The sequence below is a fragment of the Desulfovibrio desulfuricans genome, from assembly GCF_024460775.1.
In the GTDB taxonomy this organism is placed as follows: domain Bacteria; phylum Desulfobacterota; class Desulfovibrionia; order Desulfovibrionales; family Desulfovibrionaceae; genus Desulfovibrio; species Desulfovibrio desulfuricans_E.
Genome location: NZ_JANFYZ010000002.1, coordinates 1 through 57671, shown reverse-complemented (window position 1 = coordinate 57671; position 57671 = coordinate 1). Strand labels below are relative to the sequence as shown.

The following is a 57671-nucleotide window of genomic DNA, read 5'->3' as shown; positions in this document are numbered from 1 at the left end:
AACGACAACTTTCACGGCATATCCTTTCGAGGAACATTGCCCAGCATGCTACGCCGCAAGGTTATGCATGAAAAGAAGAAATCTACCGTAGTTATGCGCTGTACCTCATTTTATTCCACCGGAAAATTGAAATAGGTATCGGTGTAAGGCTCATTTTTAAGCGTGTAGTGCCACCACTCTTCCTCATAGCGCTTGAACCCGGCATTCTCCATAAGGCCCAGAAGCACAGCCCGGTTGGCCTCCTGCTGCGGGCTCAGCCCCTTGGCCCCGTGGTGCGAGGCCGCGCCAAAAAAGTCAAAGGGGGTGCCCATGTCCACCTCTTTGCCGCTCTGCCTGTCAACAAGGGTGAGGTCTACCGTGCTGCCGCGCGAATGCCCGGAGCGCGTGGCAACATAACCCAGATCAAAAACCCGCGCCTTGTCCACCTGCGGGTAAAAAATCGTCTTCATGCGGGTGTCGGCGGCGTTCATGCCCCAGCGCACAAAATGATCCACTGCTGACTGGGGGCGGTAGGCGTCATAAATTTTCAGGGTATAGCCTTTCTCTTCCGCCGTAGTTGCGGCCTTACACAGAGCATTCGCCGCAGGCTCGGTCAAGATTGCCTGGGGCGCAAGATATCCGTTGATGCGCTCTCCAACAAAGTTATAGGAAGAAAAATAGCGTATTTCCTGAATAATATTCTGGCAGTTGTCGCTGACATGCACAAAACCATCGTGCATGGCCGCCTGCGCGTGCCAAGGAAACAGCATTCCCAAGGCCAGCACCAACATCTGCAAAAAAAGAAGCGGATCGCATTTACGGCGCGCAATCATGGTCGTCTCCTTAATTTTTTCAGCACCCTGCGCTGACGGCAAAACCCGTTACACCAGTTCGGCATTGCACATTATAATGGTTCAGTCGTCAATATGCCACATTTTGACCTTTTACCTTCAAGAAGGCATACTTGGCGGATGAACACAAAAATACCAGGGAGCGCAGCATGAAACTGCTGGAAAAAGCCCGCGCGGCCGGTTGAGCCGCCAAGCTGGCTCCAGGGGCCCTGGAGCGACTTTTACACGGCCTGCCGTCTGATACGCGCCCTGACCTTGAGGCCAGGGTTCTGGCTGGTCGCGCCCGGAACGAAGACGCCGTGGTGCTGACCGTTCCCCCTGGCTGCGCCCTGGTGCAGACCGTGGATATTCTTGCGCCCATTGTCAACGATGCCTTTGCCTTTGGGCGCATTGCCGCCGCCAACGCGCTTTCGGATGTCTACGCCATGGGCGGCCAGCCGTGGAGCGCCATGAACGTGGCCTTTTTTCCGCAGGCTCTGGCAGAGGACGACCCGCAGCACATACTGGAAAACATTTTGCGCGGCGGCCTTGACGCCATGAATGAGGCCGGGGCCGTGCTGGCTGGCGGCCACACGGTGCAGGACGAGGAACTCAAGTACGGTCTGGCGGTCACGGGCATCATAGACCCCTCCCACATGGCCCGCAACGATGGCCTGAAACCGGGCCAGACCCTGTTGCTGACCAAACCGCTGGGCACGGGAGTGCTCGCCACTGCGGTCAAGGCCCGCTGGGATGGAGCCGAAGAAAGCGAGGCCGAGGTAACACGCTGGTGCTCCCGCCTCAACAGTGTTGCCGGAGGCGTCGTGCGCGACCTCAAAATCGCCGCAGCCACAGACATAACAGGCTTTGGCCTTGGCGGGCACGCGCTTGAAATGGCCCTTGCCTCGGGCGTTACCGTGGTCTTGAATGCCGAGGCACTGCCCCTCATGCCTCGGGCCCTTGAGTACGCGCGCGATGGGCTTATACCCGCAGGCAGCCACCTGAACCGAAAATATTGGGCTTGTTCCACTCGTGTGGAAGACGGCGTGGACGAAGCGCTCACGAGCCTCGCCTTTGACGCGCAGACCTCCGGCGGGCTGCTGCTGGCCGTGCCGCCAGAGCTGGTGCCGCAGGCCCGCGAAATGCTGCTGGCCGGGGGTGATCTGGCCTGCGAGGTGGGCGAGATTATTGCACCAAGGCCTGACGGCGCAGCCCTGGTGCTGCGCTGAAGCCGCACGGGTGCGGCCGAGTCTGAGCTGGATATGCGGCGCATGCCGTCCACGCGCCGCGCGCTCCGCACCGGGATAGTAATTTCGGCCAGTTTTTTAAAAAAAATTGCTTGCCGTACCGCCATTGCGACTTATTTATGACGGAGATTTTCGGTTAACGCCCTCCCGCCCGGCACAGACCCGGCATCAGGCGCGCCGCTCACGGCTTGCAGCCCACCGGCAAGTGTGCTATGGAAACACGCTTTGCGAGAGTGGCGGAATTGGTAGACGCACTGGACTTAGAATCCAGCACCACTGGTATGGGGGTTCAAGTCCCCCCTCTCGCACCATCTACCTCACCAAGAAAAGGAGTCCCTCGTGGAATATAGCGCAGAAGACATTTCGCCGGTCAGAAAAAAGGTCGTCATCACCACCGAAGCCCAGGAAGTGGAAGCAGCCATCATGGGCGCCGTGGCGCTGTACAAAACATCGGTGCAGCTGGACGGTTTCCGCAAGGGCAAGGTTCCGGCGTCGGTCATCGAGCAGCGCTTCCGCGACAAGATTTATGAAGAAGCCCGCCAGGATCTGATCAACGTCCACATCAACGACGTGATGCAGAAGCTCGACGTTTCGCCCCTCGCCGGCGTTGACGTGGACGCCAAGGGCACCTTTGAACGCGGTCAGGGCTACGAATACAGCGTCGAATTTGAAGTGCTGCCCTCCTTCACCCTTCCTCCTTATGAAGGCATGGAAGTGGAGCAGGAAAAAGTGGTCGTGGACGAAAAGGAAGTGCAGGAAGTTATCGACCGCATCCGCCGCGACCGTGGCGAGCTTGTGCCCGTTGAAGGCGCTGGCCCCGCTGTGGACGGTCAGGTTGCCACCATCGACTTTGCCGCCTTTGAAAACGGCGAACCCCTGGAAGGCGTGAAGGCCGAAAGCTTTGACCTCGCCCTTGGCGAACGTCAGGCTCTTGAAGATTTTGAAGCCCTGGTGAAGACCATCCGCTACGGCGAAGAAGGCGAAGGCCAGATCACCTTCCCCGAAGATTTTCTTGCCAAGGATCTGGCAGGCAAAACCGTCACCATGAAGGTACGCGTGCACGCCATCAAGGAGCGCAAGCTTCCTGAACTGAACGACGACCTCGCCAAGACCGTTGGCCTTGAAAGCGTGGAAAAACTGCGCGAAGCCATCACCGGCAGCTACACCCAGAGCCGCGTCAACCTCAACAAGAGCGCCGCGCAGAAGACCCTGCTTGACCGTCTGCTGAAGATGGTTGAATTTGAACTGCCCCCCAGCCTTGTGGACACCCAGGTGCGCACCCTGCTGGGCGACATGGCCGCCCGCTTTGAACGTCAGGGCCGCAGCCTTGATTCTCTTGGCAAAAGCATGGACGAACTGCGCGCCGAAGTGCAGCCCCAGGCTGACGAACTGGCCCGCTCGCAGGTTCTGCTGCTTTCCATCGCCAAGAAAGAAGCACTTGACGTTACCGACAATGAGGTCAACACTCAGATTTACCAGATGAGCATGCGCACTGGCGAAGATTTCAAGACCCTGCGTGAAAGCTATGAACGCTCGGGAATGATCTTTGTGCTGCGTGACCGCATGCTGGCCGACAAGGCCATGGATCTGATCTACGCCAAGTCCAAGGTGACCGAAGTGGAGCCCAAGGCGCCAGCCGAGGGCGACGCCGCGCCGGGCGCACCCGCCAGCGCTCAGGACTAACTGAAGTATAAGGGAGGCGGCCTTAAGGCCGCCTTTTGGTTTTATTTTGCGGCAACACCGCACCCAACCGGCCCACACGCCGTGCCAAGAGGCTCATATGTCGCTTGTCCCCATGGTTATTGAAACCACAGGCCGCTCCGAGCGGGCCTATGACATCTATTCGCGTCTGCTCAAGGACCGCATCGTTTTGCTTGGCTCCGAGGTCAACGATACCGTTGCTTCCCTCATCTGCGCCCAGTTGCTCTTCCTTGAATCGCAAGACCCCGAAAAAGAAATCTATCTCTACATAAATTCCCCCGGCGGCTCTGTTACCGCCGGGCTTGCCATTTATGACACCATGCGCTTTATCTCCTCGCCTGTGGCGACTGTGTGCATGGGCCGCGCCGCCAGCATGGGCGCATTCTTGCTGGCCGCTGGCAAGCCTGGCATGCGTTTTGCTTTGCCCAACAGTCAGATCATGATTCACCAGCCTTCGGGCGGTTTTCAGGGCCAGGCCACGGATATTGAAATCCACGCGCGCGAGGTGCTGCGCCTCAAGGAACGCCTCAACCGCATGCTGGCCGACAACACGGGCCGTCCCTACAAGGATATTGTCAAAGCTACCGAACGCGATAACTTTTTGACTCCTGAGGAAGCCAAGGAACTCGGCATCATTGACCGCGTGCTTGTATCGCGCAATGAAATGGCTCAGGAAAAGAGCGAGTAATATGGCCAAGAACGATAAACCTACGGTGAGCGAACCCCTGCGCTGCTCCTTTTGCGGGCGCAGCGAGCTTGAGGTTCGCAATCTCATCGTGCAGGACGGCGCCAGCATTTGCGACAAATGCATCAAGGCCTGCAACGAAATTATCGCCCGCGACCAGATGGAAAGCCCCCAGAGCGAAGAACGCCTTCTTTCGCCCCAGGAAATCAAGGATCGCCTTGACCAGTATGTCATCGGACAGAACGAGGCCAAGAAAATCCTTTCTGTAGCGGTGCACAACCACTACAAGCGGGTGTTTTACGCCAGCGCCCTGGGCGACGAGGTTGAGCTTGAAAAAAGCAACATCCTCCTTGTCGGCCCCTCGGGCAGCGGTAAAACCCTGCTTGCCAAAACTTTGGCCCGCGTTCTGCGCGTGCCCTTTGCCATTGCCGACGCCACGACCCTCACGGAAGCTGGCTATGTGGGCGAAGACGTGGAAAACATCCTGGTGCAACTGCTCCAGAATGCGGACTATGATCTGGAAGCCGCCAGCAAGGGCATCATTTATATTGACGAAATCGACAAGATTTCCCGCAAGGGCGATGGCCCCTCCATCACGCGCGACGTCTCCGGCGAAGGCGTGCAGCAGGCCCTGCTCAAGATCATCGAAGGCACCGAGGCCAATATTCCTCCCAAGGGCGGGCGCAAGCACCCCCAGCAGGAATTTATCCGCATGAACACGAGCAACATCCTGTTCATCGTGGGCGGCGCTTTTGTGGGTCTGGACAAGATCGTGGGCGGCCGCATGAGCGGCGGCGCAATGGGGTTTGGCGCCAAGGTGCGCGCCAGCAAGGAAATGCCCCTTGGCGAACTGCTCGACAAGGTGCATCCGCAAGATCTGGTGAAGTTCGGCCTCATCCCCGAATTTGTGGGCCGTATCCCCATCATCACCCATGTGGACGAATTGGACGAACCCGATCTGGTGCGCATTCTCACCGAACCCAAGAACGCTCTGGTGCGCCAGTACCAGAAGCTTTTTGAGCTTGAGAATGTTGACCTGCGCTTTACGCCCAATGCCCTCAAGGCCATTGCCGCCAAAGCCATTGAGCGCAAAACGGGCGCTCGCGGCCTGCGCAACGTGATGGAACGCACCATGCTCGACATCATGTTCAAGCTGCCTTCCCTGCCCAATGTGCGCGAATGCCTGATCAATCAGGCTGTTATCGACAAGGGCAAGGAACCGGTGCTGCTGTTTGGCGACAAGGCAGAAAACGCCGATACGTCCAAGGCCCAGGCCGGGGGCGACAAGGCCTCTTAGCCAGCCGCCTGAATTGCGCGCGTTCTGCCATGCAGCAGGCACGTAAAGGGGTACCGCCAATGGCTTGACCCCGCAGGTTAAAGCTGGCGCGTTGGCAACATTAGAGTTGCGGCGCACCGTGCGGGTTTTCCTCAAATCCGCGCTGTGGAATAGACTGCAAGGCGACCCTTGCGCTCTTCGGCCAGCCAGCCGCAGGGCAACAGCAAACACCCCGCCTGACGCAGGCATTTCACGGCAAAAAAGCTCTAAGTTCCGCCGGGCGGCGCAGGCCGCCGTCCGGCTTTTTTTCAGGGGAGAATTATGACAGACGAAATGCGCGGCTCTGACGCTTATATTGAACTGCCCATCATGCCTTTGCGCGAGGTGGTCATGTTCCCCCGCTCCATCATGCCGCTCTTTGTGGGGCGCGAGGCCTCCATCAAGGCCATCGAAGCCGCACAGGCCACCTACAGCAAGCAGATATTTCTTGTGGCCCAGCGCGAGCCGGAGCTGGAAAAGCCCGATGCTCAGGATCTTTCGCCTGTAGGCGTGGTCAGCAAGGTGCTTCAGATGCTGCGCCTGCCCGACGGCACCATCAAGGTGCTGTTTGAAGGCGTATATCGCGCCACTTGGGAAAACCTGCACGAAGACGAGCAGTGCGCCATGGTGGGCGTGCGCCGCCGCGCCGAAAAGCAGAGCCGCCCCGAAGAGCGCGAGGCTCTGGTGCGCGCCGTGCACGAGGCGCTTGAAGAATACGGCAAGAACAACAAAAAGATTTCGCAGGAGGCCGTGCTCTCCATTCTTGCCTTGCAGGAAATCGGCCCTCTGGCCGATGCCATCATCCCGCACCTCAAGGTTGATTACCGCAAAAAGCAGGAAGCCCTTGAGATCGACGACGCCACCCAGCGCCTTGAGCTTGCCTATGAGCTTTTGCAGGGCGAGGTGGCCCTTGCCACGGTTGAAAAGCGCATCAAGAACCGCGTCAAGGTGCAGATGGAGCGCAACCAGCGCGAATATTACCTCAATGAGCAGATCAAGGCCATCAACAAGGAAATGGGGCGCGATGACGACCCCCAGGCCGAAGTTGACGAAATAGAGCAGAAGCTCAAGGCCCGCGATATGCCGGAAGAAGCGCGCGAAAAGGCGCTCTCCGAAGCCAGAAAGCTGCGCAGCATGCCGCCCTCTGCGGCGGAATACACGGTTGTGCGCAACTATGTGGACTGGATTCTGGATCTGCCCTGGAACGACCTCAAGCAGATAGACATCAACCTTGAAAAGGCGCGCGCAATTCTGGACGGCGACCACTTTGGCCTTGAAAAGCCCAAGGAACGCATTCTGGAATACCTTGCCGTGCAGAAGCTTTCCCAGGGGCTCAAAGGCCCCATCCTCTGCTTTGTCGGCCCCCCCGGCGTGGGTAAAACCTCGCTTGCCAAGTCCGTGGCCCGCGCCACAGGGCGCGATTTTGTGCGCCTCTCCCTTGGCGGCGTGCGCGACGAGGCCGAAATCCGGGGGCACCGCCGCACCTATGTGGGCGCGCTGCCGGGCAAGATCATCCAGTCCCTCAAGCGGGTGAAGTTCAACAATCCCCTCTTCTGCCTGGACGAAGTGGACAAGATGACCTCCGACTACCGTGGCGACCCCGCCTCGGCCCTGCTGGAAGTGCTCGACCCGGAACAGAACAATACCTTCATGGATCACTACCTTGATCTGGAGTATGATCTTTCCAAAGTTTTCTTTATCACCACGGCCAACTCGCTGCACTCCATCCCTGTGCCGCTGCTTGACCGCATGGAGATCATCGAGCTCAACAGCTACCTTGAAACGGAAAAACGCCACATCGCCCGCCGCTTCCTGCTGCCCCGCCAGCTGGAGGAGCACGGCCTCAAGGAAGGCAACATCCGCGTGTCGGACAACGCCATTCTCGAGATCATCCGCTCCTACACGCGCGAGGCCGGGGTGCGTAACCTTGAACGCGAAATTGCCGCCCTGTGCCGCAAAACCGCCATCAAGCTTGTGGAAGACGACGACACCGAAAAGTGCGTCAACATCTCCCGCCAGAGCCTGCCTTCCATGCTGGGCGTAAAAAAATACCGCCATGACGAACGCGAAAGCGAACCTCAGGTGGGTGTGTGCGCTGGCCTTGCCTATAACCAGCGCGGCGGCGAAATTCTGCTGGTCGAAACCAGCCTCATGGCAGGTTCCGGCCATGTGGTGACTACGGGTCAGCTTGGCGAAGTCATGACGGAATCTGCCAAGGCGGCCCTTTCGTATGTGCGTTCACGGGCTGAAGTGCTGGGCCTTGATCCCCGCTTCCACCGCAAGATAGATATCCACGTGCACGTGCCTGCTGGCGCAACGCCCAAGGACGGCCCCTCGGCGGGCATCACCCTGGCGACGTCCATCACCTCCGCCCTGCTGGGCATTCCCGTGCGCAACGATGTAGCCATGACCGGCGAAATCTCCTTGCGCGGCAGGGTGCTGCCCATCGGCGGGCTGCGAGAGAAATTGCTGGCAGCGCGCCGCAGCGGTATCAAAAAAGTGATCATGCCCCGCGATAATGAAAAAGACCTCAAGGAAGTGCCGGACGAAGTGCTGCGCGACCTGGAGATCGTTTTTGTTGACCATGTGGATGAAGTGCTGCCTCAGGCCCTTGCCGCCACGGCAGAAGAAATCTTCTCCGGCCGGGCCACGGCGCTGCCCATCAGCCGCATTCTGCGGCCCGAAAAGCACGATGACGACAAGAATCAGCCTGCGCAGTAGCGCACGGCGAAAGTGATAAAAAATCAGCGATAAAAAAAGGGAGCCATCTGGCTCCCTTTTTTAATTCCTTGCTGGTGCCTGGTGCACCAAGTCAGCAGAATCTGCTACGGCTCCACAGCGCGGCTTTCTGCCGCCACCTTGCGCAGCAGGGATTCCATATTGGCTACAGAGGTCAGGCGCATCTCGCCGTTAGCGGATGTCACCCGGCCCGTCACGTCATAGGATTCGCCGTTGCCGCCGTCATGCACCACAAAGGGCACAAGCCAGCCATCACCATCGCGCCTGGCCTGCCCCACGTTTTTGATTTCCTTGCGCCCGGTGGAGGCATCGGCAAACAGCGGAGCAAGCAGCCCCTGCGCGGTATTGCCCGAAGGCTTGCGGCCAGCAAATGCGCCGGAAGAAATGCCATTGAGCACAAAGGCCCGGGTTTCGTTCAGCAACAGGGAGCGCACGTTGCCCTCCTTGGACGCCGCCTGCGTAAAGAGCAAGGCAACCATGGGCGGCAGATCCTTTGCCGCCTCCGGATCCTGCGCGCGGCGCACAAAAAGATTCAGCGCCTGCTCAAGAATGGCGTCCACATCCACCTGCCGCTCAAAAGCTGCCACGTCAGACTTGTCCACAGCGCCGCCAGCTTCCAGAATGCACTGGCGCGGATCATTTGCGGCAAAGGCAAAGCCGGACTGCACCACAACCGCCGCCCACAGCAGGGCCGCTGCGAAATGGTAAGGCACACGAGCAAAGCCTCTGCAGCCCGCATCTTTTACACCCACTTCCACACTGGCAGTCCGCCCAACAAAATTCAGCATATTTCCTCCGGCAACTGGCCCTTGAGCACAAGGGGCAGACCGCAGCTTACAAAAAGTACCGTGCCGCACACGCGGGCCAGCGCCTGATTGGCAAGGCCCAGCGTATCCTGAAAACGACGTCCGAGGCTCGACATGGCAACCATGCCAAGGCCAGCCTCCACGCTCACCAGCGCCAGCGGCAGGGGATAGGCCTCAATGCTGGCGGCCAGAGCCTCCACGCGGTCAAGAATATCCCTTTCCGTCATGTCCGCAGCCATAAGATTGGCTACCCACAGGCTCACGCAGTCAAACAGCACAACCCCCGGCCCCTTGCCGTCGGGCTGGGCCGCAGACATCTGCGATGCCAGAGCGCCAGCCGGGTCAAGCGGCTCTTCAAGGCAATGCCAGCCCTGACCGCGCTCCTGCTTGTGCCGGGCAATACGCGCCGCCATTTCTTCATCGTCCGCGCGGCCCGTGGCCAGATATAGCCGCTGCGGGGCTTGCGCCTCGGCCCAGCGCTGTGCCAGACCGCTTTTGCCGCTGCGTGTGCCGCCAACAAAAAGAACTGCTGCGCCCATTACTGCTGACCGCCCACGCGGGGGGCTGGCGCACGTTCTGTGCCGCCAAGCGAGTTTTCTGCAGGCAGCGCGGGGGCCGCATGCCCCTGCGGCGGGGTCAGCTGCGGGGAGGTCTGCACATGCCCGGCGTTTTGTGCGGCATTAGGGGCCACATTTGGCACGGCATTGCCTGCGCCATTAGGAATCGCCCCCGGTGCGGGGCTTTGCGGCTGGAACGGCGTACCTGTTCCGGCCTGTGCGCTGCGCCGCGCCAGATCGCGCAACACTCCCGCCGAGGCCTGCACCGAGGCAAGGGCCTGAGCGTCTGCGCGCAGGCGGCGGTCAACCCACTGGGCCACAAACAGCAGGGAATCATCATCCAGCGTCTGCCCGCCGTTCTGGCGTATGGCCGCAACCAGGGTGCGCTGCAAGGCGGCGCGTTCCTCAAGCGCACGGCGGTACCGGGCGCTCAGGCCGTCCACCCGCAGTTGCGCTGTGGATATCTGCGCTTCGGGAGCATTGCTCTCCCGCAACTGGTCTACCGCAAACACGGCTTCGGCCATCTGGGCGTTAATTTCCACTACCCCTTGCGCGGATTTGTCCTGCTCGCGCAGGCGGGCATCAAGATTGGGAACAGTGGCCACGCCTTCAAGCGCGCCAGCCAGAATCACAAGACGCCCGGCCAGCGCCATGTGCAACTGGCGGATCTGCTCTGGCGTAAAGCCCTTGGAGGCAGCATCGCGGTTGACGGCGTCCAGAAAGCGGTCCGCATAGAGGGTGTACAGCCCGCGCAGCATGGTGGGGTGAAAGGCATAGCGCAGCAGGGCTTCGCGCCCGCCCTTGCCGTCAGTGACATTGGCAAACTTTGCACCGTAGCGCTGATTGAGCGCCTGCACACTAACGTTCAGCGTGCCGCTCTGCGGGCCGGGCTTGAACCGGGCCACAACAAAGGCCGCCAGATCTTCCACAAATTCCATGCGGATGTGGCTGTCTTCCGTCACCTTCTGGGGCATCTGCGCCCCGTTCTGCTGCGGATACATCCCGGCAGGCGTTGAGCCATCTACAGGCGCACCCACGCTGCCCTGCACTGTTTGCCCGGCCAGAGTGCCGGGGGAGGTGGGCGGGCTGACAACAGAAATGGGCGGGGGCGGCGGCGCATCGCGCAGCACATCACCCACACCGGCCAGCGGAGTGCCGCTGGTGGCATTGTTTATGATGTCGGCGGCTTTGTCCTTCCACTGGTCGCGGGTTGATTTATCGCGTGTAAGCCAGTAGGTCGCGCCGCCCAGCGCCAAAACAGCCAGCAGCGCCAGTACCACGGCCTTGCGCGCGCCCGCGCGTGCGGGACGGGGCTTGGGCATATTCACAATGTCCGGCACGTCCAGAGGCTTTTTTTCCAATTTCATAAAATTCTCCTAATGCGGCAGGCATGGGGCCGTGGCACAACGGGTACAGCCCTGAGCGCCGCAAAAACGGCATACCGAGCCATTATTTCCGTTTATTGCGCGTAAATGCTAGCATTGCTTCCCTGCGCTGTGAAGACATTTTCCAGAGAGTTTCTGGATACGGGGCAGACATTGCCCGCATTGCACCCCAACGGGCGGCGGGGTATAGTAGGCAAATTCGTACGCAGTTTTTTATGAGAGGCTTTTTATGCATACCCCTGCCAACATCCTCACCATTGCCGGTTCTGATTCCGGCGGCGGCGCCGGCATTCAGGCTGACCTGAAAACAATCATGGCGCTCGGCGGTTACGGCATGAGCGTCATCACCGCCCTTACCGCGCAGAACGGATTGGGCGTTACAGGAATTCATGCGCCGGATGCCGATTTTGTGCGCTTGCAACTGCGCACGGTGCTTGAAGGTTTTTCCGTCAAGGCCGCAAAAACAGGCATGCTTTTTTCTGCCCCCATCATCCGCGCCGTTGCGGACGAACTGCGCAACCGCGACTTCCCCCTTGTGGTTGACCCTGTTTCCGTGAGCCAGAGCGGCAGCCGCCTGTTGCAGGAAGACGCCGTGACAGCACTGGTGGAAGAAATGCTGCCCGGCTGCGACCTGCTGACCCCCAACCGCCCCGAGGCGGAAATGCTCACCGGCATGAGCATCAGCAGCCTTGAAGACGCAGAGGCCGCAGGCCAGAAGCTGCTTGCCATGGGTGCGCGCGCAGTGCTCATCAAGGGCGGGCACATGGAAAGCTCCATCGTTGTTACAGACTGCCTGTGCGTGCCCGGCGAACAGCCCAAACACCTCCCTCAGGCCAAGGTGGAGACGGAAAACAACCACGGCACGGGCTGCACGCTTTCTGCCGCCATCGCCACAGGGCTTGGGCGTGGTTTGCCCCTACAGGTTGCTGTAACCCGGGCGCAGGAATTTCTTAATCTTGCCCTGCGTAAAAGCTATGCCCCCGGCAAGGGCTGCGGCCCGGTAAACCACGCTGCGGATTTAAACATCAAATAGGCATTTGCCCGCCTGTCAGCCGCAGGGCCCTTTTCCGCCGCCGCATGGCAGGCGGATTGGCCCACTGTTTGCAGATTCCCCCTGTGGATATTCAGGGCGTCAAAATCAAGGCGGTGCGGCGTGCCTTTTCGTTTCAAGTTACAGAAAATACTCGACTACCGGGAACAGCTTGAAGAAGAAGCCAAGGTTGATCTGGCCAACAAGCAGAAACTCCTGGAAGAAGCGCGCGCACTTTTTGAACGCCTGAAGGCTGAACTGCGACAGACCGAAGACCGTTTGTTTGAATCAGCCCTTGTGCCGCAGGCGGAACGCTGGCTGCTGGAGCAGTATGTAAAAGGATTGCGGGGCGATGTAGCCAATGCCGCCTTGCAGACCCGCATGCACGAACAGCTTGTTGACGAAGCCCGCAAACTGCTGGCTGCGCGCGCCATTGAAAAAAAACTGCTGGAAAAGCTCAAGGAACGCCAAAACCAGCAGTATATTCGTGAGGAACAACTGAAGGAGCAACGCGTCAATGACGAAACAGCCACACTCCGCTACAAAGCTCCGGCTCTCTAAGCTATTCCGCTGGCTGGCGGTGCTCTGCTTTATGAAGCTTACCATCCTCGGCCTGTTGCTGCTGGATGTGCCCGTGCCCTCCTGGCTTGGCGGATCGCCCAAGGATGCCACGGTAGCCGTGAACGAGCCGCGCAATGGGCAGGAGCAGGCTGAAACCGTGGCTCCTGTTGCTGATGCGGCCCCCTCTGGTCTGGCGCAAAGCGTCAGTTCTACACTTTCGTCCATGGGTTCGGCCCTTGATTCTGTTGTAGACAACATCAAGGACAAAACTGAAAAGAGCCAGAGCGACCCGCAAGGTTCTGCCGCCGCCCGCATGGCCGCAGCGGTCAAACCCCATGCTGATCAAACCACCAGCGTGACCGATGCCGCCCTGCCCGCACCGCTTATCCGTGCAACGGCCTCAGGCGGCGCACCTGAAACTGCGGCGGCTTCCAAGGCTCCCAGCCAGACATTTTCTCCAAATTTTCCCGAACCGCAGGCCCTGCCTGCCCCACAGGCGGAACCGGGCACATCCGCCCCTTCCGGTAGCCTGATTGTTTCTGCCAGACCCAACCGCGCCAGCGAATCCGAATGGCTGGACGCCCTGGGCCTGAGCAATCTGCCCATCCCCGGCCTTGGCAGCGTACAGGCCGCACACGCGGCAGCGCTGGACATGCCTGTTCCCCAGACGCCCACTGGCGGGCAATCGCCCTTTGCTCCCGCAGAGCAAACCGCCCCGCTGACCATACCCGGCGCCCCCCCCATACCGGCAAACATTCCGCGCGGTCAGGGCACGGACGGCGCACCTTTGCCGCCGCGCGGCGCGGCAGGCAACAGCGACGGCTTTTTGCCCCCCTTGCCGCAGGGGCAAAGCTCGGGCACACTGCCCGTCCCCACGGTGCAGCAGCCTCAGGGCGCGTATTCCAACGACCCCAACACCAAGGCCCAGGAACTGGCGCGCCAGCAGCAGGATATTCTTGTGCTGCGCCAGCAGATGGATCAGCGCCTCAAGGACATTCAGGAAACTGAAAAGAAAATGCAGGACATGATCCGCGAGGCCAGGGGCATTGAAAACGAAAAAGTTCACCGGCTGGTTCTCACCTATTCCATGATGAAACCCAAAGCAGCCGCCAAGGCTCTGGAAAGCATGGACGAACGTGTGGCCATCCGCATTCTTTCCGGCATGTCGCCCAAGCAGTCAGGCGAAATCCTCACCTACGTTTCCCCGGCCAAGACAGCCAAGCTTACGGAGCTTATCACCCGCATGAGGATACCTGATTAATGCGCCTCAAGCTTTTGATCGCCTATGTGGGCACCTGCTACAGCGGCTGGCAGATACAGGAAAAGCCGAGCCCGCCGCCCACAGTTCAGGGCGAGATGGAAAAGGCCCTGCGCACCATCACAGGGCAGAACATACGCGCCCACGGCTCGGGCCGCACCGATTCCGGCGTGCATGCCCACGGGCAGGTTGTGCACTGCGATGTGCCCGATGCGCGGGCCAACATGGACTGGCGGCGCAGCCTCAACGCTGTTTTGCCCCGCGACATCCGCGTGCTGGAAGCCATGCAGGCCGCGCCGGACTTCCACGCACGCAAGGATGCCCTGCGCAAAACTTACGCCTATCAGTTCTGGCTGGAACAGACCTTTATGCCGCCGCAACTGACACCCTTTGTGTGGAAATGCGGCCCCATGAATATTGAGGCCATGCGCGCCGCCCTGCCCCACCTGACGGGCCTGCACGACTTTGCCGCGCTACGCAATGTGGGTACGGATGTGGAAAGCACAGAGCGCACGGTGCTGCAAACCGAGCTGCACGCAATGCCCCCCTGCGAATTTTATCCGCCGCACGCGCCCATGCTGCGCTTTATTGTGACTGCCGATGGCTTTCTCAAGCAGATGGTGCGCAATATGGCGGGCTTGCTGGCTGCCTGCGGCCAAGGCAAGGTGCAGCCAAAGGATATCCCCGCCCTGCTTGCCACACGCGACCGCCGGGATGTGCCCTCCGTCACCGCGCCGCCGCAAGGGCTGGCACTGGTGAACGTGGTGTACCCCGAGGCCTGATAGCCGCACACATTGTTGTGCCCCCTCTGCCGCAAACAAAAAGCCCATAAATACAAAAGGCCGTCCATCTCTGAACGGCCTTTTCCTTTTACCAATGACTTTTGACTAAGCCTGATTTTTCATTTTTTCTATAACCCGCTGGAGTGACTGAGCCTGTTGCGTCAGGTCTGCAACAGCACCGGAAGCCTGCTCCATAGCTTGAGCGGTTTGGACAGAAATTGTCGCCACCTGCTCAACAGACTGATTGATCTCTTCGCTGGCGGCGGATTGCTGCTCGCTGGCGGTAGCAATGGACTGAACCTGATCGTTGACCAGATGGACGAGCTCAAGGATTTTCTTGAGCGATTCGCCGGAACGTACCGACATGGTGGTTGCACTTTCAATAGTCACGGCAACCTGCTCGACATTCTGGATATTCTTGCGGGTGCCAGCCTGAATGCCCGTAATGGCCTGACCCACTTCTTGCGTGGCAGACATGGTTTTTTCCGCCAGTTTGCGCACTTCATCCGCAACGACGGCAAAACCTCTGCCAGCATCACCCGCGCGAGCGGCCTCAATGGCGGCGTTCAGCGCCAGCAGGTTGGTCTGGTCGGCGATGTCGGCAATGACCCCCATAATCTGGCCGATGCTCTCCGCCTGCTTGCCCAGAGCATCCATATCTTCCTTGATGGCAATGGACTGCGTGTGGACGGATTCAATGCCCTTAACAGCATCGTCGAGTATCTGCGAGCCTTCCACGGCCTGTTCCCTGGTCTGATGCGAAACATCCGCTGCCTGCTGGGCATTCTTGGCCACTTCCAGCACAGTGGCGTTCATTTCCTCCATGGCCGTTGCGGTTTCACGCACACGGCCAGACTGCTCGTCAGCCCCCCGGCTGGACTGCACAATCTGTTCAGAAAGCGCTTCTGACGCGGACGACACGATCTGCACAATCCCTTCAAGCTGCTGGGCAGCCTGGAGCATGCCTTCCGCCTTGGCCCGCTCTGCCCGGCGAGTTGCCTCCTCGGCAAGAGCGGTTGCTTCCTGCGCGGCTTTAGCCTGTTGCGCGGCCTGCTGCGATTTGCTGTCTGCTTCGGCAATTTTGGCTTTGAGGTTGCCAACCATTTTTATGAGCACACCGTAAACGCCGCCATCGCCGGAATACGGCTTGAATGCCAGATCAAGCTGACCGGCGGCTATTTCCGATGCCACGTGATGCAAATAACCGGGATCCTCGCCAAGCTGCTTCGTCACACCCCTGATAATCAAAATGGAAATAGCTGTGGCAGCGAGCATTACCGCAATTATCAACGAGATCGTAAGCAGCTTCCCTCGTTTGTATGAAGTTTCCGCGTCAGCAGCTGAAGCCTTGCTCCCCTTGTTATTGATATCAATAATAACTTTTAGCTGATCAAGGGCTTCAACATACTGCGCTCTGGCCGGGCCAAGCACCAACTTGACGGCTTCTTCGGTATTGTTGCTTTTGGATAGGGCCTCAACCTTCGCGTGATTTTCCGTGTAGGTCTTCCATGCCGCAAGAAACTTGGGGAATGCAACTTTTTCTTCAGGCTCAGAGATTAGTTTTTCATATTCTTTAACTTTTTCATTAATACTGCCGGTCAAATTCTGTATCTTGTTTTCATACTGACGCATCAATGATTCATCTGTTGTGAGAATGTGAACCAGCTCATTGCGCCTGTATTCATTCACCATGCTATTAATTTCACCAGCAACCTTGATTGTTGGAAGCCAGTTTTCAGAAATATCCTTGACGTCTTTATTTATAGAAGACATCCCAGCAACAGAAAAAAATCCAATAATTATCGAAAATGCCGTTAATAACACTGCAAGAAACACGAGCTTTATCGAAAGCCTCATAATATGCCCCTCAAAACTGTTGTAAATTTACGCTGTTTATCCATTCAAAGTATAAGAATATACTCTCTATAGACGGCTGCAACATTCATAATACTTATCGTTTAACATTATCAACACTTTATATAATTTCAAAATATTTTTTATCTAGTCTTAACAACATGATACATAACACACCATTACGATATGCACAAAAATAGTCACAAACCTTGTAGTACAGCGCTCAGACCCATTAGTAAAAAATTGAACTGACACCCATAACTAGCATTCAGCATTGCACCTGTTACAAATGCAAAGCCCCCGCTCACATTGAGCGGGGGCTTTGCATATATAGAAACCAGCCAGATCAGATGATTTCACTGAGGCCGGATTGTTCCTGCGCCTTGAACTTCTGTTGCAGCATGAGCGGCAATGATTCAGGGTCGGCAGGGTCATACTCAAACATCACGGCAGTGCCGAAGCAGGAAAAATACTTGCTGCCATCGGGGTGAAAGGCCACGTTTTCATTATAGCCCACAATAGCCTGTGCGCCCTTGTTCATGGCCCTTGCCGCCATGCCAAAAAAAGCTTCTTCCGAGTCAAACCCCCGGCAACAGACAAGGCCAAGCACCTTGGCAATACGCCTCCCCTCCACCTGATGCGTCGTCACCACAGGAAAGCGCCCGGCCAGAAAAACCTCACGCACCCTGGCGCTTGCGTCAGAAATGCCCACAGTTCTCTCGGCCTTGCGGCTTTTTTTATCGTGGCCTCCCAGCAAAAAAAACATGCTGAACCTCCAGATCAGATGGATGTTCGGGTATTTGACACCCGTTTACATTCAAACTGCAAAGGCCTTGCCAAACAAACCTAATCATTAAATTACAGCACGTTACAAAAGAGTCAACGCGCTCAGTCAGAACATTGACTCGTCAGCGCATCTGATTGGCAACCTTGACAAAATCATTGTAGGCGGCCCGACTTGCCAGAGCGGCCTTATTCATTTCAAACCGTACAGGAACGTAAAATTCTTCTTCAAGCCCCTGGTCAAAAAGCTGCGCGTAGCTGCCTGCCTGCTTGAGAAAAGCACGGTACTGGCGCTCCAGTTCCGGCGCTGCCATAAAGGGAGGCCGCCCGCCGTCTGCAATGGCTGCAGCAAGCTCGTCACGCTGGGCCTTCAGCGCATCTCTGTCGGGCTTGCTGGGTGTAAGCAGGGTTGCAGTTTTGCCAAACACTGCGAAAATGCGTTCCGCAGCCTGAATTTGCCGTTTGAGCGGGTGGTTGCGCAGCAAGATATCTTCTGCCGGGGCAGCCTCGCCCTCCACAATCGCCATATAGGCATCGCGGGCAACAATAAAGGCCGCATGTTCCTTGAGTATTTCCGCAGCCAGGGCCTTGCCCTTGACGCCGTTATCCTGAATGCTCTCGTCGGACACGTACTTTTCGAGCAGGCGATAATCAGCCCGCATGTCTACGATGGCTTTATTCATATCCTGCACGCAGGCGGCCATTTTTTGGGCCTGTTCAGGAGTAAAAAGGCTGACCGGGGGCGTCAGGCGGCGGGCAAGGGCGGCATCCTGATCCGTATTCAGCTCCGGGCGTTTGGCCAGTTGCCACTCTGCCAGATAATACTTGGTGTAGGCCGCCAGCACATCGGCCTGGGCATAGCGCCCTGTTGCCAGCGCCATGGAAGCTGCGTTGGAAAAAGCCACCAGCCGGTCTGCCCTGTCCAGTTCTTCAGGGCTGGGAGGCGGGGTTGCTTCTTCCACAGCTTGTGCCTGAACCGCAGTTTCCGCCTTAGGCGCGCTGGAGGTAGATCCGGCAACGGGCTTGCCGTTTGCGCCTTCTTCTTCCTTTTTGCCGGAATCGCAGGCGGTCACAAGCAGGGCCACACTCAGGGCCAGCAGCAGAGCGAGAACTATTTTTTTCATCGGCGTATATGAGCGAACGTCCCGCATTGTAAGGCAGGACGTTCAGTAGCGGTTACATGTGGTTGCAAATCTGCCCGCAGGCTGGATACCTAGGCGCGGGCAGCTATCCAGGAGTTCAGGCCCGTGAGGTCTTCGCCCCAGGGGAACGAGCCGCCCTTGAGTTCCGGCCCCACGCCGTAAAACAGCGTACCCACGGTTTCGGCTGCGTCCCTGTCCGTGGGGGCGTCGCCCACCATGAGCACATCGGCGGGGTCAAGCTTCTGCGTGTTCACAATCTGCGCCAGCAGCACTGCCTTGGCTGGCGGGGAGCCGTGGATGGCGTCAAAATAGCCATCCAGCTTGCGCTCGCGCAGCACGGCCAGCACTTCTTCGTGCGGCGCGCCGGAGCAGACAAACATGGGCAGCTTGCCGCGCCAGGAATCAAGCGTTTCCTGAATGCCGGGTATCAGCTCGCAACGGCGCAGTTCGTCCAGCACATATTCGGCAAAGCGGTTGCCAAGTCCCTCTGATTCCTCAGGGGTTATGGTCTTGCCCAGCACCTCTTCATAAAACCACTCAAACTTCTTGTAACGGCTCACGCCGCCGTGCACCTTGTGGTACATCAAAAAGCGGTCGCGCGCCTCGGGGCCAAACGGTTCCATCAGACGGCCAAAGGCCCGTGTTTTCACGGGCACGCTGTCAAGAATGACGCCATCGCAGTCAAAAACAAGGCATTGCAGTGACATAATATTCCTTGAAAAGCTGTTCGAGTCCGGGGCCGCATGGCCTCCGCTAGCCAGAGCATTTCAGCATGAAAGGCTCCCATTAATCCCAGTGCTTCTGACCGCCCTGCCCACGCATGCCTATAAGCTTGGCCGGAACGCCGCCCACAATACTGAAGGGGGCCACATTGCGCGTAACCACAGCGCCAGCGCCCACCACAGCCCCGCGGCCAATGCGCACATCTGGCGTAACGACGCAGTTGGCGCCAATCCACACGTCTTCTTCAATAATAATCTGGCCGGGAACATGTCCCTGATGCATGATTGGCACATCTTGCCGCGCAATGCAGTGGTTGGCCGCGCGGATAACCGTTCCTGGCCCCACGGCGGTATGCGCCCCGATTTCTATGCGGCCCGCATCTGCCCCCACATGCACATTGGGCGAGAGGGCCACGCAGTCGTGCAGCACAAGCTCGCCGTCAGAGGCGGTAACAAAACAGCCGCGCCCCATGCGCACACCGTTGCCAATGCGCATGTTGCGGCAGCCCGCAAGGCTCAGGCCAGTGCCAAAACGCGCCGAACCGCAACTTTTGAAAAGCCACCGCCAGGCAAACAGGCGCAAGGCAAGACCCACCGGCGTGGGGATCCAGGCAAAGCTGGCCAGCCATAATTCTTCAAGCGCCGCCGACACCCGGCTGAACAACCCGGGCCCTGCATGCGGCTTTGGCTGGGCGGCCTTGGCTTCGGACTGGGCAGACTGCCCTGCCGGTGCCGAGGTTTCGGCGGCAGCGCCGTGGGTCTGTGCTCCCACGGCGCTTGCGCTTGTTGAACCGTCAGCGGCCTTGTCCCCTTGCTCGGGGGCGGAATTAAACTCGCCCGCCATTTACTTGCGGTATTCCTTCATAAGATCATCGCCTTCCATGAGGCGGGCCACGCGGGCCAGATCTTCAGGGGTGTCCACGCTCCACGAACGGCAGTCGGTGGGCACCATGTGCACCTTTTCGCCGTGTTCGAGGATGCGCATCATGTCCACGGATTCATAAATTTCCAGCGGGCTTTCGGGCATTTCGTTGAAATGCAGCAGATAGTCGCGGCGGAAGGGAATGATGCAGACCTGCTTGCGCATGGGCACCTTGTCCGACCCCTTTTTGCGCGAAGGAATGGGCTCGCGCGAGAAATAGAGCGCATTGTTGAAGTGGTCCACAACGACCTTGACTTCGTTGGGATCTTCAAATTCCTCAAGGGTATCCATATCGGCCATGAGGTTGACCACGTTGATGGAAGGATCAGCCAGCATAGGGGCCACGGCGGCATCGATCATTTCGGGGCGCACCATGGGTTCATCGCCCTGCACCATGACCACGATATCGGCCTTCTGCCCGGTGGCGGCTTCGATCTTCAGCAGGGCTTCTGCGGTACGCGTTGAGCAGCGCACGTGATGGTCGCCCGTCATGACGCTCTTGAGTCCGGCGTCCTTGCAGTAATTTTCAATGATCTCGTCGCAGGTGGCCACATAGGTGGCGGAAAGGCACTTGCTCATGGCCGTGCGAAAGGCCACATGCCCTACCATGGGAACGTTGTGGATAAGGGCGAGCGGTTTGCCGGGGTAACGGCTGGACCCCATACGCGCGGGAATGATGGCAATGATGTTCATCTGACGGCTCCTTGTGGCCTCAATAATTTGTGTACGTAAAAAACTGCATCCAATCATGCCGCAAACGGGCGCAGGCCCATGCGGCAGCAACTGCCGTTCCCAGGTCTAGTCGTCAGTGGATACGAGGTACCCGCCCTCAGACGCCAGTTCAGGGTGCAGCTCCTTGTGTTCCTCTTCCATCACGCGCAGGATGCCCTGCCCCAGATCAACGGTCAGCGGCGGCACCAGCTTGCGGCCCACCTTGGGCATAAAGGCATAAGGCGTGACCTGATAATGCCCGCTGTTGGGATCATTCTGATAATTGATGGTCAGTTCCTTGCCGAGCATTTCACCGATCATCTTGAACAGATCACCCACGCGCATGGGCTGGTTGCCAGAGATGATGATGTTCTGGTTTTCAAACTCGGGATCAAGCACGGCCAGGGTGGCTGCCGAGGCATCGTCCACGTGCACGTATTCGCGCAGGGCCGTGGGCGCGCCGTAGTAGGTGATGGCGCCGTTGGCAAGCGCCTCGTAAACAAACCTGTTGATGGCGTTGCGGCGGTCGGAACGCGGGCCGTACAGCGAGCCGTAACGCAGGATGGTGTACGGCAGGTTGTGCATGGCCTGATAGTTTTCGATATACAGTTCGCAGGCCTGTTTGCTGCAACGGTAAAAACCGCCGGACTTTCCGTACACGTACAGGGAACTGGCAAAAACATAGCGCTTTACGCCAGCCTTGCGGCAGGCCTCAAGCACCATGACGTTGCCCAGCACGTTGATGCGCGCAGTATCCACCGGGCGGTTGTTGGCCTCGCCGATGTCGGCAATGCCAGCATAGTTGAAGACCATATCCGCACCGGCAACGGCGCGGTTGACGGTTTCTTCATCCAGAATATTGCCTGCAAGCATTGTCTGGTCGGGCCGCAGAAATGGCGAGGGATGCAGGTCAACAATGGTGACCGCATGCCCGGCTTCAGAAAGCTTGTCGCAGATATGCGAGCCCAGAAAACCGGACCCGCCAAAGACGGTAATATTCACAGTTATTCTCCCGAATTGGGGCGTTCAGCCGCCCGCCACAAAAAGACCGAATCAATGCCATAAGCGATAAAACGGCTGCCTGCGGCAATCTGCCGCGCAAGCTCCGCTGGGTCAGGCTGCACAATGTGCAGGCCCATGCGAGCGCCTGCCTTGGCGCAACCTTGGGCAATCCGCGCCATGGCAGCTTTGAAATCCGGGTGGTCAAACTGGCCCGTAAGCCCCATGGAACCCGAAAGATCGTAAGGGCCGACCATGATGGCATCCAGACGGGGATGCGCCAGAATGGCCTCCAGATTTTCTACTGCACGGATGTGCTCGATCTGGGCCACCAAAAATATCTCGGGCGCGCGGCTGGCGCGGTACTCGTCAAAATTTTTGCCAAACACGTTGGCCCGGCAGTAGCCCACGCCGCGGTATTCGGGCGCGGTTTCACCCGCAGCTCGCCAGGTGTCCTGCCCCGTGTACACTGAAAGATCAATGGCCCGGTCAAGCTGCGCGCGGCTTTCAATCATGGGGAAGATAAGCCCCTGAGCCCCGGCTTCCAGCGCGGCCTTGATCTGGGTTTTGCTGGCTTCGCCAAGGCGCGCGAAAGGCGCCGCGCCGCCGCATTCGATGGCGCGGAAAACATCCGGCAGCCCGGTGCGGCCAAAAGAGCCGTGTTCCATATCAACAGCAACCCAGTCATAACCGGCGCGGGCCATAAGCTCGGCCACGTCAGGCGAGGGCAATTGCAGCCATGTGCCAACTGTGGCCTTGTCTGCCGCCAGCCGAGCGCGAATTTCATGTACAGTCATATCAAGCGGCATGCCGCCGCAGGGTTGAAGGTTACGACAAACGTCCTCTACTATACGCCCTGCGTCCACCGTGCGCAATACGGCCAGAGGGCCTGCCGCCAGTGGAAATACAAACCCAATACTCGCAAACCCACCGCACTTTGAATCCAATGCAACAGCAGATACCTCGTACTGCCCGTCCAAAGCCATTTTGCGCCAAGCAAACGACAGCAATGCGGCGCTTTTGATAACCAAACCGTTATAAGAATGAAATTGTTACTTTTTTATCAAAGAAGGAATAGAGAAAAGACAGGGCTTGGCGTTTTACCGTGAGCATGCTAATAAAAAAGCCCCCCGTGGGTAACGGAGGGGCTTGGATAGGAACCAGACTGCGGCAGAACAGTCTGGTTCGCAGGAGGAGGCTGGAAAAACAAACAAGAACGTCAACGTCTTATGACGCTGGCACTTGTATATGGACACTCCGAAACTGGCATTGCCAGACGGGTGTTTGAATCCACTCTCCGCCGGGGCTCCTGGATCGCAAGATTCAGGAGCTTTTTTGTTTTTGCCCACAAAATCCCTCGCGGGGCACAGACAAAACAAACAAGGGGCTTCGGCGCAAAGCCCCTGCTCTTCAGCCTACGGGCTCAATGAACTGCGATCAACATAGAATGGAAGAATCCTTAGGTCAAGGAGCTGCGCAATTTTTCACATATTTTTTGCGCATTTCTTTTTATCCGCTCAGATAACTATTTAAATATAATAGTAAAAAAATAACGACTATTTTTCTATAATTTTTTAACCCTTTGCAATCAGGAACTAGGACCTAATTTGCCGTTTTCTGGTGACTTCACGCAAACACCCCGCCAACGCATGCAGCGCTGACGGGGTGTGCAGGTATCATCCCATACGGTGGATGAAGCGTCTAGAAGGGCCAGACGTTATCCATAAGCCGTGTGAACCAGCCGGGCTTCTGCTTGTCGGCCAGCACGCCCTTGCCGTAATATTCAATGCTTGCGTCCGCAATCTGGGTGGAAAGAACGCTGTTGTCGGCGCTGACGTCCTTGGAACGGATCATGCCGCGCACGACCATGTATTCCGTTTCTTCGTTGACGCGGATTTCACGCGCGCCCTCAATCTCCATCAGGCCGCCCGGCAACACCCGGAGCACACGCGTGGCCAGAGAGGTGGTCACGTAGTTCTCACGCTTGGTCTTGCCCGTGGCCGTCAGACCGCTGGTAGACCCCGTATTCAGGATGGGCAAGCCCACCGCTGGTTGCGGCCCCACAGCGACAAAGGGAATGAAGCCTGCGTGATCCTTGTTGAACATGGCGGAAACTTCGTAATCGTTGGAGCCTTTCTTGTTGGCTGTGGTTTCTGCCTTGTTCTGGGCCTTGGTATTTTCCACCAGTTTGACCACAACAATATCACCGACGCGCCGGGCGCGGCTGTCTTCAAAAAGGGTATCTGTTTCGCTGGCGGCAAAAATCGACCCCGGATTGTTGGCCGAATTGGCCTCCTGCCGATATTCCTGTGGCGGTGTTACCGGCGGATGCAGTGCAGGTCGCCGGGTTGGGCTGCCGCCGCAGGCGACGCAGAACAGATAGCTCAGCGCCAGAACGGGTATTATGTATCGTGCCTGCATATGCTCCTCTCCTTCCACCTTTAAACGCTAGTGGATTTCCACGGTGCTGCCATCTTTGACAATGGCGTATACCTGTTTTTTGGTTTGCAGATTTCGTACCGCAATGGTGGCCCCCGGCTCGCCGTCGGCCAGGGCCTGGGCCTGCGTGGCAATGCGCAGGTTGCCCTTTATATAGATGAGGTTGACCACATCACCGCGCCTTACCATCAACTGGCTCACAAGGTCGCTTTGCAAAATTGGCTCGCCGGTATTCAGCGCGCGGTTCACCTGCCAGGGGCCGCCGCGCCCATCCCACGGCAGATCACGCAACTGGCTGGCGTTGACCTTCATAAAGGTGACGGACTCTGCCGCCAGGGCTTCCCCTTTGTTCATGGGGCGCGATGCCGCAGGAGCCGTTATCCAGAGCGTGAGGTTGACCGTGCCGGAAATGCGCCGGAGCACATTGCCGTCCACTTCCTGCACAGCAAAGCGCAAGGGCACGCGGCCGGGCGACAGTTTGCCCGGTTCAAGCTGCACCCGCTGCTGCGCATGGGCCAAAAAAATGTAATCCGGCAGCCGAAAATCGCTCAGCTCCACCTGCCCCGGCATGGCGGACAATTGCGGCGTCAGACTTTTGACCACGTAGGAGCGCAGGTCTTCCTCATGAAACACCAGCCCCCCGCGCTGAATCACCAGCGAAGATGGTAAAATGCACCGCCCGGCAACATCCTTGCCCAAGGCCTGCCGCAAAGCCTGAGAAAGGCGGGAATGACTGATCTGCAAGGGTTTGCCTTCTTCCGGGGGCGCAGGCCAAAGCTGCTGCGCGCGCAGTTGCGCCCAGGTATCCTGCCCCATCTGCCCCAGCGGAACAGCAATATCACCCAGCAAAACCATATCTGAATTGGTGACCGCTGCTGAAAGGATTTTGAGCCGCCAATCGTCAGGGCCAAGCATGTTCAGCTGTCCATCCTGCGCCACGGGGGCTTCGCCTGCGGCAAGCTGGTTGCGCGCCTTGGCGGCCCGCTGATCCTGCGCATCGTCCGCAAGGGGCATTTGCCCTGCCTGCGCCTGCGGAGTGCGCAACTGTGTGACTATCTGATTGGGCGAACGGCGATGGTTGCGGTCATTATCCTGCCATGTGGCGCTGGGGACGCCGCCCTGCGGAGCCGCCACGGAAGCCGTAGCCCACAGGCAGCACACCAGAGCCGCAGCCAGAAGCGCGCGCAAAGGCAGCACCTGACCATCCCGCACTGCACATATGACCTGCAAAAACCGCATGACGCATACCCCTAAAATCTTTTCACGCTCAAATACCTGCATGACGACGGCAGCATTGCTGCCATTTCCCAGTAAGCCTTGCGTGGCGCGGATTTTTTCAAAATCAGCGCAACACAGACATTTTCAACAATAATCAGCCCTAGCTGCGCTTGAGCTGCACAGCGATGCCCAGCATGGAATCTGATGTCTGGATGGACTTCGAGTTCACTTCATAGGCGCGCTGACCCACAATCATATTCACCATTTCGTCCACAACTTCCACGTTGGACATTTCCAGAAAACCCTGAGCCAGGGTGCCCACATTGTCTGTGCCGGGTACGCCTTCTGTGGCATCACCCGAAGCCTGGGTGGGCGTGTAGAGGTTGCGCCCGCGGGCATCAAGGCCAGCCGGATTGATAAAGGTGTAGAGCGGCAATTCGGCCCCGGCCAGTTCCTGCCCCTGCGCATCCAGAGCCGCCATGTGGCCCGAGGATGAAATGGAGATGGTCTTGGTTTGCGCGGGCACGGCAAACTGCGGTTGCAGAATATAGCCGTTGGCGGTGACCACTGTGCCGTCCTGATTGAGCTTGAAGGAACCGGCGCGCGTGTACATGAGCTCGCCGTTCACATCCACCTGGAAAAAGCCGTCGCCTTCAATGGCTACGTCGAGAGTGTTGCCGGTGTTCTGAAAATCGCCCTGCGTAAAAAACTTGTGCACAGCCGTGGGACGAGCGCCCATACCGACCTGAATACCGACAGGCAGGCGGTTGTCACCCTCGGTGATGGCGCCGGCCATACGCATGGTCTGGTACATGAGATCTTCAAACTCGGCCCTGCTCTTTTTAAAGCCCGTGGTGTTGACGTTGGCCAGGTTGTTGGAAATCACGTCGATATTGAGCTGTTGGGCCACCATGCCGGTGGCGCCTGTCCAAAGCGATCGCATCATGGGAATTTCTCCTTATACATAACCAGCGCGGCTGCCGGTTGCTGCTAAACCATCACCGGTTAACCCTGGCGGCGGCCCACTTTTTCGTTGGCGGCGCGGTCCAGCGTGTCTGAGGTCTGCATGACCTTTTGATAGGCTTCAAACTGGCGCTGCACTTCGATCATGTTGACCATTTCGGACACGACTTCCACATTGGCGGCTTCCGTAAAGCCCTGCTCGACGCGCGCGCCATCGTCGTAGGCATTGCCTTCGACAATCTGAACTCCATCACGCGGGCGAAAGAGATTACCGCCCATTTTTTCAAGATTCTGCGGGTTGTTCACGCTGACCAGGGCCAACTGGTCAATAACGTTGCCATCGGCAAGTATCTGACCATCGCCGCTGATCTGCAAATGACGCGTACCAGCCGGAACGTTGATAACACCGCCAGCGCCTTGCACGGTGTAGCCCTGCGGCGTCATAAGGACGCCATCGCCGTTGAGCACAAAAGCCCCGTTGCGCGTGAGATACTGCCCCGTAGGTGTAGTGACCCGGAAAAAGGCATTCTCTCCATTAATGGCAACATCAAGGTTGTTGCCGGTATATTGCATGGAGCCTTGCGAAAAATCAGTGTTCGCCACAGATAAGCGGACCCTTGCGGCATTCATCGGTTCGGGAAACAGGGGCGTAGATTTGAGGTTCAAAATCGGCTCCCGAATCTCGTCAAAGGCAAAGGTCGGCATGGTATCTTTGAACGCCACTGTCTCACGTTTATAGCCACGCGTGTTCACGTTCGCCAAATTATTGGCGATGAAATTCATGCGGTGTTCCGTGGTCAATGCGGCAAAAAGTCCGCTAAACATGCCTGCTTGCATAAGCAGCTCCTTGTGTTGGCAGCAGCGCTAAAGATGAAGCGCCGCCGTCTACCTCGGGCCTGATGGCCCTTGCCAGAGCTTTTGCAATATGCGGGCCAATGCCTGTACATTTGGAAACAACCTCTGCGTGCTCGCTCAGCCCCGAAAAGGCACAGAAGACACAGGTGGCGGCACGCAGAGCTATCAGCCCAGGGGAGCAAGCATGGTGCCCAAGCGTTAATCAGCCAATTCTGAGGTCGCCCCCCTATTATTGATAAAAGAGTGTACGCGAAGCGCCCCCGCCAAGGCGGCTGAACTGCCGCAATCACAGACAGCCCTGACGGAAACAAAAGCGACATTTACACGCCCCCGCCCTGACCAGCCCAAAAATCGGCGTCAAGAGCCAACTTTTTAAGAAGCCGAAGCCTATCGTACTTGCCGCAATAAACTTTTTTTGCCGAAATCCAAAAAAATACTTGCCAGCCACCCCCTGTTGGCGTAAACACATCTTCGCGCCGAAGTGGTGGAATTGGTAGACACGCTAGGTTCAGGGTCTAGTTCTCGCAAGGGAGTGGGAGTTCGAGTCTCCCCTTCGGCACCATCTTTTAAGAGTCGTTACAAGCAACAGCCTGTAACGACTCTTTTTTTTGGCTTGTGTCCAGCATAGGCACCAGACCAAAACCCGCCCTTGGGAGCTTATGGGGTCAAAGCGCGGGGTCAAAGGCACGACAAAATTGGGAGCAAGCCCGTTTCGCGTTGCCAGGAGAAAACCCCATGCCCCTTCCTCTTCCTGCCCTTTCCAGCCTTGTGCCTGCCGTCGCCAGCAACCAGGATGATGACAAAAAGTCAGCACCTGCGTATCTTTATTGCAAAAGAAAAATCTACTATTTTCGATATGCCTTTCCCGCCAACCTGCGAAAATCACTTGGGCGGGCCGAGCTGCGCGTGAGCCTGCAAACATCCTACCTGAGGATTGCGCGATTTCGCGCCCGCATGCTGTCCGCAGAAATTGGCAATATGATTCTTGAGGGGTTTATGCTGGACTACAAGGAAATACGCCGTCGCATGAATATCCTGCTCCAGCGCTTGCTGGAGCAGGACCACGCAGATCTTTCAGAGCGTAAAGATGTCTCGATACGGAATGTTGATATCCAGTATGACCAACTGCGGCTCTCCCAAGCTGAAATACTCTTAAGCATAAAGACGCCAGAGCAACTTGAAAACATTGCTCCCGCATGTCTCATAGAATTATTTCGCTCAAGGGCTTTCAGCCGGGAAGAACTTTCTGCAAAAAACTACCTTCAGATAGTCAAGGCATATAACGAAATGCAAATCACGCTGCATCGAATTGATGCTGCGCGGGCCCAGGGAGATTTCTTGATGGAAGAGGAAATCATGGGCCGCGATTATGGGAAGTTGCCCTATGAAATTGATAGCTCGCTGGAACAAACGTTCAATGCGATCTCATCAACTCCAGAAAGCAATATTGGAAAACTTAAAGATTCGATACTATATTCCGAAGCTATGGAGCGATACATAAACCAAAAGCTTCAGGACAGAGAATGGCAGGAACACAGTGTAACTGACCATAGGGGACGTTTAAGCGAATTTTTGGCAATTATTGGTGACAAACCAATTCAGGAGATTACACGCGCAGACATGCGGCGTTTTCGCGAAACATTACGAAAACTCCCGCCCAACCGCACGCGAGTAAAAGAATTCAAGAATAAAAGCATTCAAGAATTGCTTGAACTCAATGTCCAGACCACTTTGAGCACCACAACCGTTAATATCCTCGTGGAAGCCGTGGGCAGCATGCTTGCGTGGCATGTTAGAGAAGGAATGCTGGCCGCCAACCCCGCAACCCACCTTCAGATCAAAGACAGCCGACAAGCTATTGAATTGCGCCAAGCCTTCTCTGACGACGAGCTCGCTAAAATTTTTGCGCACCCCAAATTCGCGAGAAAAGAGTTCAAATCCCCCTCATATTACTGGATTCCCATGATCGCCCTTTTCACGGGCATGCGCCTCGAGGAGATTGCCCAGCTTCACTGCGCCGACATCTATGAAAGCCAAACAAAGGGAATCTGGGTCATTGATATCAACAGCAACGGACTTGATGAACTTGGCAGGCCCAAGCTGCTGAAGAACAAAAACGCACGAAGGATTGTCCCCATCCACCCTGATCTGATAAAAATTGGCCTACTTGAATATCACACTGACATTGTGAAGAAAAAGCATATCAGACTGTTCCCCGACCTGAAGAAATCCGAAGGCGCAGTTAAATTTGGCAAGCAACCGGGCAAACAATTCAAAGCAATTGTGAGCGCAACACTGGGCGAGGCCTCTGGTAAAACATTCCACTCGCTCAGGCACACCTTTGCCGATTTCTTCAAACAGCGCGGGTTGCAAAATGATTATTTTCGACAAGTCTTTGGGCATGAGTTGCCAATGCTCGCAGCTAAGCAATATGGTGAAAAATTTCCGCCAGAGCTTTTATTTGAAGAAGTAATTCTAAAAATTGATTATAATACCGAGAAAATAATCACCATTCCACAATAGCCAATTTAAAAATCATACATAACACATCACATCCAATACAAGGACAATATAAATGTCAGATAAAAAACATAATAATTCTATTAATGAAAACATTACAATAGAAAAAAGAGGATATAACGAACAAGATTTAATAAAATTTAAACATGACGAGCACCATGAAACAGTTGGATATACAAATGATCACTGTTGGAATGTGAAAAATATCCCCCAAAGTTCATTAATTTTGCAAGATCGCATCCTTACCCAGTTGAAAAATTTCATTGTTAAATGGTCACCTCACAAATCCACTAGTAAACCCAAGGAGAGCATTCCCCTCGCAAGCAGCAGCATGTTTTCCCCTGCCTTTAACAATGCACTTAGCACCGCTAACACTGCTAATATCTTCGGCCTGGACGATGACCTGACCATGGAGGTATTCTTTGCGGCTCTCCTAGAGTGGGAAGCGTCATACCAGTTTCGTTCTGGCAGAAATAGTCATCTTCAGAGGCTTCTGAATATCAATACAGGCACTGACCGAGATTCGATAAGGGTAGCTGGAGAGCTTGAAACTGATGGCGAACTTAGATGGAGCATCAACAACGGCAGAATCACAGGAACGACATGGACGAGGCTGATTTGCACTGTTTTTAACTTGTCCCGCATGGACTCACTTGCGACTCTGGCTAACATTCTAAATATGTCGTTTGAAAAACTTTATCAGCTCTCCAGCGAGAGGAACACTGCTAAGTCGCGCTTCACGCTTCAAGAGCCCACAGAGCGTATACCCCAACAGCTTTACGTCCCAGAACGTTCTCTTGGATCGTCTTGCATTAAATTGATTGAACAAGCAGACATATATGGAACTGCTCGTCAAAAAATAGGATCCATCTTACACTACCAGCTGAATGGGACTGACTTCTGTCTTCCTGCCACGGTTGGCGATAGTGTGCTTTGCATGGGGAAGTACAAGCCAACTGCTCACTTCCTTAACCAGCATCTGATGGACCAGCATCCCCACGCCCCAGTCATTCTTTGCCAAGATATGCGTACGGCACTGAAGCTCCAGCATCTGCTAGAAGAAACTCGCGGGCACACCCCCGCAGAAAACATTGTCACAGCCCACTTGGGAACTGACCTGTCCGTGCTGCCGTGGAGTTACTTTCACGGTCACCACGTTGTATTTGTTCCTGCTCCTACAAAAGAGAGCATGGCAACGGTCAACCTGTACAAGGATCACATCATTGGCGCGCATGCCAGAAGCTTCCAGGTTTTCTGCGGTTTTCTACTTCACTCCCAACCAAACTATGACCAGAATGGACATGTGGAGGGCATCACCGATGCCGAGGATGAACTGCTGCGTAAGTCTATGTGGCTTGATGCCGTTGAGCGCCCCTCATGGCTGGCACAACAAGTAATTAAAGAAGCTGTTTCCGATGATGAATACATCTCGTGGGGACGGACGTTGGGCATTTTTAAGGCACCCAGGGCGCATGACAGGCCAGCGGTAACACCCCTCGAGGATGAACTGGTACTATTCACACCCAGTGTTGTGAATGTCGCCCAACAGCCGATGTCTATCACGGACGTCACAGTCCAGCATATCCTTCCCCCTCAGCGCAATGTACTGTTGCACGGCTTAAAAGACACGGGGAAAAGCTTTGTCTGCCTTGCCATCACCAAAGCTGTAATCAGCGGGAACGCCCTGTTTGGCTGCATCCCATCCACCGGAGGCGGCAATGTCATGTACATAAACAGCGAGACACCAAAGGAAGATTTTATTCAACGACTGGCTCAAGTTGGTCTCGCTGACGAAATATCTCAGCGCCTGTTCGTGCTTTCCAAGTATGACCATATGGCAACGGATTGCGCATTTTCACTCACTGAACCGCTGTTTTGCAACAAAGTTACAACCCTTCTGAAAAAAACTAATTGCCGTTACATTATACTAGATAACCTAACTACATTGATGCAAGAGGGGCAAGCAACCCAAACCATAGCGATCAACAAGGTATATGACTGGATTGAAAAACTTCAACAACGCGGCATTTGCGTTGTTGTGGTGCACCACACTCTGGATAATGGAAATGCAGGAACAATGCTGGCAAAAGCGCGTGGTAGCGCTGATACCAGCAATCGTAATCATGGCGAGCTCGTGTTGATTGGCAGTACGCAAATTCTTGAAAAAAAGATGGGGACTGAAGCTGTCCAGCATGCGGCGGCACAAGACGGTTTGACGATGGGTGTTCATTTTAAAGTTTGCAAGGCCGCCTGTGTTCTTCAGAAAAAAACATTATGGTTGCATTTACCGCTGGGTGCTTCGGAATGGGAATTTCTAGCCATTACGGGAGCTGATGGGAAAGAAATTGAGTTTCCCATGAACAGCATTACAACGGGTGTTAAAACTGCACCCGGCGAAGGATGTCCCTCGCCTTCACCGGACATCGCGCTTACAGCTCCCGCCGAGCACAATCTTTCTCCTGATCAACGGGCAGTGGTTGAAAGCTTGCGGTCGGGCTCTGCCAAACGTAAAGAAATAGAAGCAAAAACTGGTTTTTGTGAAGACAAGGTTCGTGACTTGTTGAATTCGCTCACTGCAATGCGGATAGTCCACAAAGAAGGCCAGGGAAAGGCAACGTACTATGCCCTTAAATCCATATTTTAGCTCTCCACCAGGAACACGCCTTTGTATTTCAGGGATTCGTTTGCCCCCCCCCCAATCGTCCGCCAAATGTGGGCGTTACCCCGGATTTGTCTTCCAGCAAGATGACCGAATCGCCCCCGGTTCGCCGGATTTGCGCCGCAAAACCCATAAAAACAGAGCCTCATATTTAATTAATACAATAATAACAAAGTGTTAATCTAGCCTCTTCCATTACGGGCAGGACATTGCCACTCGGGCAACGCCTCGGCAGTCGATGTTGCCGCCTGTTTTTGCCACCCCAAGGGCGGGCAGGCACCTTTTCAGCAATTTTTTTTTGAATCAACGCCCTAGATGTCTGCGAGCCAGCACCAGTTAGCACACCTCGTTTGACTTTGGCACTTCTGATCCCAACAACAGACTGATATTTCAAGAGAATATACTCATTCCAGGGATACAATACACCGCACAGATAACATTGTGCGCAATTTTGAGGGCAAAATCGCCCGTTTTTCAGGTGTTTTGTGTTTCCGCACAGACGCACAGCCCTCACAAGGATCAAAATGCGCTTTTAATTTCTGCATATGCCGGATAGTGGCGCGTTCTTACGATCCTGCACGCCGAAGATAACAGCTGCGAAGGACAAAGCCTGCCCAACGGCATCTGCCTGTACTGATAAGAGGCCCCCGAACAGGAACGAGGGCAAAAGCGGGAACAGCTGCATGCATTAGGCGGGCAGGACTGCGCATCGCATTCTGATTCGCAGAGTCCGTACTTCATTTACACGCACTGAGGCTCGATATGGCAGTGTCCATACCGAGCCTTTCCCATACCGAGAAACCTCTCGCTATCATGCCGGGTGCAGCCTCTTTCATAGATTGGATAATTTCCAGCCTAATTGTCTCCATATTTGCCATTGTTACATCATGATAAAAAACCATTGCGCGGCTGTGCGTTTGTGTGGCGACTGAAAACTCAGTAATATACTGATATTTAATGATAAAAACCACACAAACGCTTTTGTGCGCCGCACAGGTTAAAACTCCCCGCCAAATTCCATGTCCCCCGCTTTTACCTGGGGCTTCAGCTCAATATTTCCAGCCATACCCTCCCATGTAGACGGGATAAAACCGTAACCACGAACGTTACGCCCGCTGATCCACTTTGTGGTCACAAGGCTCCCCTTGCCGTTTGTCAAAAGCCAGCCCTGCTGTTTCATGTGCTCTAAAAGCTCATGCCTGTTTACTCCTTTGGCGAGGTCGTTGAAGGCCGGGGTTATCATAAAAAACCTCTGTTCTCCCTTGTCTTCCCACCTGTAGCCCGCAAGGTCGCGCATATTTTCCCCCAAACCGTTCACCTCAACAAAACGGCTCCTGCCGTGGCGTGCAAAGAAGTCCTTGAAGCGGTCAAGTGCCTTCATGATTTCCAGATTGCCGACGCCGCCACGGCCATCAAGCCAGATTTTGAACCATTCCGCCACAGCGTCACGTGATTCTTCCGGCGTCCAGGGCAGAATGCCGTTTTTCGCTGCGAACATGCCCGCAGCGGCTATCAGACCAAATTTTACGGCAACACGACGAACCTGGCCACACGAACCATCAGGGCAGTATGCCTTGGCAAATTTTTCGATATTTTCTTTGATATCAGCCCCATTAGCATCCAGTTCCTGATTGCTGACACCACACAAGGCCGTCAAAAAGGCCCTAAGAGGCGTACCGTAGAAATGCCTCGTGGCATCCTTTAAATGCTCACTCAGGGACGCGGGGTTTTCGAAGCCATGCAAACAGGAATAGGAGTTTTTACCGGCCCCACGATCAATAGGGAGATTGACAACGCGAACATTCTGACCCGCCATCGCGCGAAATTTTCCCGTTTCTTCAATCTTTTCGTCCATTGTCAATTCGCCTGTGGAAAACAGCTGGACTCGCCACTGATAGGCTTTGCGCTGCGTGGCATCGGCCCGCATGCGCTCCTTGCCCTGGCCGTTGGACAACATGTAAATCGTCTGGGCAACGGTGTCGGCTGTGGCTTGCCCGCTTTCATCCATGACCAGCAGGCCGTCATTGTGCTGAACTGCGGTATGCTCGATAGCGTTGTGCGTACTGCGCCACTGCCGCACAAACCCCTTGTTTTCATTGCCTCCGCAAAGACTACCCGCCAACAGAGCCAACGTCGTCTTGCCTGTTGATGAAGGGCCGAACAGATGCAACCCTCCCCCCTCAACCCCACAAATATGCAGAAGCGGCCCAGTCAAGGCAAAAGCTGAAACCAGCATCAACAGGGTATTGCCTCGGCAATAACGCCCAATGTGCTCCTGCCACTGCCCAAGCCCGCCAGAGCATTTGAACAAACTGTTTTCCTGCGTGTAGTTGATTTCTTCGTTTCCCCCCTCGCCAAAAATCGCATCTGGAAGGACATACCGGTTGCCATGCCACCCCAGACGTTCCACGTTGATGAATACCTTATCCGTAGCGGCAAGCCGCAGGTAATCCATAACAAATTTTCCCATCTTTCCGCCGGTCAGCTCAAGTCCATGATCGCAAAGTAGGGCCAGCACACTATCCCCCCGTCCCACACAGTCCCTCATGGCAATATCCAGTTTTTTATTCCTGCCATCAGGTGTAACCAGCTCCACCAACCTTGCCCATCCAGTGCCGTCCGTATTGCGCATTTTTCCTAGCACACGTATGGGGCTGCTCACTTTAAAACTGTCGCCTTCCAATGCGCCACGCGATGCGGAATAGTACAGACCGTCTTTCTCCAGACAGAAAGACTCAGCCGCGACCACGGCATCGCTCTGGCGCTTGCGTTCCAGGTCAAGAGGGCTGCGAACCTTGCAGCGAGGGCTACACTGGAAAATTGTTTGAATTTCCTGGCAGCTGGCCGGGTAGCCCTTATCCAGAGCATGCAAAAACTTGGCACGGGTTTTCTGCGCCGAGTATTCCGGGTGGGGGCGACTGTATTCCTGAGCCAGCTCAAGCCCTTTTTCACCCAAAGGGGCCAGCGCCCGCAGCATCATAAACCATTCAGGTTCGCTCAACGTTCGGGCATTTTCACGACAGTGGCCCATAAACTGGCATTCTGAAAGAGATTGAAGGTTGTAACTGCCTGGGTCTAAAGATTGCCAGCTTATCAGGACATGGTCGTAAAGATCTGCCATCCCCGTCGCGACCGGGGCAATTGCCTGGATTGAGGCTGTTCCAGGTTCTCGCGTCAGATCAAGCAGGGAATCAATATCCCGCTCAAAAAATGTTTCTACGCTGACCTGGACCTTGTAGCGCCCGTCAAGCCGCCTGACATTGGGAGCACGCAGCAGATGCCCCTTGCCCATGCAATACAGGCTTCCATCAACAAGGTCGCCGACAGTTGTATCCTTAAGCTTCGCGGGCACAGATTCTCCTAGAGCCAGTAATCCTAGCGCCTGGTTGTGGGGGGGCTGCGAAAAATGCCTTTCAAGCATCTTGTGATGCAACCGGGGCAGGAATGGGTGTCCGTTTTCGCCGCCAAAAATTTCAGCTGGAATGCGGATATGAACCCCTTTGCTGCCGCTCATGAAGTAATCGAGCATGGCTGGGTCAAAACCATCGTAAGCACTGGCCAAATCCGTGACAAACGTGCGTGCCGCGATCACTGCCAGAAACGGCGCTTCTTTGCAGTCGATGTCCAGCCACAGGTCGCCGTAACGAACTGGCTCAGGTTTCCCCTTCTCGGGTTCGTAAGCGAAGCTTGTGGTTGAGAACGCTGTATACCCTTCATCAAGCGCCTGTAAGCGCGATTCTGGTGTGTCTTCAATAAAAACCCAGGGACCATAACCTCTATCGGGTGTTCCAGCGTAAACAAATCTGTTCATATCCATGGTAAAACATCCTTTTTGCCTTAAATGTTGAAAAATTCCACAACGGGAAAAAAATTGCCGCATATAATAGCAAAGGGGGCATGATGTGGATCATGCCCCCTTTGCGGAACTGTCAGTGCAACTTTTGCTTTCGCTCATTGATGAACGTACTGCCGCAGCCATTGCAAAAAGCTTCTGCGCTCATAGCAGACTTTTTTTCGAATCCGAATTTTTACCCATGGCCCGTTGCCTGTGGCATCAAGGTTTGAAAGGGTTTTGGCCTTGATCAGCCCCCCCATCTGCCGAGCCGCTTCCTCGCGTGAAAAGACCGGCGGAAGATTTTTCTCCAACTGCTCAAAAACTGTGGTTTCAGATGCTAAATTGCTCATTATTCAATATCCTCCAGTAGTTTTCATACTATATAGGCATGTAATAGCCCGATATCGTAATTAATTATAAAAGCATGACCTCGTCGCGCAGATGCAAATAAAGACTACTGCACGGAATAAAAACCTTGCAGAATCGTTAGGCGCTAGGCACGCAGTAAAAATGGATTTTTTGACTTTGGCAGTGAGAGTTATAGCGGAATGACTGCTACGAATATGGTTAAAATTGAGGTCAGGGCTTACCAGAAGAATAATCATAACCCCAGTAACGTTGCCACGGCCCGCCATGCGGCACGCCTGAAATGACAACGCAACTTTCTGACTGGTTCACTGCCCGGCAGAACCCCTCGCTGATTTCCGGGGGCATGGTCGCATCCGTGCGGCTGCTTAAATGCCGCTGGGGCAAGTGCTGCAGCGATGGAGCCACCGCCATAGGGTTCAAGGATTCTGTAAGCGGACTCACGCCCTGCAGGTCTGCCCAAGCTTCAGTATCAAGATTGCCCGCAACCGTGCCCAGAAAGGCCACATCCTCCCTCGTGGCAGCAAGTAGTGCCGCAGCCCCGCCACCGCCAGAAAACCCGACCAGAATGACCTGCTCTGCCCCGCAAGCAGCCTTGGCTAGGGTAATTGCCGCACCAAGGCTGTTTATCACTTCTGGCCCAAGCCGCGCTGACGTCCAGTAGCGCTTTGAGCACTGCCGTCTGTCCTCGCCCTGAACATATTGGCATGGTCGCGCCAGATAAAGCACAGTGTCCGCCCCCGGATCAGCCATAGCCAGGCGCAGGGTAACAGGATTGCGCGGCGTGGGGTCTGTTGATGGCCGGGTGCGAGACTCCCAAGCGTGTCCGTCGCCTTCAATATACACGCGCAAAACTTTTGAGTGAGGCGATAAGCCAGGACGAAGCAAGCCGTACAAAGTAAACGGTTGCGTTGGCAGGCGCATTTCATGAAATCCACATCTCAACGCTTCCCGGTGGACATCGATGGCTAAGGGAGTGGTGCACCCCATGAAAAAGTTCATGCATATGAGCAAGATGATACAACGCATGAACATATCGTGGTTGGCGTGTCATATTTAGTCAAGTATGGGTGAATCCGATTCGTACAAAGACGGTGATACTCCACTGTTTTTAACCCGTTTGGGGCAACTGTCTGAGGTTTTTGGAAAGAAAAATTTTTGCTCTACAGGAATCAAACTTTCCATATTCTGGATTTAGGTGAAGCCATTATTCCCTCGCAGGCAAATGCCCGCGCAAATTATTGGAGGTAGCCATGTTAGGGAAAATACTGTGCGTTCTTGGGGGCGTAGTTTTGGGATATGTGGCCCGTGAAGAAATTAATAAAGCTGTTGAAAATGTTATGGAAGTATTTAGCGGGCAGAGTTCGTCTGGCTGCGTCAATGAATGTTCTGTTGAAAGCGAGGAAAGACATTCTGACGAACACGGCGATGAAAGAAACGAGAATGAAAGCAGTCCTTCTATAGCGTAATTGCCAAGCGCACAATTCTGATGGGTGGGAAATCTGCCCATCAGAATGCTACTCGTCTTAACCTATAGCTTGAAATCGTTATCTTATCTGATTATTGATTGAAAAAAGGTAAATTCCATGCCACCAAAGTTGGATCCTGATACCACTCCTGGCGTAAAAACATTGAGGCTGTTCCGAAAGCTTCTCTTAGACCGCCGCCGACACTACCAAACTGATTTGGCAGTAGAACTGCAGTGCTCCCCCCAAACGGTGGGACGCTTGGCCAACGAAATCGAAACAGTGATTGGTACTGCGTTGCATTCAGGATTAGACAAACGCAAGCGCTGGTACCAATACATCGTTAACGATGGGCGATCCTTAGGGCTGGATTATGAAGAACTCCGCTTTCTTTCCATATGCCGTGAGATGGCATCGGGAATTCTTCCAGACCCTGTTTTGAAACGTGTGGATGCATCTCTTCGCCATCTTGCCCTGCATATGGCTGATCCCAATAATATTTCTCCGCAGAAACATTTTTCGTTTAACGCCAAGGGGCGCATAGACTACACGCCACAAGCCGAACATATTGAAAAATTGATCACTGCAGCAGACAAAGGCCTGTGTTGTGAAGTAACTTATCGAGCTCCTGGCCGTGAAAAGCCAAAAGAGCATCTATTTGTCCCGGCCCGCATGGTTGCAATGAACAATGCCCTGTACGTTGTCGGTTTTATTGTAGACGCTGACACCTGCACACCAGAACGACCATGCAACATGGCCATACACCGTGTGCAGCACCTTACCACAACTGGCATGCGCATTCGCCAGCCACTTCCGCAAATCGATGAGGCCGGGTTTGGGTTGCCGTGGCATGAGCCCCGTACGTTTTGCATACGCTTCAGCCCAAAGGTCGCGGACTATGTGCGGGAAAGGGAATGGGCGGCCGACCAGCGGATTGAAATCATGGATGACGGAAGCATTAAGCTCACCCTTACAACTTGTGCAGAGCCAGAACTAAAAGCTTGGGTGCGAGGTTTTGGTGAAGATGCGGCATTTGCCAGCGGATATTAACCCCCTCAAAAAAAGGCAGTCCTCGCAATTCAAAAAAAAACTCTCATGCCAAACGGTATGAGAGTTTTTTTATTGTTTATTTTTCTGATATTTTTTTCAGAGTATTCACAGTCGATTCCACCTGCTCAATAACAAGACTCTGCAACTCTAGGGGCAAGCAGCTAATTTTTTCTGCAATACTTTTTGCAAGCTGCTCGCTTGGCTCATCCTGCTGTCTAAATAAATCAGCTACTGAGCAGCCTAAAGTATCCGCAATAAGCTGCAACCTTGAAAATTTAGGAGCAATTATTCCCTTTTCCATTCTCGACAAAGAATCTTGCGTGATATCGAGATGTTCTGCCAATTGAGCTTGGGTTAATCCCATTCGCTTTCTTCGTTCCGAAATAATTGCCCCAACAGCTGCCGACAGAGGCGGATCTTTTTCAATCGTCACTATGGCACCCTCCTAGTTTTAGAGTACAGGCGCAAAACGTGGCGAGAACAGCGTTAAACACATATTTATTGACGCAAAAAAACATATACAACTAGCATGCAGTGACATCCGCTTAAGCTTCCAGACCGTCACAAAAAATGAGCAAGTTTCCAGCTTCTGGAATGCAAAGGGGGGATGCCTAAGAAACGCATTGCGATGCCTTCAAAGCAGAGACTTCTTTGGCAGAAGACGGGCGTTCGTAATGTGCAAATTTTTTTAAGGAAGGCATTGATGACAAGGAACAAGAAAAAGCTCAGACGGCAGGAGAGAATAGGGACAATCCCCAAAGCAACGCAGATTGTGCTGCTGGCAGGCCTACTACTGGTTGGCGGCATTGAGGCAGCCTGGGGAGCCAGCCCCATCGCCATCAGCGACACGCATCAAATTGCTGACGGTGCGGCAGAGACCTACACCACAATTGATGTGAACAATGGCGGTACACTGGCCATTGCGCGCAACGCAAAGGTAAGCGGTTCAGACGTAACCGTTAACACCGGGGGCACACTGACTTCCGCAAAAAATCTGCACTTCGGCTCTTTCAGCCCAGAGCCGGGCACGGGTTTGCTTGGTAGCAGCCTCACCCTGGACGGTGGCACTATCAGCGCCCAGCACATGGGGCTGGCCCCCAGCGGAACGGCAACCCTGAAAAAAGGTATGCTCACGCTGAATTCGCTGGACATGCGCAACGGCACATTTGCTTTTAATGTTGCAGGCGGCGACAGCGCCACTCTCACACTGCTTGGCACCACCGACGGCACGGCGTTCCTTCAGGGAACAAGCCTCAGCGTTGGTACGGGCAGCAACGTTTTTCTGGGGGCGGATTCCGGCCCCGGCGGCAACCAGACATCCACCACATCTCTGGCTGTAAGCGGCGGTTCGCTACAGGTTGGGCACGGCAACTGGCAAACTGGCGACCTGACCCAGACCGGCGGGCAGGCCAAGATCAGCGGCAACGCGGTGCTGACTGTGAACAACCTCGACCAGACCGGCGGCCTGCTGACTGTGGGCGGCACCACCAATTCCGGCAAACTTGTGGTCAATGGCAGCGTGGCCAATGCAACATACGCTGCCGGTTCCACGGGCGTGGCAGTAACGGGTACGGGCACCTTGCAGGTAAAGTATGATGAACTGGTCAACGCCACTGGCGATGACTTCAAAGACGCTGCCACCCAGCACGCCATCAATGTTGCCAATGGCGGAACCCTGCTGCTGAATGGCTATGCCGGTTCAAGCATGACGCTGGCTGAATTCAAAACCCTGTCTGACAAGCTCTTGGCGGCTGGCAGCACGGGCACAGTCCAAGGCATCACGGTGGACACTTCCGGTGCTTCACTGCAGAACGTGGGCGACGCCCGGCTTGCCACGCCCACTGCCGTCATAAGCGGCATCGGGGGCCTTTCTACTGGTGCCGCAACGGTTGGCGGCATCACTGGCACAACCACTGTCAGCGGCAACGCAGCTTTGACCCTTACGGGGCAGACTTCCGGTAATGTTCTGGCAGACAGCGGCGTCACGCTCAACGGCGGCATATTGACGCTGGGCAATCCTGCAGGCGGCTCAACCGGCGGCACGCTACAGGGCGGCATTGATGCCTCTACAGGCACCAATACTATCAATGTGATCAACGGTACACACACCGTGGCCGGGGGCCTCACTGGCAACGCAACCACTACGGTTGCCGTGGGCAGCAGCTCCGGCAGCGGCACCCTTGTTGCCACCGGCGTCAGCATGAACGGTGGTCAGCTCAACTTTGACCCGCCTTTCGCTGCCGCTGGTGACACTTCAAACGCTTCCATGGGTGGTTTGACCTTCACCGCCAATACCGTGGATGCCCTGATGACCGTGGGCCAGAACAGCATGGTTTCGCTGGGCAGCACAGATGCCGAATGGCTGCGCACAGAAGTGCTGCGTTACCAGAGTGACGGAAAGGGCCTGTGGGGGCAGGATATAACAGCGGCTCTCGCCCTGCGCACGCCGCAGACGCTGAGCACCACTGGTGGCATTAATGTGGATGGAACATGGGTCACGGGCGGCGCGGCCGCCACGGCCAACACCGCTCATTTTGCCGATAAATCTCTGCTTGTGGTGGACGCTACGGGCATCGGCAGTGGCGTGGCCCTTTCAGGTGAATCCGGGGGCACCAGCACCCTTACTGTGGATTCCGGAGCAAAACTGCACATCGTGGGCGGTCAGGACGGAGAAACGCTGAACGTCACTGGCGGCTTTGGCGCTTCCACAAAGGATGCTGCCAGCTGGACAGGCAGCAACCTGACCACAAGCACCGCTCTGCTTTCTGCCACCGGCGGCACGTTTGATACAGCCAATGGCGCATACAGCGTGAGCCTTAAGGCCAATGCGGCGTCTTCGTCCTTCCCCATGATGTCGAGCAGCATGGGGGCACTGGTAGATCGCATGGTGGTTCAGACCGGGGTAAATCCGAATTCGCCCAACGCAGGCGTGCGATTCGTATCCCGTGCCATGAGCGACAATTATATTGGCACGACAGACCGCAACAAAGCCGCCGCAACTGTTGAAGGTGCGGCCCAGATGGCTGCTGTAGGTGCCGTGCAGGGTAGCACTCTGAGTGCTGCGACAGCTGCTTCTGGTGCGGTGCTCAACCGCACATCAATGACGTTGCCGCGTACGGATATGAGCCAAGCCGTGGCCGTGCGCCAAGATACGGATGGCAGCCTTAGCCTCGATTCTGGCCTCAGTGCCGGGGACGGCCTTAAAAACGGCCTTGGGGTGTGGATCATGCCGCTCTACCAGTCCAACAATGTTTGGGGCATGCAGGCAGAGAACTTCAAGACTGGCTACAACAGCAACCTGGGCGGCATTGCCCTGGGTGCGGATTACACCATCAACGACATGTTCCGCTTCGGTGCCGCGTTCAACGTCGGTGCCGGGTATGCCAAATCCACCGGAGATTTCAACAGCACGGACAACCGCTTCAACTTCTGGGGCGTGAGCCTCTACGGTGGGTGGGTCTACAACAACTTCGGCCTCTCTGCCGATGTGGGCTATACTGGCAACTACAGCAAGGTGGAGCAGGATATGCCCGCCTCCATGCAGATGAGCGACCTCAAGGCCGACGTAACCAGCCATGCTTGGAATACGGGCCTCAAGGCGGAATACAAATTCAACGCCGGTGCGCTGGATATTATTCCGCATGTGGGGGTGCGCTACCTCGGGCTTGTGACCGATGGTTATGACGTGAAGAGCGGCGGTACGGTCTTTGAGGTGGACGAGAGCACGCAGTCCATCTGGACATTCCCCGTGGGCGTGAGCTTTGCCAAAGCCTTTGAAACCGAGAGCGGCTGGCAATTCAAGCCACAGCTTGATCTGGGAGTTATTCCGGCGGCGGGAGACGTTAAGGCCAAGAGCAAGGCCCGCGCTCCCGGTGTGGACAGCCAGGCCGAAATGAAAATGCAGGTGGTGGACTACGCCACCTTTGACGGCGGCTTGGGCTTTGAGCTTGGCAAGGGCGACTTTACCCTTGGGCTGACCTACAACCTTCAGGCTTCGGAACACAGCACGGGGCACGGCGTGTTTGGCACGCTGCGGTATGAGTTTTAGATAGACGAACGTGGGCCGGGGAAATCCTTGGCCCACGTTATTTTAAAAACAATATTGCCAACCTAATGTTATTAATTTAGTTTTCTTGAAAAAAAATATTAACTGATTTTTTGTAAGGAGAGGCTGAATCTCTAGCAAGTCGGCCTATAAAAGTATTTTTTTATCTCATGGGCAGTTGCTCATAACTCTAAACACTGAGGAGACTACGGTGGGTGTTTTTAAAATTTTAGCATGTGCGGTAGTTGGTGTCGGCGCTGTTGCAGCTGCCCCGTTTACTGGTGGTGGTTCTGTTCTTGCTGGTGCGACATTGTTGGGGTCTTTGGCTGGTGCAGGGACCATTGCTGCAGCGGCGGGGGCAGCCGCTGTTGGCGCAACAGTTGGAGGCGCTCTCAGTGAAATGGATAACGAACAACAGAGAACTCATGCGAGCAATGCCTGGGAAGAAGGGTTTGAGGCTGGCAAAGCCCTGACCACAGTGGAATATAAAAAATTATTCACAGAATTTCAAAATAAACTATCCAGATATCATAATTTTGAACGACAGGTTGTCGGTTTGTATGCAGTTGGCATTGCCGCCGCTTATGCCGATAAAGATTTTTCAGAAGAAGAACGAAGGGATCTTGAAGAATTCGTATCAGGAGCAGCTTCAAAAGTATTACCGCAGCATATAAAAGGCACGCTTGAGGAATTGCGCAATAGACCTCCTTCATTGGAAGAGGCCATTGAAAAAGCAAAAAATTATGGATGTTGTGCAGAAGACATTACTGATGTCATTCTGTTAATTATCAATGCTGATGGTGTTGTGCTTCCCGAAGAAGTGCAATTCATGGAACGTTGGGAAGCGTTGAAGCCTTCCTACTCAACCGTTCAGTAGGGGAGGCGATAATGTCCAAGTTAGAACGCTTTCAACGGCGCAAGGATTTACTGCAACGAACGCGCGCTGAAGAAAGCCCCCTCAATAGTGTCGAGTCCTTGGAACCGCCTGCGGGAAGTTCAGTCTTAGATGAATTTGAAGCATCCCAGAAAGCTGAATGGGATGCTTTAGCAGCCCCTGTTGATGTAACCGTTGAACAAGTTGAGGGCATTTTATACCGTTTCAGTAAAGAATGGGAACAAACCAAATTCGACGATTGTTTTGATAACGTCCAAAAAAATATTCTTTCCAGCATTATCAATCCGTTGGGCTTGGGGAGTATTGTTGCAGCCTATGATAAAGTGGGAGGGAATGTAGATACTATCCACAATGTCCGCCAAGGTATTTATGCAACAAAGGAAGAGCAGGAAAAATACGACCAGAGGGGAAGCTATGATTCCTATAAATATCATAGTGACAAGCAATTTATTGATGTAAACAGAGAGCTTTCAGCTCAAAAAAAAGCTGGAAAGCTTGATGATGGATACAGAGGGGAACGATTTCAGCCAAACGCCAAAACAGATTTGGATCATGTCGTGTCCGCTAAAGAAGTACATGACGATGCGGGAAGGGTGCTGGCTGAAATGGACGGGACGTCTCTTGCCAATGACAAATCAAACCTAACAATGACATCACCGTCTGTTAATCGTTCCAAAAAAGATTCTTCGGTTGATGATTTCATCAACCGGAACGATCAAAAAGCAGAAAATCGTAAACTCCGCATACAGCAGCTGGAAGGCGAATCTGTCCTAAATGACAAGGAACGCAAAGAACTTCACAAGCTTAAACAGCTTGATGAAGTTAACGTTGATAAAATGCAAGAGGCTGATGCAACGTCGCGAAAAGCGATGGATAAAAAAATTAATACAGAATACTACACAAGTAGTAAATTTCTATGCAACACAGCCATTACTGGCGCTATTGAGTCTGGAAAAATGGGAATGCAGCAGGCTATGGGGTTGCTGTTTATAGATCTTTTTGAGGGCCTCTTTGCAGAAATAAAAGATGCATACGCTCACGGCATTCAAGCTGGCACTGACGCGGATTCCAATACCAAGGCGGTCTTGGTTCGTGGTGAAAGGATCACAAAAAAGATCATAGCGGATTGGCAGAACATTGTGACAGCCTTCAGGGATGGGGCTGTCAGTGGCTTTATCAGCAATTTGGCGACAACGTTAATCAATATCTTTGCGACAACAGGGAAGAATCTCGTTCGTATTATTCGAGAAGGCATGTTCTCCCTGTTCAAGGCAATTAAGCTGCTTGTTTTTCGCCCTGAAGGCATGAGCTTGCGTCAAGCTGCTGATGCGGCCCTCAAGGTACTCGCCGCAGGGGCGGTGTCGCTGGGGGGCATTACTCTTGACCTGTATCTTCAGGAAACCTTGGGGCCTGTCCTTGCCTCCATCCCCGTACTTGGGACGATTTCGTCAACGTTGATTACCATTCTAGCTGGCGGAGTAACAGGCATTGCCATGGCGCTTGCCATGTATTTCATCGATAAGATGGATGTCTTTGGCGTTAATGACCAGGAGCGCCATCGTTTTGTCTGCGAAAAATTGATTGCTCTGCAGGAAGAGGCAGACCAAGAAATCACAGCAATATCCGACGCAGCTTTCGCCCCACTCTACTGAAGCCATAGAGTGTTAAATTTAGCAATGTTGCCCGCTCGTTGACAAATTTTCCACAATAACTGTGGAATTACTGGACGATCCCATTTTTTCGAAGGGAAATATATGAGGTTGCCTAAAGCGGCGCAAACTCGAGATATGCCCCGAGTTTATGGATTATGGAGCCAGCAGCACAGGCAATAAGCGGGGCCGATTGCGCGCGGGGCATGGCGTGTACTGAGAGACTATGCAGAGAGGGCCGGGGATTTCCCCGGCCCTCTTTATTATGGCAGGCTATTTTCTGATAAATAAGAACAAGCTTTCACAGATTGGCAAGCACAATCCAGAGCACGATGCCGCGAAGCCAGCTTGACCCAAAGAACTATATTCGGTATTTATTTAGTCAAAGGAGCGTCAATATGCAACTCAGCACCGCAGTACGACCAATTAGTGAGGTCAAGGCACAGGCCGCAGAAATCATTCGCACTTTCAGTGAAGAAGCTGCGCCGCCCGTTGTGATCACCCAGAATGGCGAGGCCAAGGCCGTGCTCATGGGCATCCATGAATATGAGCGCATGCAGGAAACGCTTGCCATGCTCAAGGCTCTCAGCCTTTCCGGCAAGAGCTTTGAGGTGGGCAAGGGACGCCCCGCTCGGGAAGTTTTCGCAGGCCTGCGCACAAAGGGTAAACGATGACCCTTTCCGCTGGGACGCCATTTTTGCAAGTCTTGCTCTCTCCAGAGGCAGAACAAGACTTGCTGGAGATATACACCTATACAGCAGCCAATGCGGGGCAGGAGCAAGCGGATACGATCCTGGGCAAGTTAGAGCAGGCCATTCTCTCTCTGGAAAACCTGCCTCTGCGTGGCAATGTCCCCCCTGAGCTAGAAATAGTGGGCATCACCCGCTACCGTGAAATACATGTCCACCCATGGCGCATAATCTACGAGGCGCTTGAGGCCGTGGTGCATGTCCATTGGGTATTCGATTCTCGACGCGATGTGGCGGGGCAGTTTGCGCAAAAGATGTTGCGCTGACCGCTGCTAATTAATGTGCAGCACAAAACAACACGGTACTGCCCGCCCCCGTTTCACTGAAAATCCTCCGCACCGGACAGGAACCGCCGCGAAATGAGGGTTTTTCATAGTGAATGCGAACTGCTTCCTTGAAAATTTCAATATCGAGCGTTTCTTTGCAGAAAACGCCTTCCAATTGGTGGATTCGCTTTTTGAAGCCTTTACTTTGGGCTTCAATGGCGGATTTTCCGCCCTCACGCATCTGTTTTCTCACGGTAAAGCAGATTCGGAGATACACCCTACGTTCGCGTCACCAGGGAAACTGACTGATAGGGTCCATGCTACTTTTTCGCCAACTGACCAGCACTGACGGGCGTTATGCTTACTATCTTCACCGTTGGACTTGTTTTAGCACTAGTTCCAGACATAGTTCCAGCACCTCCTCAGTAGTTAGAGGAGGGTCCGGTCGAAATGGGGGCTACTCCAGGGCTCTTTTGTTTAAAAAACTTTTTTCGATCAGAGCGGTGTTATTGGATAGACTTTCTCCTCAGGCACATCTTGCAAATTAAGGATTCAAAGGATAGTTTATATCCTACAACATCATGTAACAACTTAAAATTACTGAAAGGTTGTCAGTATTATGCAAAAGAACTCTGCCAAGCTGAAACCAATAGTTCGTTTTCTTGCAGACGAGACTAATGGCAGAGCATATTCATCTTATAAATATTGCCATGACAGCATAAGCATTCCACAGTTCGACTATGATGACGACCCCAGAGAGCTATCTGCAGATTTTTTTGCAGAGACAGACTACCGTTCAAATACACCAATAGAATTATCTAAACGACTTTTCCAACACTCGCCAATATTACGTTATTTTCTAGATGGTTCACGCAAAACATATAAAGTAGACGATATCGAATATGATGGTGTAGTCTATCCTATTGTTGCAGGACAAATATGTGTGGCTTGTTGTCAACGCGAATCCTTTTCGCAGTTCAAAAAGAAAGAGATTCTTTCAGCCCGCACATTAGTTATTCCATCTAAAGCCAATGCTGATGGCGATGGCGTTCCTTCTTTTTATAAATCCACCTGCAAATGTATAAATACCGCATGCGCTTTAAATGGGGCTAATAAATTTGGCATAGATATATCCTTATCAGAGGTGCTGCCTTACGAAACTGGCCGCAAAATGGCAGATAGCAAATACGAAAATCGTGCAATTGCGAGAATTCAAGATAAAATGATTGAAATGGAGAAGGAACTCGTTGCCGATCTGGCGCAAAAACGCCTCCTCTCCTCTGAGTCATACCTAGTTAAGGATGGCTCCCTTCAGTATAAAGTACCCAAAGGTAAAGACTCTCACATATCTGCTATTACACGCGATAACTACAGATTTGTAGTTGGAGCTTCAAAAATGTTTAATCCCGAGCTTCTTGCTGGACGAAAAAAAATATTAACTGCAAAAAAACATTGCTGAACTTCCAACATACTACAGGACACCAGCCTTTAGATATCACAATAGAGATTTCTCTGGTGATACTCAATATGCTATTTGGTATGTCCGCATCAGAGATATGAAATACTCCAATTCCCCTTTTGCTGGAGTACTGAAGCTCGAAAAGATATTGGTTACTGAAGATGAGCGCGAAAACGGTCTACCTACTGACGAAATCGATATGATTACTGCCAATATTATCAATGAAAGGAGTCCGGTCTGTTATGGCTCAGACGAGCGCTGGGCAAATCATCTATACCCAATCTATCTGACAGAATCTTTTTTAAAGAGTCAGTTTCTTGGCGATCATTTTTTTATAAGCCTCTTTTAATTGCGAGGTTACGATGCCTTCAAAGTTAATTGGTAAAATATCTGCAACGGAAAAAAACCCAACTACAATAGATTATTTTTTATTTTGGACGGATAAATCCTGCATTCTTAAAACATTTGACATTGTCAAAGTTGACCACCTTCACGGCTCTGTCACCTATGGTGTAATTGAAGAAATTTCTCATATGACAGATGCTCCTAGTGCGATGACAAGCTATATCTCAAGTGATTTTGGAGAAGTTTCACACCAAGGAAACATGCATCGTCTAGGGATGAATCTTGTCAAGGCTAAAGTCATCGGCAACACTATGGGGATATATAATCCAACACTTGACGGACATAGTGTATCACTCGCATCGAAAGATGAAATCATGGATGCACTTGGCCTTAACAACGTAAAAAACCCACTCCCCTGTGGCCTTATCGAAATGTATGATGGCGATGACAAAGTAATAATTCCTGTCGATATAAACGCACATTTCTTAATTGGGCCTGAAGGTGCTCACTTCAATATTTCGGGCATTTCTGGTTTGGCATCAAAGACATCATATGCAATGTTTTTAATTAAAGCGATTCAGGACTTTTATTATGAAAAAGAGGAAGAAACAATTGCTTTTGTGATGCTTAATGTTAAGGGCAGAGATTTACTTGCGATTGATGAACTAACAGAAAATCAAAATGAATTGGAAAAAGAAATTTTTCCTATGTATCAGATGTTTAATGAGGGAAAAGAACGCCTACAAAGAACGCCATTCAGAAATGTTAAGTATTTTTTTCCTTATGCAAAAGACATGGCCGCCGGAACTTATGCGCATAAGGAAGATGTAGAAAAAGCTTTGTCAGAAAAAAAAGCCAAATTTTACAAATATATTTGTGATGAAACAGAAGGTGGCGACCAGAACAAAATTGACCTCTTGTTTTCAAATATAGACGATCCCCAGGGAACAATGGATGCAATAATTACTTACATTGTGAACGGTGAAGGACAATTTACAGGTATTTCGGAATGGAACAAGCTTCTTGAATCGATGGGACATTATACAAAATCTGGCAGAAAAGATGATCAGTCTATCCCAGTTGCAAGCTGGCGAAAATTTTATCGTATATTTAAAAAAGTTTACGATAAAAACGCTGGTTTATTCGCAGCTCGCGTAGATTCAAAAAAATCCGAAACGCGCCTGTGTGAATCATTGATGAATATCCAGCCCAATGATTGCTTTGTCATTGACATCGCTAAACTTGATGAGGAGATGCAAGCTTTTGTTTTTGGTGATGTTATGCGCTCGATTTATGACCTTAAGTTGGGTGCTGCAGAAGGACTTGGACGAAAAGCGAAAGAAAAAATTCCATCGAAGATAATTATCTTTATCGATGAGCTAAACAAATATGCTTCGGATGACTCTCCCAAAAATTCACCAATCTTACGACAAATATTAGATATCACGGAACGAGGACGATCATTAGGCGTTGTTCTCTTTTCAGCAGAGCAATTTAGAAGCGATATTCATCGGCGTGTTAAAGGAAACTGCGCAACCCACGCATATGGCAGGACGAATGCCATCGAAACATCCAAGGCCGACTATCAATATATACCCAGTACGATCAAGTCCATGCTCACACGACTTAAGCAAGGGGAGTACGTCATCCAAAATCCAACCTTTAGGTCGTTGCTGAGTATCAAATTCCCTAAACCTATTTACAAGCAGTATAAACATGGCTAAGCAGCGTACGCCGGTCATTGGCAAAAATATTATTGAATCTCTCACTTTAGGGATGTATGAAAACCCTCTCTGTATTTATCGGGAATACATACAGAACGCAGCTGACGCTATTGATAAATTTAAGTCACTTGAAATCCCCCCTTCTGACGCTTCATTTTCAATAAGTATACACATTGATGACAAAAACAATGAGATCCTCATTGAAGATGATGGGATTGGCGTTCCTCAAGCCAATGTATATGAAACGCTTACTGATATCGCCGCGTCTACAAAAGAAGCAGGAAAAGACAAAGGTTTTCGCGGAATTGGGCGGCTTGCGGGTTTAGCATATTGTGAAAAGCTTATTTTTGAAACGAGTTATGCGGGCGAGCCTTTTCGAAGTGTTCTTGAATGGGATGCCAATAGAATGCGTGCCCTAATTGCTGATCGCAAGACACCAGAACATGCGGCCGAGGTAATCCAGAAAATTACGCATTTAAGCACTGAAAAAGAATCTGAAGCAGCTCATTACTTTAAAGTGCACCTTGTCAAGGCTACTGAAGAAAAGCTCTTAGATACAGATATAGTCAAGGAATATTTAAGTTTTGTAGCACCTGTTAGATATCGTTCTGGATTTAATTATCATTCAAAGATCAAGCAATATATGACCAACAATGGGCACACGATTGATGAATATGCAATGCTCATTGATGGGCAAATTGTAGAAAAAATATATCAAACATATCTTTACATCGAAAAAAATGGGAAAAAAGAGCGATACGATGATGTCAGGGACGTAGTTTTTATTTCTGACACAACCCCTGATGGCGATACCTTGTATTGGGGTTGGTATAGTCTCACAGCTTTAGAAAAGCAGATCCCTTCCTGTAATCCTGGTAGGGGAATTAGGTTGCGCAAAGAAAACATACAGATTGGTGATGAGCTTGCCTTGGCAAAACTGTTTAAGGAGCCACGAGGGACTAGGTATTTCTTGGGTGAAATTTTTGCTGTACACCCCGAGCTGATTCCCAACTCACAGAGAGATTACTTTAGTGTAAATGAAACCGTCGTATTATTCGAAGAATCGCTTAGAAAAAAATTCTCTGAATTGGACTCGTTGTACCACCTATCATCAACAACAAGAAATCACTATAAGAAAATCAACTCTCTTATCACAGCACAAACTGAATTTTCACAAAAGTCACAAGAAGGTTTTACAGGAAAGGATGAAGCCAAAAAGTTACAAGCAGACCTAGAAGCAAAAGCTAAAGAGGCCGAATCTGCAAAGAGTTCTTTGTCCGCTCTATACAGCAGACATCAGGATGATACAACAACGGCAAAGATGCTAAATATCATCAAAGAAAAATTGGAAGTCAAGAGCACGCCTTGCAAGTCTAAGGCAGTAGCGCCCCGTGCCGAAGAAAAAATAAAGCTCAAGGTTGACAAATATAGTCATCTAAAGAAACAAGAACGCAAGTTGGTTTCCACAATTTATGAGGTTATCAACAATGTTTTGCCTAAAGACCTAGCAGCCAATTTAATAGAAAAAATTGACGAGACACTTTCTAAATGATCAGAAATATTCTTTTAATTGAGCCAAATTACAAAAATAAATATCCGCCTCTTGGCTTAATGAAAATAGCTTCATATCACCGAATTTTGGGAGATAATGTCGTCTTTTTTAAAGGTGAATTAAAAGACTTATTCAAAATAAGCCTTACCTACTCCTGTATCCGGAAGCTTGCGAACATCTCGCAAGTTATCGATTGGGAAAGCTATTTTACAGTTCTCATGAGTTTCATTTCGACTGGTTGTGCAGACTCAAAAGTGAGCATTCTTGAACTCGACCCCAACAATAGAGTTCTTATTGATGTTACTATCTCTGCATATAGGAAGTCAGCAATATCCGGAAAAATAACTGAAGATTTTTATTGGGACAGAATATATATCTCTACATTATTTACTTTTTTTTGGAAAATAACGATCGAAACAATTAATTTTACTAAAAAACTGATACAAAATTCTACGGATATAAAGGTAGGCGGCGTTGCTGCTACAGTTTTGGCGGAAGATATTGAGTCGGAGACAGGCGTAAAACCCATCTGTGGGCTTCTGGATAAGCCTGGCGTCTTCGATGACAACAATATTATAATTGATACTCTCACTCCTGACTACTCAATTCTAGAAGAAATTGACTATAAATATCCAGCAGGAGATGCCTTCTTTTCATATACTACCCGAGGATGCATCCGTAACTGTTCTTTTTGTGCAGTAAAAAAGATAGAACCAAAATTCAATCCTTATGTCTCAATATCAAATAGCATTAAAGAAATTCGTGAGCGATATGGAGATAAACAACACCTTTTACTGTTGGATAATAATGTTTTAGCCTCTAACAATCTCAAGGATATCGTAGCAGAACTTGTTAGCCTTGGGTTTTACTCTGGAGCGACATATGTTGATGACAATAAACTTGAAATAGCAATCAAAAATATAAAGTCTGGGTTTAATAAAAAAGTATACATCAATACTTCTCTTGAAATATATAAAAAACTTCTTCATAAACTGACAGGCGAACAGCAAGACATAGTTTATGAAGCATTAAAGACTAACACATTACTGCAGAATGTTTTCCCATCCCAAGAGCAAATTCTAGCAGCTTACGAAATTATTGGACCCATATATGAAAAGAAGCGCTATAAAGGCAAAAGGGCTCGATATATAGATTTTAACCAAGGCCTTGATGCTCGACTAATGACGGATGAAAAGGTTGCATTGCTTGCACAACTTTCAATCAGACCCCTCAGGATTGCTTTTGACAGCATGGAATATGAAGAAATTTACACTAAAGCTGTAAGGCTTGCCGCAAAACATGGTCTGAAACATTTTTCAAACTACCTACTATACAATGAAAAAGATAAGCCGGTGGAGTTATACCAACGGCTGAAGATTAATGTTGACCTATGCTCAGAACTGGGGGTCAATATTTACTCTTTCCCTATGAAGTACCACCCTATTACAGGGAAAGATCGATTCAACCGTGACTATCTTGGTGAACATTGGAACCGGAAATACGTCAGGGCAATTCAAACTATTCTTAACGCCACAAAGGGTAAGATAGGCGTTGGGAAAAGTTTTTTTGAGAAAGCTTTTGGTAGCAATGAAGAAGAGTTCCACCGTTTGTTAATAATGCCTGAGCTCTACATTCTGTTACGATTTTTCTTTGAGAAGACCGGACTAACTCAAGAATGGGAAAATGACCTCAAGGCACTGAACAGCGAAGAGAAAGAACTGGTTCTCCAGAAGGTTTATACCAATCATATCAGCCCGTCTGACATTTTCACTCTACCATTGCCATTGAAAAAAGTGTTACGCCACTACACCTTAAACCGTGACCACGTCTTAATGGATAAGAATAAAAATTACTATTTACTGGAAGCGGCAAAGCGTATTTTGAATTTACAATTCTAATGGATTTTTCATTGAGGGCCGAACGCCTTATCTTTTTTGTTAATTAATGCTTAGAGCGCATTTTTTCTGGCATATTGCTCATGTTACACAATATTTTAATAACAAATTTCTATGTATCTCCCCCAATATGACTTTTGAAGTTAACTCTCCCAACACCTTCAGAGGATGAGTCAGCGTGGATTTATTTAACAGTCCAGGAGTATAAGAGAAATAGTGTTATTCATGAATATTTGAAAACATATAATTACTACAAGAACACTAAAACAACGTTTCAAATCAACCAGAAAGCCCTGCCAAGCACCATGCTTGGCAGGGCTTTCTCATTCTTGGAGGAATGTTATGGCTATATACCAATCCGACAATATCACGGAACTAGCCAAGGCCCTTCTTAACGTGCAGCGAACCGTGCAACCTGTTACAAAAGATGCTGAGAACCCCTTCACCAAGAGTTGGTACGCCAGCTTCAACAGTGTCATGGACGCCTGCCGCAACGCGCTCATCGAAAACGGCATCTGGCTGTGCCAGTACCCTGTGCCTGTGGAGCAGCCCAACTCCTTAGGACTGGTTACCAAGTTGACGCATGCAGAGTCTGGTCAGTGGCAAAGCTCCCTTGCGGTAGTTCCTTTGCCCAAGGCCGATCCCCAGGGCATGGGATCGGCAATGACATATGCCCGTCGCTACGCTCTAACCGCCATGTTGGGCATGGTAACTGAAGATGACGATGGTGAAGGTGCAAAAAATGGCAAAAAATCACCTGTGCGGCCTAAATTGCCCGTAATTCCCCCTGAATCGCAAAAAGCTCGTCAACGCGACCCATCCACTACAAACGAATCTTCAGCGCCCTCAAATCGACCGCCAGCAAGCCTTGAAAACCTTCCACCGCTGGAAGGCGTCACCTACCAGCAGGTTACTGCCCAGGACGGGCGTCCTTGCATCATTGCCACCGGCAACACGCAGACCAAAAAGGAATTGCTGACTGGCTCAGGCTTCCGCTGGAACCCGCAGAGAAAATTGTGGTGGAAGTATGTCGATGCCGCATAACAAAAATCAAAATACCGAGCGAAAGGGCCGCCTAATGGCGGCCCTTTCGCTTTTATGGAGACTACCCCATGGAACAGATGGACCGCACGGAGGGATTGAGGGCGTTAATCAGACAAGGTCTGCAAGCCGTTGCCCATAACGACACACTTGCACACCTAGGCGACCGCTCCAGATATGTGGGAATGAGCGACATTGGCCAGCACTGGGAATGCCCACGGGCGGCGTTGGCCAGAAAGGTGCGGCCCACCACAAACAGCCTGGAACGTCTGCTTACGCTGCAGCGCGGGCACTGGTTTGAATCCGGGGTTGGGCAGGCACTGGCATCGTTGGGTCTGCATATTTTGCCCCAGCTTGAGATTAACTGGCAGCATCAGGGCGTGCCCATCAAAGCTCATCTTGATTTTGTGCTGGTCTGGGGCGCGCCTGTTAACGCCATTCGCATTCTGGAAGTAAAAAGCACCGACAAGCTTCCCGGCACCCCGCACGATTCCCATCTGCTGCAACTGCACGGACAGATCGGCCTGCTAACAAAAGCATGGAGCAAGCCCATCTTCAGCCTCCGTGCTGAGGACGGCACGCTTCTGCATGACAAAATGACCTTCCCGCAACTTTGCCTTGCCCAACTTGGCCTTCATTTGCCCGCAACGGCTGCCGAGGCAAGCGTGGAAGCGTGGTTGCTCTGCCTTTCCATGAAAGAGGTTAAAGCATTCGGCCCCTACGGTTTCAATCAAGCCATGCTCGATACGGCCCTTGACCATGCGGCACAACTTTGGGGCGAACTAGCAGATTTCCGCGCCGGACACATAACCCTGGCACAGGTTGATTGCGCTCAGGGCTTTTACCCGTTGTGCTCGTACTGCGAACACAACGGTGACTGCCCCAAATTCCCGCAGGGCGTGCAAATGCCCCAATGGGAACCAGCTCTGGAAAAGCTGGCTGCCCTCAAGGAGCACCGCACCGCTTTAGATAGCGAAATCAGAGAGATGGAAACTGTGCTCAAACTTGTTCACCGCCAGGCTGGCACTCGGGACTGGGTAGACACGGGAAACTATCGCTTCCGCATGTCAGTGGCAGCTGGTCGCACCAATTTGGACAAGGATGCTCTGCGGGAGGAGTTGACCGAGATTTTTCATACGGGGCATCTGGGCGACATCGACGTGGATACCTTGCTGGCCCGCTGTGAGCGTACGGGCTCACCTTTCGAAAAATTGAGCATTTCGCCCATAAACTGAACTTCGGGAGATCTCATGGGATATTATTCTGACGTGGCCCTGTGCCTGACAAAAAATGGCATGGATCAGTTAAAAACAGCTCTTGCAGAGGCAGAAAAGCCCCCCCCCCGACAACTTTGCAGCAATCAAAATGCTCATCGGTGGCGAACCCAACAAAATCGATGAAGGCTCAGGCTCAGTTGTCTTTCTGTGGGAAGGAGAAAAGTGGTACGATGAATTTGCTGAAATAGCCTTTGTTGGTGAGCTGATGGACAATTTGCCCCACGAAGAATTCCTGTTCATCCGTATTGGCGAAGATTATGACGACATTGAAGCTCGCGGTAGTTATCAGTGCAATCCGCATCGGGTGCGAATTGCCCGGGAAATTGCAGCGGACTAAGTTTCATTGACTGATGTCAAATTTGATGTCATAAAAGATATCGAATTTATCCAACTTGGAGGATTTCATGGATTCCATACTCTCCAATATCACCGTTAGCGTCACAGAACTCAAACGGAACTTTGCGAATGTCCTGGCAACTGCCAAGGATGCGCCGGTGGCAGTTTTGAACCATAACAAGCCAGAGGCCTACCTGTTGTCCGCAAAGCACTACGAAGAAATCCTCGGAATTCTTGAAGATCTTGAAGACAGAAAGATTGTTGAAAAACGCGAAGATGGCCCTTTTGTCAAGGTAACGCTTGATGAGCTATAGCCTGCAGTTTCATGAGCTAGCACTGAAAGAATGGAAAAGGCTTGATTCCAGCATCAGAGAACAGTTTAAAAAGAAACTGGCAGAACGGTTACAACAGCCGAGAGTTCCCTCATCTGCCCTGTCTGGCATGCGCGATTGCTACAAAATCAAATTGCGCTCCATTGGGTATCGCCTGGTGTACAAGGTGAATGATGACATTCTCTTTGTAACGGTCATCTCCATTGGCAAGCGTGAACGCCTTGAGGCATATCGACAAGCCCTACGACGTATGCCCTCTGAAGAATAGTGCCATAAGGAGAACACTGCTTCCTGATAGGCAAATTGTAAGCAGTGCAGCGGAGGCATTATGCCACTTCCCCTTGAAGAGCTGGTTGCAACTGCCATTGAAAATCAGCATGTTATTCTTGAATTTGAGCTTAAAAAAGGCATTCCGTTGAACTATCTGGATGAAAAAGGGCAATACACCCTGCGTTACCCTGATGGTCATACGGAAACCGTCCCGCTGCCTGAGACCGCAGAAGTTCACCTGCCAGTCAATTCCGTATAATTCACAAAAAAACATCCTAGCCAGACTGATACCATATTTCGAAGAGCCCGGTTCCCTTAAAAGGAGCCGGGCTTTTTCTGCATCTAAGGAGCAGCAATCATGAACACAAATTTGATCGAAGGACTTAGTAACCTTAAACCCACTGAGGTAGGCTGGAAAAAACGGACGCCATAGTTCATATCCATATGAGGAGGTTCT

General features: G+C 52.7%; 49 protein-coding genes and 2 tRNA genes (1 of these 51 running past the window's edge). 30 read left to right on the top strand and 21 right to left on the bottom strand.

Annotated elements, in window-relative coordinates:
- Together NE637_RS03005 and NE637_RS03000 are read right to left on the bottom strand one after the other, a co-directional pair.
- Positions 1 to 15 carry the beginning of a formyltransferase family protein gene (locus NE637_RS03005; RefSeq protein ID WP_227117751.1) on the bottom strand. Its footprint begins 855 nt before the window's first position, so only the first 15 of its 870 coding nucleotides appear in the window; the start codon lies at positions 13 to 15; the stop codon falls past the left edge of the window.
- Between the two features lie 95 nt (positions 16 to 110).
- On the bottom strand, positions 111 to 812 hold the full coding sequence (locus NE637_RS03000) for a M15 family metallopeptidase (RefSeq protein ID WP_227117753.1): 702 nt from the start codon (positions 810 to 812) through the stop codon (positions 111 to 113).
- A 167-nt stretch (positions 813 to 979) separates the two neighbouring features.
- On the opposite strand from NE637_RS03000, the gene selD reads away from it, so the two are divergent.
- The 6 genes from selD to lon all read left to right on the top strand — a co-directional run bounded on the left by selD (position 980) and on the right by lon (position 8478).
- Positions 980 to 2038, top strand: coding sequence for a selenide, water dikinase SelD (selD, locus tag NE637_RS02995; protein ID WP_227117755.1), 1059 nt, complete (start codon positions 980 to 982; stop codon positions 2036 to 2038).
- A 245-nt stretch (positions 2039 to 2283) separates the two neighbouring features.
- Positions 2284 to 2367, top strand: a tRNA-Leu gene (locus NE637_RS02990).
- A 28-nt stretch (positions 2368 to 2395) separates the two neighbouring features.
- On the top strand, positions 2396 to 3739 hold the full coding sequence (tig, locus tag NE637_RS02985; RefSeq protein ID WP_215647073.1) for a trigger factor: 1344 nt from the start codon (positions 2396 to 2398) through the stop codon (positions 3737 to 3739).
- Positions 3740 to 3836: 97 nt separating this feature from the next.
- A complete protein-coding gene (gene clpP / locus NE637_RS02980) occupies positions 3837 to 4445 on the top strand; it encodes an ATP-dependent Clp endopeptidase proteolytic subunit ClpP (RefSeq protein ID WP_192111300.1) in 609 nt (202 codons plus the stop codon).
- A gap of 1 nt (position 4446) precedes the next feature.
- The gene (gene clpX, locus NE637_RS02975) at positions 4447 to 5739 is read left to right on the top strand and encodes an ATP-dependent Clp protease ATP-binding subunit ClpX (protein WP_192111299.1); all 1293 of its coding nucleotides are present in this window, start codon (positions 4447 to 4449) and stop codon (positions 5737 to 5739) included.
- 300 nt (positions 5740 to 6039) lie between these two features.
- Entirely contained in the window at positions 6040 to 8478 is a 2439-nt protein-coding gene (gene lon, locus NE637_RS02970; RefSeq protein WP_192111298.1) for an endopeptidase La, read from the top strand.
- A 104-nt stretch (positions 8479 to 8582) separates the two neighbouring features.
- On the opposite strand, the gene NE637_RS02965 is transcribed toward lon, so the two are convergent.
- Genes NE637_RS02965 through NE637_RS02955 form a run of 3 tightly spaced genes read right to left on the bottom strand, consistent with a single transcriptional unit; the run spans position 8583 to position 11226 of the window.
- Positions 8583 to 9284, bottom strand: coding sequence for a hypothetical protein (locus NE637_RS02965; RefSeq protein WP_227117758.1), 702 nt, complete (start codon positions 9282 to 9284; stop codon positions 8583 to 8585).
- A complete protein-coding gene (locus NE637_RS02960; protein WP_227117760.1) occupies positions 9278 to 9841 on the bottom strand; it encodes a bifunctional adenosylcobinamide kinase/adenosylcobinamide-phosphate guanylyltransferase in 564 nt (187 codons plus the stop codon). Before NE637_RS02960 ends, NE637_RS02965 begins: the two co-directional genes overlap by 7 nt.
- On the bottom strand, positions 9841 to 11226 hold the full coding sequence (locus NE637_RS02955; protein WP_227117762.1) for a hypothetical protein: 1386 nt from the start codon (positions 11224 to 11226) through the stop codon (positions 9841 to 9843). The genes NE637_RS02960 and NE637_RS02955 overlap by 1 nt, the downstream gene beginning before the upstream one ends.
- Before the next feature lie 247 nt (positions 11227 to 11473).
- Between NE637_RS02955 and thiD the strand changes: the two genes are divergently transcribed.
- The 4 genes from thiD to truA all read left to right on the top strand — a co-directional run bounded on the left by thiD (position 11474) and on the right by truA (position 14875).
- Positions 11474 to 12277, top strand: coding sequence for a bifunctional hydroxymethylpyrimidine kinase/phosphomethylpyrimidine kinase (thiD, locus tag NE637_RS02950; RefSeq protein ID WP_192111294.1), 804 nt, complete (start codon positions 11474 to 11476; stop codon positions 12275 to 12277).
- A 120-nt stretch (positions 12278 to 12397) separates the two neighbouring features.
- Positions 12398 to 12835: a flagellar export protein FliJ gene (gene fliJ, locus NE637_RS02945; protein ID WP_192111293.1), complete on the top strand. Its 438-nt coding sequence runs from the start codon at positions 12398 to 12400 to the stop codon at positions 12833 to 12835.
- Positions 12836 to 12866: 31 nt separating this feature from the next.
- Entirely contained in the window at positions 12867 to 14096 is a 1230-nt protein-coding gene (locus NE637_RS02940; protein WP_227117764.1) for a MotE family protein, read from the top strand.
- Complete coding sequence (gene truA / locus NE637_RS02935; protein WP_192111292.1) at positions 14096 to 14875, top strand: tRNA pseudouridine(38-40) synthase TruA; 780 nt, start codon at positions 14096 to 14098, stop codon at positions 14873 to 14875. The genes NE637_RS02940 and truA overlap by 1 nt, the downstream gene beginning before the upstream one ends.
- Before the next feature lie 105 nt (positions 14876 to 14980).
- On the opposite strand, the gene NE637_RS02930 is transcribed toward truA, so the two are convergent.
- The 12 genes from NE637_RS02930 to flgF form a co-directional block, all read right to left on the bottom strand.
- Entirely contained in the window at positions 14981 to 16732 is a 1752-nt protein-coding gene (locus NE637_RS02930; RefSeq protein ID WP_227117766.1) for a methyl-accepting chemotaxis protein, read from the bottom strand.
- A gap of 343 nt (positions 16733 to 17075) precedes the next feature.
- Positions 17076 to 17495 (bottom strand): YbjQ family protein, encoded by a 420-nt coding sequence (locus NE637_RS02925; protein ID WP_192111290.1) that lies wholly within the window; start codon positions 17493 to 17495, stop codon positions 17076 to 17078.
- Between the two features lie 142 nt (positions 17496 to 17637).
- Positions 17638 to 18636: a hypothetical protein gene (locus tag NE637_RS02920; RefSeq protein ID WP_227117768.1), complete on the bottom strand. Its 999-nt coding sequence runs from the start codon at positions 18634 to 18636 to the stop codon at positions 17638 to 17640.
- Between the two features lie 89 nt (positions 18637 to 18725).
- The gene (locus tag NE637_RS02915) at positions 18726 to 19361 is read right to left on the bottom strand and encodes an HAD family hydrolase (RefSeq protein ID WP_227117770.1); all 636 of its coding nucleotides are present in this window, start codon (positions 19359 to 19361) and stop codon (positions 18726 to 18728) included.
- 79 nt (positions 19362 to 19440) lie between these two features.
- A complete protein-coding gene (locus tag NE637_RS02910) occupies positions 19441 to 20220 on the bottom strand; it encodes an acyltransferase (RefSeq protein WP_227117772.1) in 780 nt (259 codons plus the stop codon).
- Positions 20221 to 20991 (bottom strand): 3-deoxy-manno-octulosonate cytidylyltransferase, encoded by a 771-nt coding sequence (locus NE637_RS02905; protein ID WP_022658329.1) that lies wholly within the window; start codon positions 20989 to 20991, stop codon positions 20221 to 20223.
- 105 nt (positions 20992 to 21096) lie between these two features.
- The gene (locus NE637_RS02900) at positions 21097 to 22011 is read right to left on the bottom strand and encodes an NAD-dependent epimerase/dehydratase family protein (RefSeq protein ID WP_215647080.1); all 915 of its coding nucleotides are present in this window, start codon (positions 22009 to 22011) and stop codon (positions 21097 to 21099) included.
- Positions 22012 to 22013: 2 nt separating this feature from the next.
- Positions 22014 to 22805, bottom strand: coding sequence for an HpcH/HpaI aldolase family protein (locus NE637_RS02895; protein WP_256267571.1), 792 nt, complete (start codon positions 22803 to 22805; stop codon positions 22014 to 22016).
- A 904-nt stretch (positions 22806 to 23709) separates the two neighbouring features.
- Complete coding sequence (locus tag NE637_RS02890) at positions 23710 to 24429, bottom strand: flagellar basal body L-ring protein FlgH (protein WP_192111285.1); 720 nt, start codon at positions 24427 to 24429, stop codon at positions 23710 to 23712.
- A 27-nt stretch (positions 24430 to 24456) separates the two neighbouring features.
- Positions 24457 to 25686, bottom strand: a complete 1230-nt coding sequence (gene flgA / locus NE637_RS02885) for a flagellar basal body P-ring formation chaperone FlgA (protein ID WP_192111284.1) — start codon at positions 25684 to 25686, stop codon at positions 24457 to 24459.
- Positions 25687 to 25825: 139 nt separating this feature from the next.
- Positions 25826 to 26611 carry a flagellar basal-body rod protein FlgG gene (gene flgG, locus NE637_RS02880; RefSeq protein WP_192111283.1) on the bottom strand — a complete coding sequence of 262 codons (786 nt, stop codon included), beginning with the start codon at positions 26609 to 26611 and terminating at the stop codon, positions 25826 to 25828.
- A gap of 59 nt (positions 26612 to 26670) precedes the next feature.
- Entirely contained in the window at positions 26671 to 27465 is a 795-nt protein-coding gene (gene flgF, locus NE637_RS02875; RefSeq protein ID WP_192111282.1) for a flagellar basal-body rod protein FlgF, read from the bottom strand.
- 493 nt (positions 27466 to 27958) lie between these two features.
- On the opposite strand from flgF, the gene NE637_RS02870 reads away from it, so the two are divergent.
- The 3 genes from NE637_RS02870 to NE637_RS02860 all read left to right on the top strand — a co-directional run bounded on the left by NE637_RS02870 (position 27959) and on the right by NE637_RS02860 (position 32647).
- Positions 27959 to 28045, top strand: a tRNA-Leu gene (locus NE637_RS02870).
- A 173-nt stretch (positions 28046 to 28218) separates the two neighbouring features.
- Complete coding sequence (locus NE637_RS02865; RefSeq protein WP_227117774.1) at positions 28219 to 30006, top strand: DUF6538 domain-containing protein; 1788 nt, start codon at positions 28219 to 28221, stop codon at positions 30004 to 30006.
- A gap of 52 nt (positions 30007 to 30058) precedes the next feature.
- Positions 30059 to 32647, top strand: coding sequence for an AAA family ATPase (locus tag NE637_RS02860; RefSeq protein ID WP_227117776.1), 2589 nt, complete (start codon positions 30059 to 30061; stop codon positions 32645 to 32647).
- 1012 nt (positions 32648 to 33659) lie between these two features.
- Here NE637_RS02860 and NE637_RS02855 read toward each other — a convergent pair.
- Both NE637_RS02855 and NE637_RS02850 read right to left on the bottom strand, forming a co-directional pair.
- Positions 33660 to 36479, bottom strand: coding sequence for a DUF927 domain-containing protein (locus NE637_RS02855; protein WP_227117778.1), 2820 nt, complete (start codon positions 36477 to 36479; stop codon positions 33660 to 33662).
- Positions 36480 to 37076: 597 nt separating this feature from the next.
- Positions 37077 to 37709 (bottom strand): hypothetical protein, encoded by a 633-nt coding sequence (locus tag NE637_RS02850; RefSeq protein ID WP_227117780.1) that lies wholly within the window; start codon positions 37707 to 37709, stop codon positions 37077 to 37079.
- A gap of 407 nt (positions 37710 to 38116) precedes the next feature.
- Between NE637_RS02850 and NE637_RS02845 the strand changes: the two genes are divergently transcribed.
- The gene (locus NE637_RS02845; protein ID WP_227117782.1) at positions 38117 to 38332 is read left to right on the top strand and encodes a hypothetical protein; all 216 of its coding nucleotides are present in this window, start codon (positions 38117 to 38119) and stop codon (positions 38330 to 38332) included.
- Between the two features lie 258 nt (positions 38333 to 38590).
- Positions 38591 to 39379 (top strand): WYL domain-containing protein, encoded by a 789-nt coding sequence (locus NE637_RS02840; protein WP_227117783.1) that lies wholly within the window; start codon positions 38591 to 38593, stop codon positions 39377 to 39379.
- A 76-nt stretch (positions 39380 to 39455) separates the two neighbouring features.
- Here NE637_RS02840 and NE637_RS02835 read toward each other — a convergent pair whose 3' ends face one another.
- Positions 39456 to 39812, bottom strand: a complete 357-nt coding sequence (locus tag NE637_RS02835) for a helix-turn-helix domain-containing protein (protein WP_227117785.1) — start codon at positions 39810 to 39812, stop codon at positions 39456 to 39458.
- Positions 39813 to 40082: 270 nt separating this feature from the next.
- Between NE637_RS02835 and NE637_RS02830 the strand changes: the two genes are divergently transcribed.
- The 5 genes from NE637_RS02830 to NE637_RS02810 all read left to right on the top strand — a co-directional run bounded on the left by NE637_RS02830 (position 40083) and on the right by NE637_RS02810 (position 46983).
- Positions 40083 to 43427: an autotransporter outer membrane beta-barrel domain-containing protein gene (locus tag NE637_RS02830; protein ID WP_227117787.1), complete on the top strand. Its 3345-nt coding sequence runs from the start codon at positions 40083 to 40085 to the stop codon at positions 43425 to 43427.
- Positions 43428 to 43635: 208 nt separating this feature from the next.
- Positions 43636 to 44301 carry a tellurite resistance TerB family protein gene (locus NE637_RS02825; RefSeq protein WP_227117789.1) on the top strand — a complete coding sequence of 222 codons (666 nt, stop codon included), beginning with the start codon at positions 43636 to 43638 and terminating at the stop codon, positions 44299 to 44301.
- Between the two features lie 11 nt (positions 44302 to 44312).
- The gene (locus NE637_RS02820) at positions 44313 to 45971 is read left to right on the top strand and encodes a hypothetical protein (RefSeq protein WP_227117791.1); all 1659 of its coding nucleotides are present in this window, start codon (positions 44313 to 44315) and stop codon (positions 45969 to 45971) included.
- Positions 45972 to 46366: 395 nt separating this feature from the next.
- The gene (locus NE637_RS02815) at positions 46367 to 46642 is read left to right on the top strand and encodes a type II toxin-antitoxin system Phd/YefM family antitoxin (protein WP_227117793.1); all 276 of its coding nucleotides are present in this window, start codon (positions 46367 to 46369) and stop codon (positions 46640 to 46642) included.
- Entirely contained in the window at positions 46639 to 46983 is a 345-nt protein-coding gene (locus NE637_RS02810; RefSeq protein WP_227117795.1) for a type II toxin-antitoxin system RelE/ParE family toxin, read from the top strand. The genes NE637_RS02815 and NE637_RS02810 overlap by 4 nt, the downstream gene beginning before the upstream one ends.
- A 10-nt stretch (positions 46984 to 46993) precedes the next feature.
- On the opposite strand, the gene NE637_RS02805 is transcribed toward NE637_RS02810, so the two are convergent.
- Entirely contained in the window at positions 46994 to 47224 is a 231-nt protein-coding gene (locus tag NE637_RS02805) for a hypothetical protein (RefSeq protein WP_227117797.1), read from the bottom strand.
- 378 nt (positions 47225 to 47602) lie between these two features.
- Between NE637_RS02805 and NE637_RS02800 the strand changes: the two genes are divergently transcribed.
- The 10 genes from NE637_RS02800 (at position 47603) to NE637_RS02755 (ending at position 57473) form a co-directional block, all read left to right on the top strand.
- Positions 47603 to 48442, top strand: coding sequence for a hypothetical protein (locus NE637_RS02800; protein WP_256267570.1), 840 nt, complete (start codon positions 47603 to 47605; stop codon positions 48440 to 48442).
- A 362-nt stretch (positions 48443 to 48804) separates the two neighbouring features.
- Complete coding sequence (locus NE637_RS02795; RefSeq protein WP_227117801.1) at positions 48805 to 50511, top strand: ATP-binding protein; 1707 nt, start codon at positions 48805 to 48807, stop codon at positions 50509 to 50511.
- On the top strand, positions 50504 to 52063 hold the full coding sequence (locus NE637_RS02790) for an ATP-binding protein (protein WP_227117803.1): 1560 nt from the start codon (positions 50504 to 50506) through the stop codon (positions 52061 to 52063). The genes NE637_RS02795 and NE637_RS02790 overlap by 8 nt, the downstream gene beginning before the upstream one ends.
- On the top strand, positions 52060 to 53961 hold the full coding sequence (locus tag NE637_RS02785) for a radical SAM protein (RefSeq protein WP_227117806.1): 1902 nt from the start codon (positions 52060 to 52062) through the stop codon (positions 53959 to 53961). Before NE637_RS02790 ends, NE637_RS02785 begins: the two co-directional genes overlap by 4 nt.
- Before the next feature lie 339 nt (positions 53962 to 54300).
- Positions 54301 to 55002 (top strand): ERF family protein, encoded by a 702-nt coding sequence (locus NE637_RS02780; protein WP_227117808.1) that lies wholly within the window; start codon positions 54301 to 54303, stop codon positions 55000 to 55002.
- Between the two features lie 68 nt (positions 55003 to 55070).
- Positions 55071 to 56234 (top strand): hypothetical protein, encoded by a 1164-nt coding sequence (locus NE637_RS02775; protein ID WP_227117810.1) that lies wholly within the window; start codon positions 55071 to 55073, stop codon positions 56232 to 56234.
- Between the two features lie 130 nt (positions 56235 to 56364).
- Positions 56365 to 56613, top strand: a complete 249-nt coding sequence (locus tag NE637_RS02770; RefSeq protein WP_083577880.1) for a hypothetical protein — start codon at positions 56365 to 56367, stop codon at positions 56611 to 56613.
- 67 nt (positions 56614 to 56680) lie between these two features.
- Complete coding sequence (locus tag NE637_RS02765) at positions 56681 to 56926, top strand: type II toxin-antitoxin system Phd/YefM family antitoxin (protein ID WP_072311503.1); 246 nt, start codon at positions 56681 to 56683, stop codon at positions 56924 to 56926.
- Positions 56916 to 57212, top strand: a complete 297-nt coding sequence (locus tag NE637_RS02760; RefSeq protein WP_072311502.1) for a type II toxin-antitoxin system RelE family toxin — start codon at positions 56916 to 56918, stop codon at positions 57210 to 57212. Before NE637_RS02765 ends, NE637_RS02760 begins: the two co-directional genes overlap by 11 nt.
- A gap of 60 nt (positions 57213 to 57272) precedes the next feature.
- The gene (locus tag NE637_RS02755) at positions 57273 to 57473 is read left to right on the top strand and encodes a hypothetical protein (protein WP_227117812.1); all 201 of its coding nucleotides are present in this window, start codon (positions 57273 to 57275) and stop codon (positions 57471 to 57473) included.
- Positions 57474 to 57671 lie beyond the last annotated feature (198 nt).

Bases quoted from the DNA above. Each gene is read 5' to 3' on its own strand.
- NE637_RS02805 (WP_227117797.1), bottom strand. From the start codon at position 47,224: ATGCGTGAGGGCGGAAAATCCGCCATTGAAGCCCAAAGTAAAGGCTTC.
- NE637_RS02820 (WP_227117791.1), top strand. From the start codon at position 44,313: ATGTCCAAGTTAGAACGCTTTCAACGGCGCAAGGATTTACTGCAACGA.
- NE637_RS02915 (WP_227117770.1), bottom strand. From the start codon at position 19,361: ATGTCACTGCAATGCCTTGTTTTTGACTGCGATGGCGTCATTCTTGAC.
- NE637_RS02940 (WP_227117764.1), top strand. From the start codon at position 12,867: ATGAAGCTTACCATCCTCGGCCTGTTGCTGCTGGATGTGCCCGTGCCC.
- NE637_RS02865 (WP_227117774.1), top strand. From the start codon at position 28,219: ATGCCCCTTCCTCTTCCTGCCCTTTCCAGCCTTGTGCCTGCCGTCGCC.
- truA (WP_192111292.1), top strand. From the start codon at position 14,096: ATGCGCCTCAAGCTTTTGATCGCCTATGTGGGCACCTGCTACAGCGGC.
- NE637_RS02925 (WP_192111290.1), bottom strand. From the start codon at position 17,495: ATGTTTTTTTTGCTGGGAGGCCACGATAAAAAAAGCCGCAAGGCCGAG.
- NE637_RS02905 (WP_022658329.1), bottom strand. From the start codon at position 20,991: ATGAACATCATTGCCATCATTCCCGCGCGTATGGGGTCCAGCCGTTAC.
- NE637_RS02930 (WP_227117766.1), bottom strand. From the start codon at position 16,732: ATGAGGCTTTCGATAAAGCTCGTGTTTCTTGCAGTGTTATTAACGGCA.
- NE637_RS02895 (WP_256267571.1), bottom strand. From the start codon at position 22,805: ATGACTGTACATGAAATTCGCGCTCGGCTGGCGGCAGACAAGGCCACA.
- NE637_RS02815 (WP_227117793.1), top strand. From the start codon at position 46,367: ATGCAACTCAGCACCGCAGTACGACCAATTAGTGAGGTCAAGGCACAG.
- NE637_RS02855 (WP_227117778.1), bottom strand. From the start codon at position 36,479: ATGGATATGAACAGATTTGTTTACGCTGGAACACCCGATAGAGGTTAT.
- NE637_RS02810 (WP_227117795.1), top strand. From the start codon at position 46,639: ATGACCCTTTCCGCTGGGACGCCATTTTTGCAAGTCTTGCTCTCTCCA.
- NE637_RS02920 (WP_227117768.1), bottom strand. From the start codon at position 18,636: ATGAAAAAAATAGTTCTCGCTCTGCTGCTGGCCCTGAGTGTGGCCCTG.
- flgG (WP_192111283.1), bottom strand. From the start codon at position 26,611: ATGATGCGATCGCTTTGGACAGGCGCCACCGGCATGGTGGCCCAACAG.
- clpX (WP_192111299.1), top strand. From the start codon at position 4,447: ATGGCCAAGAACGATAAACCTACGGTGAGCGAACCCCTGCGCTGCTCC.
- NE637_RS02765 (WP_072311503.1), top strand. From the start codon at position 56,681: ATGGATTCCATACTCTCCAATATCACCGTTAGCGTCACAGAACTCAAA.
- NE637_RS02860 (WP_227117776.1), top strand. From the start codon at position 30,059: ATGTCAGATAAAAAACATAATAATTCTATTAATGAAAACATTACAATA.
- NE637_RS02760 (WP_072311502.1), top strand. From the start codon at position 56,916: ATGAGCTATAGCCTGCAGTTTCATGAGCTAGCACTGAAAGAATGGAAA.
- NE637_RS02775 (WP_227117810.1), top strand. From the start codon at position 55,071: ATGGAACAGATGGACCGCACGGAGGGATTGAGGGCGTTAATCAGACAA.
- NE637_RS02955 (WP_227117762.1), bottom strand. From the start codon at position 11,226: ATGAAATTGGAAAAAAAGCCTCTGGACGTGCCGGACATTGTGAATATG.
- thiD (WP_192111294.1), top strand. From the start codon at position 11,474: ATGCATACCCCTGCCAACATCCTCACCATTGCCGGTTCTGATTCCGGC.
- NE637_RS02800 (WP_256267570.1), top strand. From the start codon at position 47,603: ATGCAAAAGAACTCTGCCAAGCTGAAACCAATAGTTCGTTTTCTTGCA.
- lon (WP_192111298.1), top strand. From the start codon at position 6,040: ATGACAGACGAAATGCGCGGCTCTGACGCTTATATTGAACTGCCCATC.
- NE637_RS02770 (WP_083577880.1), top strand. From the start codon at position 56,365: ATGCTCATCGGTGGCGAACCCAACAAAATCGATGAAGGCTCAGGCTCA.
- NE637_RS02795 (WP_227117801.1), top strand. From the start codon at position 48,805: ATGCCTTCAAAGTTAATTGGTAAAATATCTGCAACGGAAAAAAACCCA.
- NE637_RS02780 (WP_227117808.1), top strand. From the start codon at position 54,301: ATGGCTATATACCAATCCGACAATATCACGGAACTAGCCAAGGCCCTT.
- flgA (WP_192111284.1), bottom strand. From the start codon at position 25,686: ATGCGGTTTTTGCAGGTCATATGTGCAGTGCGGGATGGTCAGGTGCTG.
- flgF (WP_192111282.1), bottom strand. From the start codon at position 27,465: ATGCAAGCAGGCATGTTTAGCGGACTTTTTGCCGCATTGACCACGGAA.
- NE637_RS02965 (WP_227117758.1), bottom strand. From the start codon at position 9,284: ATGCTGAATTTTGTTGGGCGGACTGCCAGTGTGGAAGTGGGTGTAAAA.
- NE637_RS02910 (WP_227117772.1), bottom strand. From the start codon at position 20,220: ATGGCGGGCGAGTTTAATTCCGCCCCCGAGCAAGGGGACAAGGCCGCT.
- NE637_RS02785 (WP_227117806.1), top strand. From the start codon at position 52,060: ATGATCAGAAATATTCTTTTAATTGAGCCAAATTACAAAAATAAATAT.
- NE637_RS02790 (WP_227117803.1), top strand. From the start codon at position 50,504: ATGGCTAAGCAGCGTACGCCGGTCATTGGCAAAAATATTATTGAATCT.
- NE637_RS02845 (WP_227117782.1), top strand. From the start codon at position 38,117: ATGTTAGGGAAAATACTGTGCGTTCTTGGGGGCGTAGTTTTGGGATAT.
- NE637_RS02890 (WP_192111285.1), bottom strand. From the start codon at position 24,429: ATGCAGGCACGATACATAATACCCGTTCTGGCGCTGAGCTATCTGTTC.
- NE637_RS03000 (WP_227117753.1), bottom strand. From the start codon at position 812: ATGATTGCGCGCCGTAAATGCGATCCGCTTCTTTTTTTGCAGATGTTG.
- NE637_RS02830 (WP_227117787.1), top strand. From the start codon at position 40,083: ATGACAAGGAACAAGAAAAAGCTCAGACGGCAGGAGAGAATAGGGACA.
- NE637_RS02755 (WP_227117812.1), top strand. From the start codon at position 57,273: ATGCCACTTCCCCTTGAAGAGCTGGTTGCAACTGCCATTGAAAATCAG.
- clpP (WP_192111300.1), top strand. From the start codon at position 3,837: ATGTCGCTTGTCCCCATGGTTATTGAAACCACAGGCCGCTCCGAGCGG.
- NE637_RS02960 (WP_227117760.1), bottom strand. From the start codon at position 9,841: ATGGGCGCAGCAGTTCTTTTTGTTGGCGGCACACGCAGCGGCAAAAGC.